This is a genomic window from Alsobacter soli (assembly GCF_003004785.1).
Classification (GTDB): domain Bacteria; phylum Pseudomonadota; class Alphaproteobacteria; order Rhizobiales; family Beijerinckiaceae; genus Alsobacter; species Alsobacter soli.
In genome coordinates this window covers 1-54216 of record NZ_PVZS01000023.1, presented here as the reverse complement: position 1 = coordinate 54216, position 54216 = coordinate 1, and the positions used below count along the sequence as shown (strand labels likewise).

Here is a 54216-nt window from a genome sequence, read left to right as displayed (position 1 = left end):
ACGCCCGCGCCCCAGGAGCAGGTCTCCCAGGCGCCGCCGCCGCCTCCCGCCCCGCAGCCGCAGCCTAGGCCAGAGTCTCCGCCGCCCCGGCAGGCCGAGGCGGCCGCGCCCGAGAGCCCGCCGCCCGCTCGACAGGCGGAACGCCCGGTGGAGCCGCGTCGCGAGCTTCGCCATCGCGAAGCGGCAAGCGAGGGCGTCGAACCACTTCCGCAGGAGACTCCTGCGCAGGCCCGACCAGAGCCGCGCGGCGCAGAACCCGATGGCCGGGCGGTCGTCGAACGCTTCTACGGCGCGCTGGGCCGCGGCGACGGCATCGACGCCGCCCATTACCTCATCCCGGAGAAGCGCGGGCGGGGTCCGTTCTCCGCAGCCGCCATGCAGCGCTTCTATGGGGGGCTGCGGCGACCCCTGCGCTTGGAAGCGGTCAGGCAAATCGGCCCGTCGACGGTCCGCGCCCGCTATGATTTCGTGGCGCGCGATGGGTCGCGCTGCAACGGGGACGCGATCATTGCGCTGAGGCCCGGTCCAGACGGTCCCCTGATCGAAAGCATCCGCGCATTGTCGGGGTGCTAGACCTCGATTCTGGTCGCGTTCGCCTGCAACCCTGGCAGGCCCCTCGGGGTTGGGAAGCCGCCCGGCGCGGATGCGCCGGCTTGGCTCGCAGCGAGGGCGATGGGCATGAGCGGTGACAGGGATTTGGAGGAGCGTATCCGGCAGCGAGCCTATGAGATCTGGCGCGCTGAGGGCGCGCCCCATGGGCGCGACCAGGATCACTGGGACCAAGCCCGACGGGAGCTGACCTCGGCTGGGGGCGACGCGGTTGAAGCCGTCGAGACGAAGCAGGAGTCGGACCTGGCGGCGAAGACCGGAACCGTACGCAAGCCGAAAGCCGGCGCTGCGACCGGGGCGAAGCCCCGAGGCGGAAAGCGCGCCGCAAAGCAACAGTCCACCGCCGCGGACGCGGCGGAGACGGCGGACGAGGCCAGCTGACCCGCCGCCTCGCGGAGGCTACTGCGAATGCGGCCGATCGCCATCAAGCGCGTCTATGAGCCGCCGTCGCCCGACGACGGCGTCCGCGTGCTGGTGGACCGCGTCTGGCCGCGGGGAATGTCGAAGGACGCAGCCGCGGTCGACCGGTGGATGAAGGAGGTCGCTCCCACCACAGCGCTTCGCAAATGGTTCGGACATGCTCCGGAGAGGTGGGAAGAGTTCGCCCGTCGCTACCGGGAGGAGCTGGCCGCCCATGCGGCTGATCTTGGCGAACTGCGCGACTTGGCCGCCAATGGACGCCTGACCCTGGTCTACGGGGCGCGAGACGAGGCGCACAACCAGGCGGTCGTTCTTCGCGACGTCCTCGCCGGCAAGTGACGGCTCGTTCCAGGGCTCATCAGCCGAGCGCCTGCCGGGCCTGCTGTTTGAGGCGATCGCCCGCCTCGCCCAGTTTCGGAGCGTCGATGCGGCGAAAACGAGCGGCCGCCAGTTGGAACACGCCAAACGCGAACAGGCCGAGAGCTGTCAGCAGAAGCAGGGCGGAGCCGTAGGTTTGCGCCTGGAGCTCGGCCAGCGCTCCGGCCAGCCCGCGCGCCTCGCGCGCGTTCGCGTGCACAGCTGCGGCGACCAGGAATCCGCCGATTAGCACGAAGACGACTGCTCGGGCGGCGTAGCCAATGCGCCCCAGCGGAAGCACCCAGGTCCGCGCCTTCTGATCCAGGCTGAGGTGTTCGGTGAACTTGGCGGTCCAGGCTTTCCAGCCCGCGCCGATCCCCGCGACGACGACGCCTGCTCCAATCAACCCGACGAGCGCTCGCCCGAAGGGAAGCGAGAGCACGTAGCCCGTCCAGTCATGCGCCGATTGCTCGCCGCTCCGTGCGGAATAGGTGAAGATCAGCGACGCCGCCGACGCGGCGACGCCGCCGTTGACCACGGCTCCCACGCCATAGCCTAGGCGCCGCGCGAGCGCCTTGCCGCTGCTTCCGAGATGATCCGCGTCGAGGATCGCCTGGGCGACCCGCCAGGCGGCGAAGGCCAGCATGCCGAGGGCGAGCGCGGCCAGCAACACAGCCCCAAAAGGCTGGGCCAGCAATGTCTGCAGCGCCCCGTGACTGTCGGGCGCGCGAGATCCGTTCCCGAGGCCGGCCAGCGTCGCCAGCCCGCCGACCAGGATGAAGACTACGCCGCGGGCGACATAGCCGGCGCGCGCCATCTGCTCTGTGAAGCTGTCCTGCATCGCTTCCTTCCGTCGATGCAGCGACAACGTAGGCTTGCTCGGCCTCGTTCCGTACCGGGTTAGGCCGCCAGGCTGGCTCGCTTCGGCCGGCTGCGATCGTCAAGACCGAGGCGGGGCAGCAGCGCGGCCCTGTTGCGAGCGATGTCGGCGATCGTCATGTCGTCGAGCACCGCCATGAACGCCTTGAGGGCCTCCGAAAACCCGCGGGACAGCGCACATGCGCCGCAAAGCGGGCATGTGCTCGTGGCCGGATCGAAACAGTCGACCAGGCACAAGCCGTCTTCGGTCCGCCGGACAACCTCACCAACGGTGATGGTCTCGGGCGGGCGGGCCAGCCGGAAACCGCCCCCGCGCCCTCGCACATTGGCGAGGTACCCCCATCGGCCGAGCTGGTGAACGCACTTCACCACATGGGTCCGCGAAATTCGGTGCGCCTGCGCGACCTCTTCGACTTGGCTCAATGCGCCCTCGCGCAGGGCTGCGAACATGAGCGTGCGCAGGGCGTAATTGGTGAAGGCCGTGAGCTTCATGGGGCCTAGGCCTTCCGAAAGTGGATAGGTGATCTGACGAATAGCATGCGAATGTTCGATTGAATATCTAGGTTTGAGTACGGACCCCGACTCGGGTCCGGAAGGCCGGAGCCCCCGTCCGGCGGACTCGCCCAACAAGGGAGACCGCCATGCTCAAGATCGCAGTTCTCGTTTGGATCATGCTCGGCACGGCCCTGGCCGGCAGCCTCGTGCTGGTCGTCCTCACCGTACCGAGCCTCTACGACCAGGGGATGAAGCTCATCCCGTACGCTGCAGCGGCAGGCTTCATCCTGGCCGCCCCGCTCGCCGCGCTCGTTGCGCGCAAGATCCAGGGCGCCGTGGCGGCCCGCGCCTGAAACCGGCGAGCGCTCTGAGTCGATTTTCCCAGGAGCACGGCCATGGCCGACAGCGAAACCATCATCGAGGGCCCGCTCTACGCCGCCCGCAAAAAGGTTTATCCCCAGGCGGTGCACGGGACTTTCCGCCGCATCAAGTGGGCGATCCTGATCTTTGCGCTGGGCGTGTACTATGTGCTGCCCTTCGTGCGCTGGAACCGCGGACCGAACCTGCCGGACCAGGCCGTGCTCGTGGACTTCCCCCACCGCCGCTTCTACTTCTTCTTCATCGAGCTGTGGCCGCAGGAGGTGTACTACTTCACCGGCCTGCTCGTCCTCGCGGCGCTGACCCTCTTCCTCATGAATGCGGTGGCCGGCCGTATCTGGTGCGGCTACCTGTGCCCACAAACCGTCTGGACGGACCTCTTCTATGCTGTCGAGCGGTGGATCGAAGGCGACCGCCGGGAGCGCATGAAGAAGGACAAGGCCCATTGGGATCTCGACGTCGTTTCCCAGAAGGTCCTGAAGCACACGATCTGGCTCANCGTCGTTTCCCAGAAGGTCCTGAAGCACACGATCTGGCTCATGATCGCCTGGTGGACCGGCGGCGCCTGGGTGCTCTACTTCGATGACGCCCCGACGCTGGTGCGCGACCTCGCGACCTTCCAGGCGCCCTGGGCGGCCTATGTCTGGATCGCCATCCTCACCTTCACGACCTATGCCCTCGCCGGCCACATGCGCGAGCAGGTGTGCATCTACATGTGCCCCTGGCCGCGCATCCAGGCGGCGCTGACCGACGAGTGGGCCCTGAACGTCACCTACCGGCGTGACCGCGGCGAGCCGCGCATGTCGGTGAAGAAGGCCGAGCACGCCCGCGAGGCGGGGCTGCCTGCCGGAGACTGCGTCGACTGCAACCAGTGCGTGGCGGTGTGCCCGACCGGGGTCGATATCCGCAACGGCGTTCAACTCGGCTGCATCCAGTGCGGGCTCTGCATCGACGCCTGCGACACCGTGATGAAGCAGATCGGCAGGCCGGATCGGCTGATCGGCTACGACACGGACATCAACATCGCGCGCCGCAAGGAGGGAAAGGCTCCGGTCTACAAGGTCGTGCGCGCCCGCACGGTGCTCTACGCCGGCCTCATCGCCCTGGTGGGCGGCGCCATGGTCTATGCGCTCGCCACCCGCGGGACCATGGGGGCGAGCGTGCTCCATGAGCGCAACCCGCTCTTCACCCGGCTTTCCGATGGCAGCGTGCGCAACGACTACACCATGCGCTTCCTGAACAAGCGCCCAGTGGATCGGTCGTTCGTTCTGGCGGTGGAGGGAGCTCCGTCCGGAGCGGCGGTGCATGTCGTGGGCGTCCAGCCGGCTGCGGATGGGCGAACCCTGATCGTGGTCGGTCCGGACCAGACTCGCGAGGTGCGCGTGTCCGTGTCGCTGCCCAGGGGCGCCATTCCGGACAAGTCAATCGATCTCACCTTCCGCGCCACGGATCCCGATACGGGCGAGGCCGCGACGGCGCGCGAACACTTCATCCCCAACTGACCGAGGACACCATGATGATCAAGAACATGGGCGGACTGGACCGTCTCATCCGCTTTTACCTGGGGCTGGCCATGGTGGCCTTCGCGCTGCCGTTCTGGGCGCCCCAGACCGGATGGAACTGGATCGGCTACCTCGGCCTGCTGCCGATGCTGAGCGCGGTGGTTGGATCCTGCGGCGTCTACCGCATCGTGGGGCTGTCGACCTGCCCGCGTTGACGTCTTTCGCGCAGCGACATGCAGCCGCGGGCCGCTGCGCCTATTGGAGGTGATGGACGATGCACATGGATTGGCAGGACCTGATCGCTGGGCTGCAGGAACCGCTCAAGCAGATGCGCGCCGGCTCGTCCGACGTCATGCGCCACTTTTCCGGGATGGCCCAGTCCGCCCTGAAGACCGGCGCGCTGGACACCAAGACCAAGGAGCTTGTCGCGCTGGCAATTGGGGTCGCGATCCGTTGCGACGACTGCATCGCCTTCCATGCCAAGGCGGCTTTTCAGAACGGAGCGACGCGGGAGGAGGTGCTCGAGACCCTCGGCATGGCCGTCTACATGGGCGCGGGCCCGTCCGTGATGTACGCCAGCCACGCCATCGAGGCATACGACCAGTTTGCGGGCGGGTCCCAGGAGCATAAGGGCTGAACGGTCCGGCGCAGCAGGGGGAGGGCGGGCGCCTGAGGGCGCCAGCCCTGATTTTCAGGGCTTGACCACCACGGGGGCGCCGACCGGCACGCGCGAGTAGAGGTCCGTCACGTCCTCGTTGGTGAGCCGGATGCAGCCGCTCGACACCGCTTGGCCTATGGTGCTGGGGTCGTTGGTTCCGTGCAGGCGGAAGTGCGTGTCGTGCCCGCCCCGATATAGGTAGAGCGCGCGCGCCCCGAGGGGATTGTCGATCCCGCCCGGCATGCCGCCCGCATAGGCGCGATAGCGTGGGATGTGCCGCATCATGTTCGCCGTCGGCGTCCAGGATGGCCACTGCTCCTTCCGCCCGACCACGGCCGAACCGCGGAAGTTCAGGCCCTCCTCGCGGCCGACGCCGATGGCGTAACGAAGCGCGCGGCCACCCGACTGGACGAGGTAGAGCCGGCGCTGGCTGGTCCTCACCACAACCGTGCCCGCGTGCTCGGGCCCGTTGTAGGCGACCTCCCGCCGGGCGAGGTCCGACCCGAAGGGCAGCCCCTCCAGGGAGAGTCCGCTGCCGCCAGCCGCCATACGGCCTCCGCCTTGGGTGACGCAACCAGCGAGGAGAACCCCGAGAACCGCTGCAGCCGCCACGCGGGACAGCGGACGCAGGGAGGATACGCCAGCAAAGCTCGACGCGGATTTCATCAAGTTGATCTGAAGCACGAAGTCCCCAATCCGCTAGTTCAGGCGCGCGCGCCGGAGGCAGTTCGGCGTGAAGCCTAACAGAATGGCGCTACCGCTGGCTGTGATCTGAAATCTACGGTTGTTGAGTTGGTTAAATTCGCGCCGGCGAATCCGGTCAAATCCGCCAGGGAAACGAAAAGGCCGCCTCCGAAGAGGACGGCCTTTCCGTTACAGCCAGGTCGCCCAAGCGCTCAAGCCAGGCTTTGTTTTCTCGTTCGAGCCCGACCACGGCGCCGCTACGGTTGCGCCCCCTCAGACGCAGCGCGCGTGCGCCTCATTGGCCAGCATGGCGGCGTCGGGGCGCCTTGGCAATCCGTGCCTTCTCCGCCTGTGGAGAGCGGGGACGCGCAGCGAGGCGCGGCTCCGTGACCCGTCTGGAGCTTGCCACTAACAAAACACCCGGCGCAGGCGGGCTGCGCCGGGTGGAAATCCTTCCAGGATCTGGTCGGATCAGGCCGCGGCCGACTTGGCGGTCGGGACGCTCGCGATCGTCTTCAGGACCTGCGAGGCGATCTGGTAGGGGTCGCCCATGGAGTTCGGACGGCGATCCTCGAGGTAGCCCCGGTAGCCGTTGTTGACGAAGCTGTGGGGCACGCGGATGGACGCGCCGCGATCCGCCACGCCCCAGCTGAAGGTGTGGATGGAAGCCGTCTCATGCTTGCCGGTGAGGCGCATATGGTTGTCGGGGCCGTAGACCGCGATGTGGTCCTCGCGGGCGTCCGCGAAGGCGCCCATCAGCGCCTCGAAGTACTCCTTGCCGCCCACTTCTCGCATGTAGGACGTCGAGAAGTTGCAGTGCATGCCAGAGCCGTTCCAGTCGGTGTCGCCCAGCGGCTTGCAGTGCCACTCGACGTCCACGCCGTACTTCTCGGTCAGGCGCTCCAGGAAGTAGCGGGCGATCCACATCTCGTCGGCGGCGCGCTTGGAGCCCTTGCCGAAGATCTGGAATTCCCACTGGCCCTTCGCCACCTCGGCGTTGATGCCCTCGTGGTTGAGGCCGGCCGCCAGGCAGATGTCCAGGTGCTCCTCGACGATCTGGCGGGCGACGTCGCCGACGTTCTTGTAGCCGACGCCGGTGTAGTAGGGGCCCTGTGGGGCCGGGTAGCCGAAGTCCGGGAAGCCGAGCGGGCGGCCGTTCTTGTAGAGGAAATACTCCTGCTCGAAGCCGAACCAGGCGCCCTCGTCATCCAGGATGGTGGCGCGCTTGTTGGAGGCGTGCGGGGTCTTGCCGTCGGGCATCATGACCTCGCAGAGCACCACCGCGCCGTTCGTGCGGGTGACGTCCGGGACGATGCGGACCGGCTTCAGCACGCAGTCGGAGCTGTGGCCCTCGGCCTGCATGGTGGACGAGCCGTCGAAGCCCCAGAGCGGCAATTGCTCGAGGGTCGGGAAGCTGTCGAACTCCTTGATCTGCGTCTTGCCGCGGAGGTTCGGGACGGGGGTGTAGCCGTCCAGCCAGATGTATTCCAGCTTGTACTTCGTCATTCTCAATCCCACTCAAACGAGTTCCGCAGGCCGGGAGGCGCTCCCAGACGACGGGGTGACCGAAAGGTAGCCCGTGGCTGAAACCCTCTCAGGCATCAACCATGCCAGCCGGCCGCGACTGCTCCATTCGCGCCGAACCAGCCCAGGGAGAGGCCGCGTTTGCGCGTGTACCTCCAGAGTCGCGGCTCTAGGACAGACGGGCGTGCGTTAGGCGAACGGAGCTAGTCCAAATGGATGCATAAAAAATAGGCATGGCGCCGCGTTTTTGTCCGCAATGCGCTGGAACGATGGGCAGCGGGCTATGTTACCCTGCATGCATTGACGAGGGGGATTCTCATGAGCGCACCCCGTTCCCGCGAGACGGCCGTCATTCTGCCCTTCAGGAACCGGGCTGGTTCCGGCGTCAGGGCCATGCCCGCTGCTGGGCAGCAGCCGGCCCCGAAGGAGCCGCCGCCAATCGAGTTCGGTTCGGGCTGGTACCACGACGCCGCGATCCGCGAGGCCGATCCGGAGCGCAGGCGCTAGCCACGCCTTACCCGAAGATCGACCAGCCCATGCGCCTGGACAGCTTCTCCAGAGCGATGCGGCCGAGGTGCGAGTTGCCGGCTGCGTCCAACCCCGGCGACCACACTGCGATGGAGGCCTTTCCAGGCGCGATCGCCAGGATGCCCCCGCCGACGCCGCTCTTGCCCGGCAGGCCGACCCGATAGGCGAACTCGCCGGAGCCGTCATAATGGCCGCAGGTCAGCATGATGGCGTTGATGCGCCGCGCGCGTTGCGGGCTCACCACCGAGAGCCCGGTCGTGGGGCTGCGACCCTCATGCGCCAGGAAACGCCCCGCCATCGCGAGTTGTCGGCACGACATGGCGATGGCGCAATGGTGGAAGTAGACGCCGAGCGTATAGTCCACCGGGTTCTGGAGCACGCCGAACGACTTCATGTAGTTCGCGAGGGCTGCGTTGCGGAAGCCGGTGCGCTGCTCCGAGGCCGCCACGGCCTTGTCGATGGTGATGCTCTCGTCGTCGGAGACGAACCGCACGAAGCGCAGGATCTCCCCCAGCGCCTCACGCGGCTGGTGGCCGGACAGAATGACATCCGTCACCGCGATCGCGCCCGCGTTGATGAACGGGTTGCGTGGAACGCCGCGCTCGTGCTCGAGCTGGACGATCGAGTTGAAGGCGCTGCCCGACGGCTCGCGTCCGACCCGGGACCACAGGCGGTCTCCGCTCATGCCGAGCGCCAGGGTGAGCGTGAACACTTTCGAGATGCTCTGGATCGAGAAGGGCTCCTCGGCGTCACCGGCCGCCGCGACCGCGCCGGTCGTGTCGACGACGCAGAGGCCAAACCGGGCAGGATCGATCTTGGCGAGTTCGGGAATGTAGGTCGCCACATCGCCGCGGTCCGGCCGATCACGCATTTCGGCGGCGATCTCGGCGACTGCTTCCTGCAGATTGGGCGCGCTTGGCATGCTGTCGGAACCTGGCCTCGTCATGCTCTCCATCTGCAGCGGGCGCCCTGGGATGATCAAGGCTGAGTTTCAGGCGCCCCGGGCGAGGCGGCTGCGACGAGACCACATTTGCGCAAACGGAATTTAATCTTTTTCTGGTCCAGTGGGCTCAACCGGCAAACGCCGGACAGCCAGGCTTCGCATGCGTCCCGAATGTCCCCACCATGATCCGATCGCGCGAGCGATCCACGAGATCAGGCCTGCCATCCTGGGCGTGGGCGCCTTCTCCCTCTGCGCAAACCTGCTCGTCTTCGTGTCGCCGGGTTTCATGATGCAGGTCTACGACCGGGTCCTCACCTCCCGGAACGAGACGACCCTGCTGATGCTGTCGCTGATCGCGACAGCCCTGCTGCTCGCCTATGCCGCGCTGGAGAAGATCCGCTCCCTCGTGCTGGTCCGCGCTGGCGTCAGGCTGGATTCCATTCTGGCCGGCCCCGCCTTCGAGGCCGCGCTGGCAGGCGCGCTGCGCAATCGCGGCGGGCAGCACGCGCATGTGGTCCGTGACGTGGACACAGTGCGCGAGTTCGTGAGCGGCCCCGCGCTGGTGACGCTCCTGGACGCGCCTTGGGCGCCAGTTTTCCTTGTTGTCTGCTTCATGCTCCACCCGCTCGTGGGGCTGGTCTCCGCGCTGGGCGCGGCCGTCCTCTTCGGGCTGGCGTGGTGGAACGAGAGGCTCACCAAGACTCTGCTCGTGGGGGCGGCGGCGCATGGCGCGGCGTCCCATGACAGCCTGGCGTCCAGCCTTCGCAACGCGGAGGCCATCCGCGGCCTTGGCATGGCCCCCGCCATCCGGGACCTCTGGCGCCGACGTCACGAGGAGAGCCTGTCGCGTTCGGTGAGGGCCAACGACGTCGGCGGCCTGATCCTGGCCCTGTCCAAGTTCCTTCGGGCCGTCCTGCAGGTGGGCGTGCTGGCCGTCGGGGCCTGGCTGGTCATTCGCCAGGAGGTGTCCGGCGGCGTGATGTTCGCGTCCTCGCTCATCATGGGCCGCGCGCTCGCGCCCGTGGAGCAGGCGGTCGCGCATTGGCGCTCCTTTGTGTCCGCCCGCGCGGCCTACGAGCGCCTGTCGCGCGCCTTCGACGAGAACCCGCCACGGCCGGCGACGCTTCGCCTGCCCGAGCCGACCGGAAGGGTGTCCGTCGAGAATCTCGTCGTGCGCGCCCCGGGAACGCGCGCCCCCGTGGTGGCCGGAGCATCCTTCGAGCTCTCGCCCGGCAACGTCCTGGCCATCGTGGGCCCGACCGGGTCGGGCAAGTCCTCGCTCGCCCGGGCCATCGTTGGCGCATGGCCGGCGGCCGGCGGCTCTATCCGTTTCGATGGCAACCAACTCGAGCACTTCGACCCCGACCAGATCGGCCGCGCCCTGGGCTACCTGCCCCAGGACGTCGAGCTGTTCGCCGGCACGGTCGCGCAGAACATCGCGCGCTTCGGCGCCCTGGAAGACGCCCGGGTGGTCGCCGCGGCCGAGATGGCCTCGGCTCACGGCGTGATCCAGCGGCTGCCGGCGGGTTACCAGACCCCCGTCGGGGAAGACGGCGTGGCGTTGTCGGGCGGCCAGCGGCAGCGGGTCGGCCTCGCCCGCGCCGTCTACGGCGACCCCGCCGTGCTGGTGCTCGATGAACCGAACTCGAACCTGGACGGGGAGGGGGACCAGGCCTTGGTTGACGCCATCCAGCGGCTGAGGGCGGCCAAGCGGACCGTCATCGTCGTCACGCACAAGCCCAGCCTGCTCGCCGTCGTGGATCGCATCCTGGTGATGCATGACGGGAAGGTGCTCAGGGAAGGCCCGCGCGACCTGCTTATGCCCCTGATCCTCGGGCCCAATGTCGCGGCTGCGCCCATGGCGGCGCCGCGCCGGGCCGCGCAACATGGATGACGTCATGAATGCGGCGCCCAGGCCTGCCGGAGACTGGTCGCGCCCCATGGCGGCCGGCTTCGCGGTGATTGCGCTTACTTTCGGCGTATTCGGCGGCTGGGCAGCCACGGCCAAGCTCGACAGCGCCGTGATCGCCTTAGGCAGCATCGTGGTCGAGAACGACCGCAAGGTGGTGCAGCACCTGGAAGGCGGCATCGTCTCGGAGATCCTCGTGGACGACGACCGCCGGGTCTCCGAAGGCGAGGTGCTGCTGCGCATCGCCCCGGTTCAGGCGCGAGCCGCTGTCGCGACCGCGCGCAATCAGTTGCTCGCTGCGCAAGCCGAGGAGCGCCGATTGATGGCCGAGCTCGATGGAGCGGATGCAGTCGACTTCGGCCCCGAGTTGACGGCCTCCGACGCCGGCGAGGAAGTCAGGCGGGCCGTGGCCGACCAGGCGCGCATCTTCGTGGATCGACGCGAATCCCGCCGCAACGAGGTCGCCGTGCTGCAGGAGAGGATCGCCCAATCGGAACAGCAGATGCGGGGGCTCGATGCCCAGCTCGCTGCGTCCAGGGCGCAATCGGCCTCCTTCGAGGACGAGATCCAGAAAGTCCGCCCGCTGATGGACAAGGGCCTCGTGGCCGCGCCCCGAATCCGTCAGATCGAGCGCGCGAAGGTGGAGCAGGATGGCAGGACAGGCCAGCTCGTCGCGGAACGGGACCGGCAGGAGCGGGTGATCCAGGAGGCCCAGTTACAGATCGCCGGCATCCTGCGCAAGGCGCGGGAGGAGAATTCGGCCCGGCTCTCATCCGTCCGCTCCACCATCTCGGATCTGAAGGATCGGCTGACGGTGGCGCAAGACGCCCTTCAGCGCTCGGACGTGCGCGCGCCCAAGAGCGGCCGCATCGTGAACAGGAGGGTGTTCACGGTCGGGGGCGTCGTGCGCCCCGGCGAGACGCTGATGGAGATTGTGCCGGACGACGACACGCTCGTCGTGTCCGCGCGCGTGCAGCCCATCGACGTGACCCATGTTCACCCGGACCTCCCGGCGGAGGTGCGGATCCCGGCCCTGAAATCGCGGTCGACGCCGATCGCACTCGGTGAGGTTCGCGCGGTTTCGGCCGACGCCGTGCGCGATGAACTCACCCGGCAGCCCTATTACGAGGTCCGCGTCTCCGTCCGCGTGGACTCCTTTCCATCAGAACTGCGACGGAAACTGATCCCCGGTTTGCCCGCCGAGGTGGTCGTCTCCACCGGAGAGCGGACGGTGTTGGCCTATCTCGTCCAGCCTTTCACGGATGCCCTGCGCAGGGGCATGCGGGAGTTCTAGGTCGCGGTCGGAGCCCTCCCACGCTGTCAAACGATAAAATCCAAGCAAAATCCATCAACGACCTGCAACGGCCTGCTGGCATTGTGCTCTCCAATGAACAGGGGGCTGTCCATGGCTGCGTTCGCGTCCAACAAGCTGGATCATCGTTACTTCAGGGGTCAGGCCGAACCGGGCGATGACGCTGCTGGCCAGGATTGGCTGAGCCCCGCCACGATCGCCGCGGGCGAGGATGCGATTGGGCTTGATCTTGCGCTGATCCTTGGCCGGCGCCCGTGCTCGCAGCAAGAGGTCGCGCCCGCTTCCGGGCCCGCCACGGGGGCGGCATTCGAGTTGCCCGCAGCAGGCGCTCCCGCCATGGGCGGCCTGTTCACGCCCGCTGCGCTCGCCCCCGGCAGCGCTACGGCCAGCAAGGAATGGCATCTGACCACCATTGGGGTGCAGCGCGTCTGGGACGATTACACGGGCGCCGGCGTCCGGGTCGGCGTCTACGACGAGGGCGTCGATAAGACCGCCACGATCAACTACGACGCCTCCCGCGAACTCACGATCAATGGTGTCAAGGAGGACGCCGTCGGCCATGCCGTCCATGGCACGGCGGTCGCCGGCCTCATCGCCGGCAAGGTCGACAGCCAGGCGGTCGGCGTCGCCTTCGGGGCCAAGGTGACTTCCGAAAACGTGTTCACGGGTTCGGGATCGGGCTCGGGCATGATCCCGATCATCCAGGGCGCCGCGGCCAATTTCGACGTGATCAACAATTCCTGGGGCTGGGTGGACCGCTTCGCCGACCCGCTGGGCGCCGGCTCCTTCGGAACGGCCCTGGTCAACGCGCTTGCGTATGACGTCCAATACGGGCGCAACGGCAAGGGCGTGGTGATCGTCGAGTCCGCCGGCAACGACGGCCTGGATCATACGGACGGCAACGCCCAGGAATTCGCGGCCACCCGCTATACCATCACAGTAGGCGCTATCGCCGACACCGGGGACGTCTCCTTCTACTCGACTCGCGGAGCCGACGTCCTCGTCTCCGCGCCTTCGAACGGCGGGTACAAGGGGCTCTGGACGGAAGACGTCACCGGCGCAGGGGGGTATTCGAGCGGCAATTACACGGCGAGCTTTGGCGGCACCTCGGGGGCCGCTCCCATCGTGTCCGGCGTAGCCGCGCTCATGCTGCAGGCCAACCCCAACCTCGGCTGGCGCGACGTGCAGGAGATCATGGCCCTGTCCGCCGACGCGACCGGCCAAGCGAAGCTGACGGGCGGCGTTCCCGTCAACCCCTATTGGCAATTCGGGTGGACTATCAACAGGGCCACCGACTGGAACGGCGGCGGGATGCATTTCTCGAACGATGTCGGCTTCGGCCAGATCGACGCGTACACGGCGGCCCGCCTCGCGGAGGTCTGGAGCCTGTTCAACCCGGCCGCAGCCACCTCTGCGAATGAGCAGAAGCTCTCTTACGCCGGCGCTGTCGGCAAGACGGTGCTCGATAACCAGACCACCAGTTTCACGGTCGCGGTAGACAAGGATGTCCGGGCGGAGCACGTCGACCTCACGCTCACGCTGAGCTCCGGCAACGTCAACGACCTCCGGATCAAGCTGGTTTCGCCGGACGGCTATCAGTCCATCGTGCTCAACCCGCAGAACAACGTGGATGGCGCGGAGGCCGTCAGCAACTGGACCTGGACCTTCGGGTCCGAAGCGTTCCGGGACATGCACGCCAAAGGAAACTGGACGGTTTCCATCACAGACACGGCAGGCAACAACCTGACGAGCTCGGTGGCCAGCTACAAGCTCGACATCTACGGCGGCGCCGTCACGGCGAATGACGTCTATCACTACACGGACGAGTTCGCGAAGGTGGCCGCCCTCGACGCGAGCCGCACCGTCCTGCACGACGTGAACGGCGGCAGCGACTGGATCGACATGGGCGCCATCGCCGGCAACGCGGTGATCGACCTGCATGCCGGCGCCACTCAGACCGTGAACGGCGCCAAGTTCTTCACCATTGCAGCAGATACGCAGATCGAGAACGTGGTCACGGGCGACGGCGCGGACGTCATCTACGGGACGGACGTCGCCAACCAGATCTACGCCATGCGGGGCAATGACACGATCTTCGGGTCAGGCGGCGGCGACACCATCGACGGCGGCACGGGACTGGATACCGTGCACTATGGCCTGTCCACCGCGGGCGTCGACGTGGATCTCACCCGCGCCTCCCAGCTCTATGGCTTCGCCCAGGGCGACGTGCTCAAGAACGTCGAGAACCTGACCGGTTCGGCTTACGCCGATGTTCTGCGGGGCGACGCCGGGGTGAACGTCATCTCGGGCGGGGACGGCAATGACATCCTGGAAGGCCGGGGCGGCGCCGACGTGCTCGACGGCGGGGCGGGTGTCGACACCGCCACCTACGCGTCCTCGACCGCCGCGGTCGACGTCGACCTCAACCGTGCTTCCCAACTCGGCGGGGACGCGGCCGGAGACGTCCTGAAGACTATCGAGAACGTCACCGGATCGGCGTACAACGACACCCTGCGGGGCAACGCGGCCGCCAATCTCCTGGACGGCGGCGCTGGCGCGGACTGGATCTCCGGCGGCGGTGGATCCGACACCCTGCTCGGCGGCGCGGGCGACGACCACGTATTCGTGAACGCACCCGGACGCGTCGTGGCGGATGGAGGCCTCGGGTCAGATACGCTCGATTTTTCGCAGCTGACGAATGCGATCGCCTTCAGCCTCCAGACCGGAGCGGGGCAGTCAGCCGACGGGACGGTGGTGGTCTCCGCCTTGAACTTCGAGGTCGTGAAGGGCACGGCCTACAACGACACGCTCACGGGAGGCCTGCTGGCCGACCAGATCGATGGCGGGGCGGGCAACGACACGCTCATCGGCGGCGCAGGCAACGACACCCTGACGGGCGGCTCCGGCTACGACATCTTCAAGTTCACGGCTGCGGGCTTCGGCAAGGACCTCATCACTGATTTCACCGCCGGCCAGGACAAGATCAACCTGGCGGGCTTGGGCCTCAAGTCGTTGGCGGGGGTCAGCATGGCCCTGAGCGGCACGACCGAGATCATCAGCATCGGGTCTGACACGATCACCCTCCTGAACCAGAAGACGCTGCTGGCGTCGTCGGATTTCATGTTCGCCTGACGCGCAACGGCGGCCTGGCCAGGGCCGCCGATCTCTCCCATTCCGACGCAAAGAAGACGCGCGCAAGCGCTGCAAGGGCGCAAGAACGCCGCCCTCGCGGTGCGCGCGCTGTATTTCCTGCGCGGGGCGGGATGGTCCGCCCGCAGACCGACGCTCTCGACTTTGTGCGCCGTTCTTCCGTTCAGCCGGGAACTTGGGCCCGTTAACCCTGTTCTTTACGGCATCTGAACATGGGAGTTCGGCCATGAAGAAAGTGTGTTTGCTTGCGGCCGCGTCGCTGTTGGCCTTGAGCCCGCTCGCGACGACGGAAGCCTCGGCTCAGGTGCGCTTCGGCCACGGCGGCTGGAGCGGCCACCACGGAAGCTGGGGCGGGTACCGTGGCGGCTGGGGCCATCGCGGTTGGGGATGGGGCGGCGGTTGGGGCGCTGGCCTGGCGGCCGGCATCGTCGGCGCGACCATCGGTTCCGCCCTGGCGGCGCCAGCCTACGGTTATGGCTATGATTACGCGCCGGTGAGCTATGGCTACCCCACCTATGGCTACCCGGCCTACGGCGCATATCCCGCCTATGGCTACGGGACGACCGTCGTCGACTATGGCCCGGCGCCGGCTTACAGCTACGAGCCGGTCTATGCGCCTTCGACCGTCGTGGTTCGCCGGACCTACTACCGTCCTCGCGTCGCGTATTGGGGCGGGCCGCGGGTCGTCCGTCACGCCTATTACGGGCGGCGGGTAGCCTATTGGGGCGGCCCGCGCGTCGTGCGCCACGCCTACTACGGTCACCGCGCCTACCATCAGCGCTTCGCCTACAGCACGCGCTCGGTGCGCGTCGGGTATCCGGCGGGCTTCCGCACCGGCAGCGTCCGCGCGGGTAGCGTCCACACGGTCGGCTTCCGTGGCGGCGTTCACGGCGGCGGCCATCACTTCCGCAGGTATTGACGGACACAGGCCCCACCGTTGAGGCCGCTCCCCCTGGAGCGGCCTTTTTTCGTCCCGCAAAGCTGGGCGTTGGCGCTCAGTCCTTGCGAGGCTTGCGCGGCTTCGGGTGGTCCGGCGCCGCGGCGCCGGTCGTCCCGGTCCAGGCCGGCGGATCGCTGGCGGGAAACGACTCCTCGTCCGCTTCTTGGACGGGATCCATGGGAGCGGGCTTCGCTTCTCCGGGCTTGGACTCCCGCTCTTCCTCCTGCCTGCCAGGTGCCTTGGCCATGCTGCGCCTCCGGTCCCGATGGTCGCGTCGGCGGCCCAGGGTCGAGCCGCGGGCCGACGTCGACCATACCAGAAAAAGGCGCTTCACGCCTGTGCGGCGTCAGGCCCGCGCAGAACGCCCTAGGCGAGCCCGGCGTCCCGCATCCGGTAATAGGTGACCACCGCGGCCACATAGGCCCGGTTGAGGCCATGGAACGGGATCGTCCGTACGGGCGTGACCGGGAACGGGAGCGTCTTTCGGTCGCCCGTCGCGGCATAGGCGGCGAGCGCCTTGCCCATGGTGGACTCCAAGCCAACGCCACGGCCCATGCAGCCGATGTTGACGATGAGGCCCGGCTCCGGCTCGTGCAGATGCGGCAGGAAGTCTCGGGTCACAGCGACGCGCCCGCACCACCGATAATGGATCGGCGCTTCCTTGGCGGCGGGGAACATGCGCGCGATCACGCGCTCCAGGTGCGCCCAGTCGCTCTTGTCGTTCGGCTCCCGGAACGGCCCGCGCCCGCCCATGAGGAGGCGGCCCTCATGATCGAGCCGGAAGTAGAGCAGCAGCTGCCGGGTGTCCGAGCTCACCTGGCCGTAGGGCAGGATGCTCTTGCGCACGTTGTCGCTGAGCGGCTCGGTCGCCACCTGGTACGAGTTCGGCGCGATCACCGTCCTGGCGAGCTTGGGGTAGTAGTCCTTCGTGTAGCCGTTCGTGCACAGCACGACCTTGCCGGCCGTCACCGTCCGGCCCTGGGCCGTCTTCACCTTCCACTTGGAGCCTTCCCGCGAGAGACCCGCCACGGGCGTCTGTCCGTGCACCACCGCTCCGGCCCGCTGGGCCGCCCGGCAAAGTTCGCGCGCATAGCTGAGCGGCTGCACGGCGCCGCCGCGACGGTCGATCCAACCGGCGAGGTAGACGTCCGTTCCGAGATGCTCGTCGGTTTTCGCCTTGTCGAAGAATTCCGTGTTCGCCCCCAGCGCCGCCCATTGGGCGGAGCGCTTCTTCGCGGTCTCGATCATGGAGGGGATGTGGGCGCCCTGGATCCAGCCGTTGCGGACATGCGGCACGTTCATCTGATGCTTGGCGATGAGCTCGAAGACGGTGTCCGCCGTTGATGCCGCAAAGGCCGTCAGCGCCTTTCCGGCTTCCGGGCCGAACTTCTCCACCATCTCGTCCGGGTCATATTTGAGGCCCGGAATCACCTGGCCGCCATTGCGGCCCGATCCGCCCCAGCCGGGCTCGCGCGCCTCCAACACGATGCAGCCCACGCCGCGCTCTGCCAGGTGCAGCGCCGTGGACAGGCCGGCGTAGCCTCCGCCCACGATGGCGACGTCGACCTCGACATCCTTGTCCAGGGGAGGGCAGTCCGGCGCGGGCGCGGCGGTCGCGTGCCACAGGGACGGGTCCAGCGGAAAAGCTGCAGCGCTCATGACGACCTCAGATCGGGTTCAGCACGCGGCGCAGAAAGTCCTGCGTCCGGGGATGGCGAGGGTTGGTGAGCAGCTCGCGGGCGGGGCCCTGCTCGACGATCACGCCCCCGTCGATGAACAGCACGCGGTCGGCCACCTCGCGCGCGAAGGCCATCTCGTGCGTGACGACCACCATGGTCATGCCCTCCTCGGCGAGGCGGCGCATGACCGCCAGCACTTCCCCCACGAGTTCCGGGTCCAGCGCCGAGGTGGGCTCGTCGAACAGGATGGCGTGGGGACGCATGGCGAGCGCGCGCGCGATGGCGACGCGCTGCTGCTGCCCGCCCGAGAGCTGGGGCGGGTGGGCGTCGGCCTTGTCCGCCAGCCCCACGCGGGCCAGCAACTCGCGCCCGTGGGCGACAGCCTGCGCCCGCGGCTCCCTCTTCACAAAGATGGGCCCCTCGATCACGTTCTCCAGGGCCGTCCGGTGCGGGAACAGGTTGAAGCGCTGGAACACCATCGAGACTCGCGTGCGGATGTCGATGATGGACCGCTGCGCGCGGTCGACCTTGATGCCCTCCACCAGGATCTCGCCCTGGTCATAGGTCTCCAGGCCGTTGATGCACCGCAGGATGGTGGACTTGCCCGATCCCGACGGTCCGATGATGCACACCACCTCGCCCTTGGCGACCGTGGCGGAGATGCCGCGGATGACCCGGTTGGAACCGAAGCTCTTGTGGACGTCGCGCAGCTCGATCATCGCCGCGTTCCCATGTTCTTTTCCAGACGCCCGACGAGCAGGATCAGCGGGATGCTCATCACCAGGTAGAGCAGCGCCACGAGAGTGAAGACGGTCGAGTTCTTGAAGGTGGCGGAGGCGATCAGCTTACCTTGCAGGGCCAGCTCCGCCACCGTGATGGTGGAAGCCTGGGAGCTGTCCTTCAGCATCATGATCATGATGTTGCCGTAGGGCGGCAGGACGATCTTCACCGCCTGGGGCAGGATGACGCGGCGCATGGTCATGAACCAGCCCATGCCGAGCGACTGCGCCGCCTCGACCTGGCCGTGGTCGATGGCCTCGATGCCGGCCCGGAAGTTTTCGGACTGATAGGCCGAGTAGGCGATGCCGAGGCCGATGATGGCCGCGCTGAGCGCCGACAGCGCGATGCCGAAGTCCGGCAGCACGAAGTAGATGTAGAACAGCTGGACGATGATCGGGATGCCGCGGATCACATTGATCACGGTCCGGCTGATCCGGTCGAGGACCTTGACGCCTGATACGCGCATCAGGGCCCAGACCAGGCCCAGGATGGTGGAGAGGACGAGGGATCCGGCGGTGACGAGGAGCGTGTACTTCACGCCCTCAAGCAGGATGGGCAGGAACTCGATCGAGTCCTGGATGAAGCGTTGCATGATGGTCTCGGAAGCAGGCGGACGGCGCGTCCCGGGCGCGCCGGCGCCCGGGACGGTGGCAAGGCGTGCGCCTTACTCCTGGCCCCACTTGGCGAGGATCTTCTTCACCGTGCCGTCACCCTGCAGCTTCGCCAGGGCCGTGTTGATCTTCTTCAGCAACTCGCCGTCCGTCTTGCGGACGCCGATGCCCACCGACCCGACGATCTGGGACTTGTAGCCCTTGGCGAGGCGCACGTCCGGGAAGTTCCCCAGCTGGAGGTTGTAGGCCACGATCGGCAGGTCGGCGAAGCCCGCCTTGATGCGACCCGCATTCACGTCCCGCATGATGTCGGGGATGGTGTCATAGATCTTCACGTCGGCGAAGAGCCCGCTCTTCTTCAGCGGCTCGACATAAGCGGTGCCTACCTGGGCGCCGACGACCTCGCCCTTGAGGTCCTCAAGCTTGGTGTAGTCCTTGGTGTCGGACTTGGCCACGAACAGTCCCTCGCCATAGGTGTACACCGGGGCCGAGAAGTCGACCGCCTCCTGGCGCGCCGGCGTGATGTACATGGCGGCCGCGATGATATCGATCTTGTTGGCGTTCAGGCCCGCGATCAGGGTCGAGAACTGCATGGGCTCGACCTGGACCTGGAAGCCGGCCTCCTTGCCGATGGCCGTGATGAGGTCGACCATAATTCCCTGGATGGTGTTGGTCTTGGTGTCCAGGAAGGTGAAGGGCGTGCCTGTGGGCGTCGAGCCCACCTTGTAGGTCTGCTGCGCCGAGGCGGGCAGGGCGGCGAAGAGAGCCGCGGCGGCGGCGATTCCGGTGACGAAGCGCTTCAGCATCATGGTCAGCTCCCCCAGTGGATGGAACGGCTTCCGGCCGCTTTCGCATCGCGAATTTCACTTATATGAAAAATGTTGCATGGTGTTTCCGGCGACGCAAGCCGCTTTCCCACTGGATCCGCATGCCGAACGAGATTGCCGAACAGGATTTCCAAGGCGCCGCGCAGGCGCAGGCCACCGACGCAGAGATCGGAGCGCGCATTCGCTCGCTTCGGCGCGCAAAGGGCCTGCGCCTGACCGAGGTCGCGGCCCAGACCGGGCTCTCGATCGGCTATCTCAGCCAGGTCGAGCGCGGCATTTCCTCGCCCTCGCTGCGGGTTCTCACCACCATCGCAGCGCCGCTCGGCATCACGTACGCCGAACTGTTCCGCACGGGCGCAGTGGACACGGCGAGCGACTCGATCGTGGTCCGCCGCGCCGAGCGAGGCAGCCTCGGCCTGAGGGGGACCGGAATGGAGAAGCAGTTGCTGTCTCCTCCCGGGGGAAGCCGGTTGAACCTATACGAGGTCGTTCTCCAGCCCGGCGGGGCTTCGGGCGAGGACCTTTACGTCCACGGGGGCGAAGAGGCGGGCCTCATTCTCGAAGGCGAGATGGAGCTCACCGTCGAGGACCGAACCTGGCGCCTGCAGACGGGCGACAGCTTCCGCTTCGCAAGCGGCCGGCCCCATCGCTTCCGCAATCCAGGCGCCGTAACTGCGCGCGTTCTGTGGGTCAACGTGTCGGAGCCTGTCTGATCCCGCGCCAGGGGACCAAGCCGCGGTCCAACCCGCGCCCTTTCACGCGATAACTTTTCTTCGCCAGGAAACGCTCGCGCAAATTGTGTCTTGCCTTTTTTAAACTATCGCTGAAGCTTGCGCCGCGACCGAGGAAAACTTGAGGCGGCTCAGTCGCACCCGGCGCCGGTCGCGGTAGCTCAATCCTGGAGCACGGCCGCGATGAGAGCGAGCAGGCGAGGAGCGGGCGATGAGGCATGGCGCATCCGGTCGGGTTCTCGCGTGCGTTCTCCTTGCAGCCGTCACGTCGGGCCACGCGCAGGCCCAGCAGGCCGTGCCAGTCACCACGGCCCCGGCCGAGCGCAAGCCGGTCAGCCAGACGGCCCAGTTCGTCGGCCGAATCGAGGCGCCGGAACGGGTCGAGATCCGGGCCCGGGTGAAGGGCATGCTGGAGGCGGTGCTCTTCAAGGAGGGCGACCGGGTCGCGGCAGGCGCCCCGCTTTATCGGATCGACAAGTCTGAATTCGCCGCCGCCGTGGAGCAGGCCCAGGGCGATCTGGAGCGGGCGAAAGCGTCGTTCACGCTCGCCGGGCTCGACCGGCAGCGCGCAGAGACGCTGCTGGCCAAGAACGCCGGCAGCGTTCAAAGCCGCGACCAGGCCGTGGCTCAGGAAGCGCAGGCCCGGGGAGCGGTCATCACGAGCCAGGCGACGCTCGACAAGGCCAACATCAACCTGGGCTACACGGATATCGTGTCGCCGATCGCCGGCCGCATCGGCCGCACGGCCGTCACCAAGGGCAACATCGTTGGCCCGGACAGCGGCGTCCTCGCGACAATCGTCAGCGAGGACCCCATGCACGTCACCTTCCCGGTGAGCCAGCGCGACTACTTGGCGGCTGTCCAGGGCGGCCAGGCCAAGGGCGCCGAGCATGAGGTGGAGATCCGGTTTTCCGACGGCTTCGTCTATCCGGAGAGAGGGCTCATCAATTTCCTGGACGTGAGCGTCGACCGGGGCACCGACACCATCACGGTGCGCGCCGACCTGCCCAACCCCAAGGGGCTCCTGACCGACGGCCAGCTGGTGCGCGTCGACGTGCGCACGGGGGCGCCCCAGGAGCGCGTGCTCGTTCCGCAGAGCGCGCTGATCGCCGACCAGGGCGGCGTCTACGTGTTCGTGGTGGACAACGGCAAGGCTGTCACGCGGCGGCTGAAGTTGGGCGGCTCCGAGGGGCAGAACGCGATCGTGGCCTCGGGCCTGGATGGCGGCGAACTTGTGGTCGTCGAGGGCATGCAGACGCTTCGCCCTGGCGCCCCGGTCGTCGCGCGGCCTCAGACCATCCCGCAAGCGGGAGGCTGACCCATGCTTTCCGCGATTTTTGTCGATCGCCCGCGCATGGCGATCGTCATCTCGATCGTCACGGTCATCGCCGGCGTGCTCTCCTTGCTGGCGATCCCGATCGCCCAGTATCCCGACATCGTCCCGCCGCAGGTCTCGGTGACCACCCTTTACCCGGGCGCGTCCGGCGAGGTCGTGGACGCCACCGTGGCACAGCCGATCGAGGCCCAGGTCGTGGGCGTCGACGGTCTGATGTACATGAAAAGCGTCAGCGGCAACGACGGCAGCTATTCGCTGGTCGGCTCCTTCGAGCTCGGAACGGACCCGGACACCAACACGGTCAAGCTGAACAACCGCGTCCAGGCCGCGCTCTCGAAGCTGCCGCAGGACGTGCAGAAGCAGGGGGTGACGGTCAAGAAGAAGTCCTCCGCGCTGCTCGGCGTCTTGGCCGTGTACTCGCCGAAGGGGACCTACGACCCGCTCTACATCTCGAACTACGTCACCATCAACATCCTCGATGAGTTGAAAAGCACGCCCGGCGTGGGCGACGCGAGCTTGTGGGGACCCCAGGACTACGCCGTCCGCGCCTGGATCCGGACGGACCGCCTCACCGGCCTGGGCCTGACCTCCGGCGACCTGGTCAAGGCGATCCAGTCCCAGAACGTCCAGGCGGCGGTCGGACGGATCGGGGCGCGGCCGATCTCCAATGAACAGCAACTCCAGCTCAATCTGCAGACCAAGGGGCGTCTGACCTCCATCGAGGATTTCGGCAAGATCGTCCTGCGCACCAACCCGGACGGCTCCGTGCTGCGCCTGTCCGATGTGGCGCGCCTGGAGCTCGGCGCGGCGAACCTCGACCGGGAGACCCGGTTTAATGGCGGCCCCGCGGCCGTCCTCGCGCTCTACCAGACCCCGGGCGCCAACGCGATCCAGGCGCTCGAGGCCGTGCGCAAGCGCATGGGCGAACTCTCGGCGTCCTTCCCGGAAGACCTTTCCTGGACGGTGACCTACGACCCGACCGTCTTCGTGAAGGACACCATCCACGAAGTGCAGAAGACCCTGATCGAGGCCTTCATCCTGGTCGTGATCGTCGTCTATCTCTTCCTCGGCAACTTCCGCGCGACCATGATCCCCATGCTGGCCGTGCCGGTCAGCCTGATCGGGGCCTTCATCGCCCTGAACGCCATCGGCTACTCGGCCAATTCCGTGTCCCTCCTGGCCGTCGTGCTGGCGATCGGCATCGTGGTCGACGACGCCATCGTGGTGGTCGAGAACGTCGAACGCGTGATGGAGGAGAATCCTGGCCTGTCGCCGGCGGACGCGACCAAGAAGGCCATGGCGGAGATCACCGCGCCGATCATCGCCATCACGCTCGTGCTGCTGTCCGTCTTCGTGCCCGTGGCTTTCATCCCGGGCATCTCCGGCGAACTCTTTCGCCAGTTCGCCGTGACGGTCGCGGTCGCCATGGCGCTCTCGGCGGTTAACGCCCTGACCCTGTCGCCCGCCTTGTGCGGCGTTCTCCTGAAGCCGCAGCACGGGCCTCACAGGGGACCCATGGGCGCCGTCATGCGCGGCATCGACTGGGTGCGCGACCGCTACGGCGCGATCGTGGCGCGGCTGGTGCGGGTGTCCGTCATCGGCCTGGTTTGCGTGGCCGCGGCAGGCGCCGGCATCTTCGGCCTGAGCAGGGTGACGCCGACCGGGTTCCTCCCGGAGGACGATCAGGGCGCTCTCTTCGTCGTCGTGCAACTGCCCGGCGGCGCTTCTGTGGTCCGGACGTCGGACGTGGTGCGACGGGCCGAGGGCATCCTGCGCGATGATCCCGCCGTGAAGGACTTCACCTCCATCATCGGCCTCAACTTCATCGACAGCTACTCGCAGCCGGACGCCGCCTTCCTTGTCGTCACACTCAAGCCATTCGAAGAGCGAAAGGGCGCAGCCCTCTCCGCCGCGGGCACGATGGCGCGGCTGGCCGAGAAGTTCAGGCAGATCCCGGAGGGCCGCGTCGCCCCGATGGCGCCGCCGCCCATCATTGGGCTGGGTACCGGCGGGGGCTTCACTTACGTGTTGCAGGATCTCCGAGCCAGCAACCCGCAAGCCCTGGCTCAGGTGCTGCGTGGCCTCGTGGTCGCCGCCAACCAGGACCCGAAGCTGTCCCGGGTGTTCAGCACCTACTCGGCCAGCAACCCGTCCGTGTACCTCGACATCGACCGCGACAAGGCGCAGGTGCTCGGGGTCGCGCTCAGCGACGTGTTCCAGGCGCTGCAGGCTTCGCTCGGGGGCCTCTACATCAACGACACCAACTTGTTCGGCCGCACCTGGCAGGTGCAGATCCAGGCCGAGGCCCAAGATCGCGACAGGGTGGACGACATCTACCGGATCAATGTCCGCAACGCGGCAGGGCAGATGATACCCCTGCGATCGCTGGTCGAGGCCCGCGTCGCGGTCGGCCCGCCAGCCCTGATCCGCTACAACAACAAGAGGGCGGTCACGATCCAGGGCTCTCCGGCCCCTGGCGCATCATCGGGCCAGGCGCTCGCCGCCATGGAGGACGTCGCCAAGGCGACGTTGCCGGACGGCTACTCCGGCGCGTGGACCGACACCGCCTTCCAGGAGAAGCGGGCGGAGGGCAAGACGGGCATGATCCTGTTCTTCGCCATCCTTTTCGCCTACCTGTTCCTGGTGGCGCTCTATGAGAGCTGGACCATCCCGGTCCCGGTGCTCCTGTCCGTGTCGATCGGCCTGCTGGGATCCTACCTCGCCATCGTCGGCCTGGGCCTCTCCCTCGACCTGTTCGGCCAGATCGGCATGATCGTGCTCATCGGCCTCGCGGCGAAGAACGGCATTCTCATCGTCGAATTCGCGAAGGAGCAGCGGGAGCGCGGCGTCCCGCTCACGCAGGCGGCGACGGAAGGCGCCCGTCTCCGCTTCCGGCCGGTGATGATGACGTCCCTGGCCTTCATCCTTGGCCTTTACCCGCTGGTGGTCGCGACCGGCGCGTCCCAGATCGCGCGCCGCGACGTGGGCACGCCCGTGTTCGGCGGCATGATCCTGGCCTCGTTCCTCGGCATCTTCGTGATTCCGCCGCTCTACGTCCTGTTCCAGGCGCTTCGGGAGCGGCTTCGTCCATCGACGCGTCCGCACGTCACGCCCGCGGAGCCGACGGCGCAGCATGAGCCTGCGCGGCGAGCCAGCGCTGCGGAGTAGGGGGCCGACGACAGCCCGAATTCTCGGGCGGCTTCCTCCCTTGGTGGCGATGGACCATCCGGAAGGAGGAGCCCGCCTGGCGCTTCTGGTCGAATTGCATGTGTCAGTCGGACGAACCAAAACGGTCACTGAAGCCGGCGCGACTTGGTCGACGCCGCGGCTTGCGGACGCTCGCCGCTCGGCGACGGTCCAGGCCCTTACGGTAAGGGGGAACGACCATGGATCTCCGAAAGTGCGGAGCCGAGGCCATCGGCACGTTTTGGCTGACCTTCGCTGGCTGCGGCAGCGCCGTGATCTCAGCGGCCTTCCCCGATGTCGGCATAGGCCTGCTGGGGGTGTCGCTGGCCTTCGGGCTCACGGTTCTGACCATGGCCTACGCCATTGGGCACATCTCGGGCTGCCATCTCAATCCGGCTGTCACGGTCGGACTGTGGGCCGGCGGTCGCTTCCCCGCCAAGGACGTTGTCCCCTATGCCGTCGCCCAGGTCGTCGGGGCCGTGGTCGCCGCCACCGTCCTTTACGGGATAGCATCCGGCGCGCCTGGCTTCGACCTGGCGAAGGGCTTTGCGGCCAACGGCTACGGAGAGCACTCGCCCGGCCACTATTCCCTGGCTTCCGGCCTCGTGGCGGAGGTCGTCCTGACGATGATGTTCCTGTTCATCATCATGGGGTCGACCCACGGCAAGGCGCCAGTGGGCTTCGCGCCGATCGCGATCGGCCTTGGCCTCACCCTCATCCACCTGGTTGGGATTCCCATCACGAACACCTCCGTGAATCCGGCGCGCAGCACCGGGCCTGCGCTGATCGTCGGGGGATGGGCGCTGGCGCAGCTCTGGCTGTTCTGGCTCGCCCCGCTCGTCGGCGGCGCCCTGGGCGGGGTCCTGTACCGCCGGCTGAGCGAGACGCCTGCGGCCCAGGTGACCGGCGATCTGGGCAAGCCTCTGGACGCAGTCCGAAATTGAGCCGCGGGACCGCCGGAGCCTGCTTGCGGCCCGGCGCGCCTGCCGCTACCACAAGCTTATGTATACGCCCCCTGCCTTCCGCGATGACGACCTCGCCAGCATTCATGCCGCCATGCGGGAGGCGAGGCTGGCCAACCTGGTCACTGCAACCGAGCAGGGCCTGGTCGCGACCCCTCTGCCGATGATCGTCGACGAGACTGAGGGCCCATATGGCGTGCTCTATGGGCACGTCGCCAAGGCCAACCCACAGTGGCAGACGCCTCCCGTCGGGGACGCCATGGCCATCTTCATGGGCCCGGACGCCTATGTGACGCCGTCGTGGTACCAGACGAAGCAGGAGACCGGGAAGGTTGTCCCGACCTGGAACTACGTCGCGGTGCACGCCTACGGACCCGTCGAGTTCTTTCAGGATGCAGACCGGCTGCTCGATGTGGTGACCCGCCTGACGCGGCTCTACGAGGAGCCAAGGGCGGAGCCGTGGGCCGTCAGCGACGCGCCCCCCGAGTTCATTGCGGCGCAGCTGCGCGGCATCGTGGGTGTCCGCATCCCCATCGTTCGCGTCGAGGGCAAGCGCAAGATGAGCCAGAACCGGCCCGAGGCGGACCGCCGTGGCGTGGCGGCGGGCCTGGCGCACAGCGAACGCGCGTCCGAGCGGGACGCAGCCCAGCTCATCCCGCTTTAGGCAGCTGGCCGGCCTCCGATGTCGCGGCCGCGCCACGCTGTGTCACCTGAAGCCGACTCTCCACGCCGTTTCGCGTGCTTCTGCGGCCTTCGGAACGAGTGTCGCCGGGGAGTCTCGCGGGTGCGCCACGCAAAAATCGCAGAGCAATTCCAGTGCTGCGAGGTTATGGTTCGGCCAAGAGCAGCCGCTGGCCAGCCTTCGGGCGCCCCGCTGCAGGCGCGCTCACAGACATAGGGAGTGAGACATGTCGGAGGCCGCCGAGAAAGGCATGAAGACGCGCCGCCGCGTGCTGGGCGACGCCCATGTCGATCGCGCGGAGGCCGCCAAGACAGCGTTCGACGCCCCTTTCCAGGAGTTGATCACCGAAGCGGCCTGGGGCCGCGTCTGGTCGCGCGACACGATCTCTCTGCGCGAGCGATCCATGCTGACGATTGCGCTGCTCGCCGCGCTCGGCAACGACCAGGAGCTCGCGATGCACATCCGGGCCACGGCCCGGACGGGCGCCTCGAAGGAGGACGTGTTGGACGCTCTCCTGCATGTGGCCATCTACGCCGGCGTCCCCCGCGCCAATCATGCGATCGCCATCGCACGGCAGACCTTCGCCGAGATGGAACGGACCTGACTCGGATGGAAAGCCGAGGGGAGGGGAAAGACATGCCCAAGCCAGCCGAGTTCTACCAGCGCAACCGGCTGATCCAGCCGCCGGCGCTGACGCCGAACTACAAGACGAGCGTCGCCCGTTCGCCCCGCCAGGCGCTGCTTTCCCTGCAGAATTCGATGTCGGAGATCACCGGGCCGGTGTTCGGACACGGCGATATCGACCCGATCGACAACGACCTCATCCGCAACTTCGCCAAGACCGGCGATCCCATCGGCGAGCGCATCATCGTCCACGGGCGCGTGCTGGACGAGAACGGCCGCGGCGTCCCCAACACGCTGGTCGAGATCTGGCAGGCCAACGCCGGCGGCCGCTACCGGCACAAGAAGGACACCTATCTGGCCCCTATCGACCCGAACTTCGGCGGCTGCGGCCGGACCTTGACCGACGAGCAGGGCTACTACTTCTTCCGCACCGTGAAGCCGGGCGCCTATCCCTGGCGCAACTGGGTCAACAACTGGCGCCCCGCGCACATCCACGTCTCCGTGTTCGGCACGGGCTTCGTGCAGCGCCTCATCACGCAGATGTACTTCGAGGGCGACCCGCTGATCCGGCACTGCCCGATCGTCAACTCGATTCCCGACCCACAGGCCATCGATCAACTGATCGCCCCCTTGGACATGAACGCCGCCATCCCCCTCGACTGCGTCGCCTACAAGTTCGACATCGTTCTGCGCGGGCGCCGCTCGACGCTTTTCGAGAACCGCCTGGAGGGGAACTGAGCCATGCCGCAGCCCTTGAACTACCTGCGCGAGACGGCGTCCCAGACGGCCGGCCCCTATGTCCATATCGGCCTGGCGCCGGGCGCCGCCGGCTTCGAGATCTTCCGCCGCGAACTGGGCCGTGACATCGCGGGCCCGGAAGCTCCGGGCGAGCGGATCCGCGTCGAGGGTCTGGTCATCGACGGAACCGGCGCGCCCGTGAAGGACGTCCTCATCGAAGCCTGGCAGGCGGACGCCGCCGGGATCTACCCGCACCCGGAAGATCCCCGACATTCCGAGGCGGCCAAGGGCTTCCGCGGCTGGGGCCGCATCATCACCGACTTCGACACGGGCCTGTGGTCGTTCGAGACGATCAAGCCCGGACGGGTGATGGGGCGCAACGGCCGCCTCCAGGCGCCCCATATCTCGCTCTGGCTGGTGGCGCGGGGCATCAACATCGGCCTGAACACCCGCCTTTACTTCGACGACGAAGGCGAGGCCAACGCGATCGATCCGGTGCTCAACCTCATCGAGCAGGTCGACCGCCGGTCCACCCTGGTTGCGCGCCGGTCGAACCGGGACGGCGCGCCCGTCTACCGTTTCGACATCCGCCTCCAGGGCGAAGGCGAGACCGTTTTCTTCGACATCTGAGCGCCTGCATGACAACCGCCGCCGACAATCCCTGCATCATCTGCGTGGCCATTACCGGGTCGTTGCCGACCAAGGAGAACAACCCGGCGGTGCCCATCACTGTCGCCGAGCAGATCGAGAGCACGCATGAAGCCTTCGAAGCCGGCGCTTCGATCGCCCATTGCCACGTTCGCGATAATGCGGGGAAGCCGACCTCCGATCCCGAGCGCTTCGCCAGGCTTCTGGAGGGCCTGCGCAAGCATTGCCCCGGCATGATCGTCCAGCTTTCCACGGGCGGGCGCTCCGGCTCCGGCAGGGAGCGGGGCGGCATGCTGAGCCTGCGGCCTGACATGGCGTCGCTGTCGGTCGGCTCCAACAATTTCCCGAACCGGGTCTACGAGAACCCGCCGGATCTCGTTGACTGGCTCGCCTCGGAAATGCTGGCCTATGGCGTCAAGCCCGAGATCGAGGCCTTCGATCTCAGTCACATCGTGCAGGCCACGCGCATGCAGGCGGACGGCCGCCTCAAGGGCCCGCTCTATGTTCAGTTCGTCATGGGCGTGAAGAACGCCATGCCGGCGGACGAGCGCATCTTCGATTTCTACATCGAGACCCTGAAGCGCCTGGCTCCGGACGCCTCGTGGTGCGGCGCCGGAATCGGGGCGGCTCAGGTCACGGTGAACGAGTGGTGCATCGCCAAGGGCGGGCATACCCGCACCGGGCTCGAAGACAATGTCCGGCTCGACCGCGACAAGCTTGCGCCCTCCAACGCCGCCCTGGTGCGCCGCGCCGTGGAGATCTGCCATAAGCACGGCCGGCCGGTCGCGACCTGGCGGCAGGCCCGCGAAATCCTCGACCTGGACGCCCCCCGGGGATAGTGGCTGTGGTCCAGGCGCCAGGAGCGCCGTAAAATCGTACGCAAAGGCCGCCAGCATCGTGCGGTCAGATCTGTTTGCCGTTCGCGGGGAGAGTCGCATGGACGCGAAGACCGAAGACAACTCAGGCAAGTGCCCCTTCCAGGGGGACAAGCGGGGCCGCCGTAACCGCGATTGGTGGCCGGACGCTCTCGACGTCGAGGTGCTGCACCGCCATTCCGCGCTGTCGGACCCGATGGGCAAGGACTTCGACTACGCCAAGGAGTTCAAGACCCTCGACCTCGACGCGGTCATCAAGGACCTGCACGCCCTGATGACGGACTCGCAGGATTGGTGGCCGGCCGACTTCGGCCACTACGGCGGCCTGATGGTGCGCATGGCCTGGCACAGCGCAGGCACCTACCGCATCACCGACGGGCGCGGTGGCGCCGGGGCCGGCCAGCAGCGCTTCGCGCCGCTCAACTCGTGGCCGGACAACGCGAATCTCGACAAGGCGCGGCGACTCCTGTGGCCGATCAAGCAGAAATACGGCCGCAAGATCTCCTGGGCTGACCTGATGGTGCTGGCCGGCAACGTCGCGCTCGAATCCATGGGCTTCAAGACCTTCGGCTTCGCCGGCGGCCGCGTGGACGTCTGGGAGCCCGAGGAGCTCTATTGGGGGCCCGAGGGAACCTGGCTTGGCGACGAGCGCTACAGCGGCGAGCGCCAGCTCTCAGAGCCCCTTGGCGCCGTCCAGATGGGCCTCATCTATGTGAACCCCGAGGGCCCGAACGGCAAGCCGGACCCGGTCGCGGCGGCGAAGGACATCCGCGAGACGTTCTTCCGCATGGCCATGAACGACGAGGAGACGGTGGCCCTCATCGCCGGCGGCCACACCTTCGGCAAGACCCACGGCGCGGGCGACCCGTCGCTGGTCGGGCCCGAGCCCGAGATGGGCGCCATCGAGGACCAGGGCCTCGGCTGGAAGAGCAAGTTCGGCAGCGGCCACAGCGCCGACGCGATCACCGGCGGACCCGAGGTGATCTGGTCGCAGACGCCGACCCGCTGGAGCAACTACTTCTTCGACAACCTGTTCAACTTCGAGTGGGAGCTGACGAAGAGCCCCGCCGGGGCGTGGCAGTGGCAGGCGAAGGGCGCCGAGCCTTCGATTCCGGATCCCTTCGATCCGTCGAAGAAGCGCCTCCCGACGATGCTCACGACAGACCTGTCGCTGCGCTTCGACCCGATCTACGAGAAGATCTCGCGCCGGTTCCACGAGAACCCGGACCAGTTCGCGGACGCCTTCGCCCGGGCCTGGTTCAAGCTGACGCATCGCGACATGGGGCCCGTGGCCCGCTACCTCGGCCCGCTCGTGCCGAAGGAGACCCTGATCTGGCAGGACCCGATCCCGGCTGTCGACCACGCGTTGATCGACGACCAGGACGCCGCGGCCCTCAAGGAGAAGATCCTGACCTCGGGCCTCACCGTTCCGCAGCTCGTCTCGACGGCCTGGGCGTCCGCGTCGACCTTCCGCCGCTCCGACAAGCGTGGTGGAGCGAATGGCGCCCGCATCCGCCTGGCGCCCCAGAAGGACTGGGAGGTCAACGAGCCGGCGCAGCTCCAGGCGGTGCTGCAGAAGCTGGAGGGGATCCGGTCCGACTTCAACGACTCCCAGGCGGGGGGCAAAAAGGTCTCGATGTCGGACCTGATCGTCCTGGCTGGCGCCGCGGGCGTCGAGAAGGCCGCGAAGGAGGCCGGCCTGGACATCCGCGTGCCGTTCACGCCGGGTCGCGCCGACGCTTCGCAGGAGCAAACGGACGTCCAGTCCTTCGCGCCGCTGGAGCCGCGGGCGGACGGTTTCCGCAACTACATCAGCGGCAAGCGGCAGTTCATGAAACCCGAGGAGGCGCTGATCGACCGGGCCCAGCTGCTCGGCCTCACGGGCCCGGAGATGACCGCGCTGATCGGCGGCCTGCGCGTCCTCGGCGCCAATACCGGGAACTCCAGGCATGGCGTCTTCACGGACAAGCCGGGCCGGCTAACCAACGACTTCTTCGTCAACCTGCTCGACATGCACACCCAGTGGGCGCCTGCGCCCGGTCAGGACGGCGTCTACGAGGCGCGGGACCGCAAGACCAATGAACTGAAGTGGACGGGAACCCGCGTCGACCTCATCTTCGGCTCGCATTCCCAGCTTCGGGCTTTCGCTGAGGTCTACGCCTGCGCGGATTCGAAGGAGAAGTTCGCGAAGGACTTCGTCGCGGCCTGGAACAAGGTGATGAACGCGGACCGCTACGATCTCGCGCGCCACTGAGCGAAGCGAACACCAAGGGACGGCGCTCGGGTCACCGAGCGCCGTTTTCTGAAGGTCCCGTTGGGGCCGTCGCCTTAGCCTTTTGGGGACGGCCGCACGCTCGACGGTCCCTGGCCGCGGCGGTAGACCATCAGCGTCCTCTTGAACGTGACGACCACGGTTCCGTCCTGGTTGTAGCCCCGCGTGCGCACGGTCACGATCCCGACCTCCGGGCGCGAGCGCGACTCGCGCTTTTCCAGCACCTCGGACTCGGAATAGATCGTGTCTCCCTCGAACACCGGGGCCGGAAGCCGCACCTCGTCCCAGCCCAGGTTGGCGAAGACGTTCTGCGAGATGTCGGTGACGGACTGCCCCGTCACCAGCGACAGCGTGAAGCAGGAGTTCACCAGCGGGCGCGCGAATTCCGTGTGCGTCGCGTAGTGCGCGTTGAAATGAGGGTGCGCCGTGTTCTGCGTCAGCAGCGTGAACCAGGAATTGTCGGTCGGCAGCACCGTCCGGCCCAGCGGGTGCTTGTAGACATCGCCGACCTCGAAGTCCTCGTAGAACCGTCCCTGCCAGCCGGGCTTCACTTGCGTCTCGGTCATATGCCAGCCCCTCTGCTCAGCGGAACGCCCCGCCGCCGTCCACGTCGAGCGTCGCCCCGCTCACGTAGCCGCAGGCCGGCGACGACAGGAACGCGGCCGCGTTGGCGATCTCCTCCGGCTCGATCAGGCGGCCAAAGGGCAAGTTGGAGAGCAGGTCCTGCCAGCGGTTCTCGTCGCCGTAGCGCTCGCGCGCCCGCGCCTTGGACAGGGTCACGCTGCGGTCCGTGCGGGTCATGGCGGGATTGATCGCGAATACGCGCACGCCCCAGGCCGGGGAGGCGCCGCCGACCGCGCCGGTGAACGCCATCAGGGCGGCGTTGCCGGTGGCTCCGCAGACATAATCGTAGCGCGGCGAGCGCCCGGCCGAGCCGATGATGTTGACGATGACGCCCGAGCCGCGCGCCTTCATGCCGCGCAGGTAGAGCTGGCTGAGGTGGATGTAGCCCATCACCTTCAGGGCCCAGGCCTGCTCCCAGGTCGCCATGTCGAGATCCAGCAGCCCCCCGCCAGGGATCGCGCCGGCGTTGTTGACCAGGATGTCGGCCTCGCCATGCGCCGCGGCCAGCCTCTCGCGCTCGCCGGCCTGGCTGAGGTCGCCCGCGAAGATCGCCACGTCCACGCCTGAGCCCGCGAACGCAGCGGCGGCGTCCTTCAGCCGCGCCTCGTTGCGCGCCGCGAGCACGAGGGAGCATCCCTCGGACGCGAAGGTCCTGGCGCAGGCCAGCCCAATGCCCATCGACGCGCCGGTGATGAGGACGCGCTTGCCCTTGAGACCCAGGTCCATGAGATCACCCGTGCGGTTCTGCGGCGGCGTACCAGTCGCGGATCGCCGGCCCTGTTGTGAAGATCACGTCAGGCGAGCGCTGGAGCAGGTCCAGCATCGCCACGAGCTCGTGGAAGCGGTGCGGCACGCCGATGAGATGCGGGTGCAGGCCGATGGCGAGCACGCGGGGGTTCTCGGCGACCTCCTGCTCGAACAGCCGCAGCGTGGCCTCGAGACGCCGCGCCATCTCGCCGGTGGCGTGCTTCTCGACCGCGTAGATGATGGAGTCGTTGATCTCGACGTTGTAGGGCACTGCGAGGAGCGGGCCCTCGCGGGTGGTCATCCAGGACGGCAGGTCATCGACCACCCAGTCGAACACGTGGTCGACGCCGTTGCGCACCAGCAGCTCGGGCGTCTGGACGGTTTCACGCAGGCCCGGCGACAGCCAGCCGGTCGGCCGCTTCCCGGTGAAACGGGCGATCTTCTCGACCGCGGCGCCGATCACCGCCGCCTCGCCGCCCTCAACGTGGTTGCTGGCCTTCTGGTGCATGCCGTGGCCGATGAACTCCCAGCCGGCGCGCAGCATGGCCTCGGACGCTTGCGGATAGGCGTCGACGACGCCGGCGTTGAAGCTGGTCGACGCGGGGAGCCCCCGCTCCTGAAAAAGCTTGATAATGCGCGGCAGGCCGGCCCGCATGCCGTAGTCCGCCCAGGAGAAGTTCGGGACGTCCGGCGCCGTCTCCCGGCCGTGCGGCGGCGTGATGATGGTGCGCGGCATCGGCTGGTCGAACTGCCAGTGCTCCACGTTCACAACGAGATGGACGAGGATGCGCTTGCCCTCCAGGGGCGGCAGCCGGGGACGTTCGGAGGAGAGCCGGTAAGGAATGCGGGGATTGGCCAAGCTTCGCTCCTCGGTCGTTAGTGCGGCGCCTGGTGGCCGCGCATGTCGGCCATGATGGCGGCCTTGTAGGCGATGAACTCGGGGCTCGTGACATCGTCGACCGAGCGCGGCCGCCGCAGCGCGATCGGGATGTCGCGCGCGATCCGACCCGGACGCGCCGACATCACGCAGACCCGGTCGGCCAGCAGGATGGCTTCGTCGATGTCGTGGGTGACGAACAGGACGGTCGTCTTCAGCCGCTGCCATACGTCGAGAAGCAGTTGCTGCATCGTGAGCCGGGTCTGGGCGTCCAGTGCGCCGAAGGGTTCGTCCATCAGGAGCGCACGCGGGTTCATCACCAGCGCGCGCGCGATGCCGACGCGCTGGCGCATGCCGCCGGAGAGCTGCGCGGGAAGCGCGTCGCGGAAGCTCTCCAGGCCCACAAGGCGGAGCATCTCGGCCGCGCGCGGCTCGTAGTCCGCCCTGGAAAGCCCCTGCACCTTGGGCCCGAACGTGACGTTGTCCCACACGGTGAGCCAGGGCAGCAGCGAGGCCTCCTGGAACACGACGGCCCGGTCAGGCCCCGGCCGCGCTACGCCAGCGCCGTCGAACAGGATGGCTCCGTCCGTCAGCCCCTCGAACCCGGCCAGCAGGTTGAGCAGGGTGGACTTGCCGCATCCGGACGGACCGAGGAGCGCCACGAACTCGCCTTCGCCAATCTGGAGGTCCACGTCGGCGAGGGCCTGGACCCCGGCCTTGCCGCCATAGGTCTTCCCCACGGCCTGGAAGGAAATCGCGCCCATCGTGAACCTCAGGCCGAGAAGGATTGAAGGCGTCGCCAGCGCAGCGCCCAGTGGTCGAGTAGGACGATCAGTCGGTCGGAGATGAAGCCCATGGCGCCGATCGACACCATGTCGGCGATGACGATCTCCATCCGGCCCACGTAGTAGGCGTCCCACAGCACGTAGCCGAGCCCGGACTTCACCGCGACCATCTCGGAGACGATCACCGCCGTCCAGCCGATGCCGAGGCCGATGCGCAGGCCGGTGAAGATGGAGGGCAGGGCGGCCGGCAGCACGACGCGGGTCAGGATCGCCCACCGGGAGGCGCCCATCATCTGGGCGGCCCGGATCCAGTTGCGCTCGACATCCCGCGCGCCGTGCATGCTGTTGATCACGATGGGATAGAAGGCTCCGAGCAGGATCAGGAACACGGCCCCGAAATCGCGGATGCCGAAGATCGCCAGCGAAATCGGCAGCCAGGCCGTGATGGGGACCGGCCGGAGGATCTGGATGGTCGGGTCGACGGTCGAGGCCACCAGCCGCGACCAGCCGATCATGACTCCGAGCGGGACGCCGATCACGATCGCCAGGCCGAAGCCCTTGGCCACACGGATCGTCGAGAACGCGACGTTGTCCCACCAGGTCCCGCTATAGGGGTTCAGCCCCAGGCCGGGCTTGCCGAAGGCCCACATGAGCCACCCATCCCAGACGCGGGCCGGGCTCGGCAGCGCGCCCCCGAACAGCGCGCCATCCTTGGACGACAGCTGCCAGATGGCGACCAGAGCGATGGGCAACGCCAGTCCGGCGGCCACTTTCCAAAGCTTCTGGGCGACGGGAGCCAGAACCTGCCCAATGCTCTCGCTGGCGGACGAGACCCTGGCGGGTTCGGCTTCAAGGGGGCCGGCGGCGGCAGGCATGGCGGTCTCCGGATTAGAGCGGTCGCCTGGGGCGCAGGCGAGATCATCTTTGTGGCGGATGCGGCCGCGGGGGGACAGCCGCATCGCGCGCGAATCAGCCGCCCGTGGCGGACCTCACGAAGGAGGCGTCCCAGTACTTGTCGATCTCGCCGGAGACGTCCTTCTGGATGACCCCGAGGTCATGGAAGGCCTTGGCCTGCCGCTTGATCTGCTCGGGCGTGATCACCGGGCCGAGCTTGATGACCTCCGCCACCTTGGCGGCCACCGGCGGCTCCAGGCCGGTCAGCTTCGCCATGGCCTCCGAGAAGTCCTTCGGGGACTTGGACAGCTCGTTCATCTTGGCCACGTAGGCGTGGACGAAGCGCTCCAGGGCGGGGCGCTTCTCCGCCGCGGCGTTCTTGGTCGCGACCAGCATGCCGAGTTCCGCGCCGACCGCCTTCGACTTGCTGTAGTCGAGGTTCTTGGCGAAGTAGCCGTAGCCCTGGATCACCGGGATGGATTCGAACGGCTCCCAGGTCACGATCGCGTCCACGTCCCCGCGCTGGAGCGCCTGGTCGAAGTTGGTGCCGGCGCCCTGGATGTTCACGGCGTTGAAGCTCGTGTACGGGATGCCGAGTTCGGTGAGCGTCGCCGCGAACTGGAACCACACGGCCGAGCCCGGCGCGATGCCGACTTTCTTGCCCTTCAGGTCTTCCCAGCTGTCGAGCTTCACGCCCGTGCGGCCGATGACGTATTTGGGCGAGGAGCCGACCCCCATGATCCCGACCACGTTGGTCGAGCCGTTCGCGAGGGCGATGGCGAGGTCGGCCGGGCCGACGGCCGAGGCGTCCAGCGAGCCGGAGAGCAGGGCCGTGCGGGCGTCCGCATAGCGAGCGAACTCCACCAGCTTCAGCTCGACGCCCTGCTTCTTGAGTTCGTCATCCAGCAGGATGATGGGCGCCAGGTGCCCGACCTTTTGGTAGCCGACGGTCAGCGTGACCGGCGGATTCAGCGGAGCGGTCTCGGCCCGCGCGGCGAACGGCGCCGTCGCGGCGACGGCGAGGGCCAGGAGGCCCCCCAGCATGGTACGACGCTGCATCACACACCTCCCAAGTGCAGCTTCACGATCGGCCCTCGCGCGAACCCCTCATTCGCCACGAAAAACCGGCTCCCTCTTCTCGCGGAAGGCCGCCTGGCCCTCCCGATAGTCGGCGCTTCTGAAGCAGGCTTCCACCAGATCGGCGACGGCCTGCGAGTTCTGTTCCGCCTCCGGGCGGGCGAGTTCAGCCAGGGCGCGCTTGGCGGCGCGCAGGGTGAGCGGGGCGTTGCCGGCGATCATGCCGATGCGGCCGGCAAGCTCCTCTTCGAAGCGCTCGGCCGGCCAGACCTGGTTGAGGATGCGCAGCGCAGCAGCCTCTTCCGCCTCGATGATGCGGGCCGACAGCATCACATCCGCCGCCACCGTGAAGCCGAGCTTCTGGACGAGGGTGCGCACCCCCTTGAAGCTGTAGCCGAGGCCCAGCCGCGCAGCCGGAACCCGGAAGCGCGAGCCCGTCGCGGCGAACCGCAGGTCGCAGGCCATGGCGAGCCCCATTCCGCCCCCGAAGCAGGCGCCTCGGATCGCCGCGACCGTGGGCAGGCTGGCGCCCACCAGCGCCGCGTCCCCCGCCGCCACGGCCTCGTCATAGGCCGCCACGCTGGCCTCGCTGTCCCGGGCCTGGCCGAACTGGGAGATGTCAGCACCCGCGCAGAAGGCCCGGTCTCCAGCCCCGGCGAGCACGATCACCCTCACGTCCCGATCCGCCTCGGCCCGCGCCACGAGTTCCGGCAACATACGCCACATGCCGAGAGTCATGGCGTTGCGACGGGCTGGATTATCGATCACCAGCTCGGCGACGCCGTTGCGGGCATGGTAGCGGATGGTGGGCTCGGTCATCTCACACCACCCCCGCGCGGCGCAGCTGCTCGATCTCGCCGGCCTGGTATCCGGCACGGGCCAGGATCTCGTCCGTGTGCTCCCCAGGGTCGGGCACGGCGCTGACCACGGAAGCCGGCGTCCGCGAGAGAGCGACGGGCTGGCCGACCACGCGGATCTCGCCCCGGGCAGGATGATGGACGGGGGCCGCCATTCCCAGGTGCTGCACCTGCGGATCGGCGAAGACCTCGTCCATGCGATAGATGGGGCCCGCGGGCACATGCTCCCGCTCCAGCCGCTCGAGCCATTCGGCGGACGTGCGCTGGCTGAACACGTTCGCCAGGATCTCGCGCAGCCGGGGGCGGTTGCGGAAGCGCTCGGCCTGGGTCGCGAAGTCCGGATCCTGCATGAGATCGGGGCGTTCAATGGCGCGGCAGAAGCTCGCCCAATGGCCTTCGCCGCCCACCCCGATATTGATGAAGCCGTCCGCCGTCTCGACCACGCCCATCGGGGTGGAATAGGGGTGGTCGTTGCCGGCCTGCCCGGGGACCTTGCCGTCGACGAGGTAGAGCGCGGCCTGGAAGTCGCAGAGCGCGATCTGCGCCTGCAGCAGCGACGTGTGGACCCATTGGCCCTCGCCCGAGCGCTCGCGCTCCTGGAGAGCCACCAGGATGCCGGTCGCGGCGTAGATCCCGGCCGTGCTGTCGGCCACAGCCACGCCGGCGCGCACAGGACCCTGCCCGGGAAGGCCGGTCACCCACATCAGCCCGCCCATGCCTTGGGCGATCTGGTCGAAGCCCGCGCGGTCGCGGTAGGGGCCCGTCTGCCCGAATCCCGAGATGGAGGCCAGGATGACGCGCTTGTTCACGCGCCGCAGGGTCTCGTAGTCGATGCCGAGCCGGTCCTTCACGTCCGGCCGGAAATTCTCGACCACCACGTCCGCGTTTTTCACCAGCCGGAGAAACACCTCGCGTCCCTCGGGCCGCTTGAGGTTCAGCGTCACGGACCGCTTGTTCCGGTGCAGGTTCTGCATGTCGTAGCCGTGCCGCGGGCCGGACATGTTCTCGTTCGGGTCGACCCCGGGCGGCGCCTCGATCTTGATGACGTCCGCGCCGAAATCGGCCAGCACGCGGCAGCAGGTCGGGCCGGCCCTGACGCGTGTCAGATCGAGGACGACCAGGCCGTCGAGCGCCCGGGAGCGTGGAGGCGTCGTCATGCGCGCATCTCCAAAGCGGGGGAGGGGGGAAAGTCTGGGGCCAGCTGATCTTGCAGGTCCGCCGCGAGCGCCAGCAGCGCGCGATCCGATCCCGGCGGCCCTACAAGCTGAACGGCGATCGCAGCGCAGCCCTCGTCCTGGCCGGCCGGAATCGCTATCGCCGGCCATCCGAGCAGGTTGACGAAGCGCGTCAGGGCCGAGAGCTCATAGAGCGTCCGGGCGTTGAAGGCGCGGCAGGCGGGATCGCAGGCGGCGACGCTCGGCGTCTCAATCCGCATCACCGGAAGCAGGAGCGCGTCGGCTCCGCCAAGAAGCTGGGCCGGGTCTGCGGCTCGCAGCGCGGCCATCGTGGCGCGCGCCGCTTCCACCTCGGCGGCCGGAATCGCAACTCCCTTGGCCAAACGCCGCGCAAGCGTCGGGTCGAGCGCGCCGCCTTCGAGGAGCGCCCGGTGCTGCTCCGCGGCCTCGGCCTGCAGCAGGGTCAGGCAGGGCGCGTCGCAGCGCTCCATCAGGGGCAGCAGTTCGAGTTCCTCGGCTGGAACCGGAAGAGCCCTTCGGACGGCGTTGAAGGCCTGGGCCACAGCGGGCCGGCATCCGGCCAGCACGTCTTCGGCGATCGCCACCCGACGGATCGGACCCGGTGCGGCTGGCGCGAACAGTTCCGCGACACGCGCCAGAACGGCGGGCGAGGCGGCCAGGACACCGATGCTGTCGAGCGACGGCGCGAGCGGCATGGCGCCGGCGGCGGGAATGAGCCCGTGCGTCGGCTTCCAGGCGCTCACGCCGCAGGCCTGGGCCGGGATGCGCAGCGACCCGGCCGTGTCCGAGCCGACGGCGAAGTCGACCAGCCCCGCCGCGACGGCCACCGCCGAGCCGGAGGACGACCCGCCGCAGATGCGGTCCGGGTTTCGCGGATTGAGGGGGCGGCCGTAGGCCTCGTTCGCGCCGGACGGCTCATAGGCGAGCGGCGTCATCTGGGTGAAGCCGACGCGAGACGCGCCAGCCCGGTCCAGGGTCTCCAGCACGGCGGCCGTTCCGGCGGGCTTCGCCCCTGGAGCCGTCGCCAGGCCGCATCCAGGCGCCCGGCCCGGCGTGTCGAACATGTCCTTGGCCGCGTAGCTCAGCCCGGAGAGGGGGCCCTCGGCCGCCGGCGGGAGCTCCTGGGCCACCTCCACGAAGCACCGCAGGCGCCAGCCGCCGTACCGGACGTGCGCGAGGCGCTCCGGGGCGCCGCTCTCGAGTTCCGGTCCAGGGGAGGGGGCCATGGCGGGGATCAGTAGGACCGCGGCATGCCGAGCACGTGCTCGCCCACATAGGCGAGAATGAGATTCGTCGAGATCGGCGCCACCTGGTAGAGGCGCGTCTCGCGGAACTTGCGTTCGACGTCGTATTCCGCCGCGAAGCCGAAGCCGCCATGGGTCTGCAGGCAGGCGTTCGCGGCCTCCCAGGACGCGTCGGCGCAGAGCAGCTTGGCCATGTTGGCTTCCGCCCCGTAGGGCTGCCCGGCGTCGTGCAGCGCGGCGGCCTTGTAGCGCATGAGGTCGGCCGCCTGGGCGTTCACATAGGCGCGGGCGATCGGGAACTGGATGCCCTGGTTCTGGCCGATCGGGCGGTCGAACACGGTCCGCTCGCTGGCGTAGCGGCGCGCCTTGTCCACGAACCAGTAGGCGTCGCCGACGCATTCCGCCGCGATGAGCACGCGCTCCGCGTTGAGCCCTTCGAGGATCGTCTTGAAGCCCCGGCCTTCGGCGCCGACGAGGTTTTCGGCCGGAACCTCGAGGTTGTCGAAGAAGACCTCGTTCGTCTCGTGGTTGACCATGTTGCGGATCGGGCGCAGCGACATGCCGGCGCCCAAGGCCTCCTTGGTCTCCACAAGGAAGACCGAAAGCCCTTCCGATTTGCGCGCCACCTGATCGAGCGGCGTGGTGCGCGCCAGCACGAGCACCAGGTCCGAATGCTGGACGCGGGAGGTCCAGACCTTCTGGCCGTTGATCACCCAGCGGTCGCCCTTGCGCACGGCCGTGGTCTTCAGCTTGGTGGTGTCCGACCCGGTCGTGGGCTCCGTGACCGCCATGGACTGCAGCCTGAGCTCGCCGGAGGCGATCCGGGGCAGATAGCGCTGCTTCTGCTCGGGCGAGCCGGCCCGGAGCAGGGTGGACATGTTGTACATCTGTCCATGGACGGCGCCCGAGTTGCCGCCTGACCGGTTGATCTCCTCCATGATGATGGAGGCCTCGGTCAGCCCGAGCCCGGAGCCGCCATAGTCGTGCGGGATCAGGGCGGCGAGCCACCCGGCGCGCGTGAGGGCGTCCGCGAAGGCCTCCGGATATGCGCGCTCCTCGTCGACCTGGCGCCAGTAGGCGCCGTCGAAGCGGCTGCACAGGTCGCGGATCGCGTCGCGGAGGTCGGCGTGGTCGTGGGCGGAAGGCAGCGAGACGGGCATGCGTGGGGTCCCTGAGTCCCACCCAGTACACGCCAGAATCCGTCTTGCTGGAATGAGAATTGCGGGAACTCAGATTTCCATTTTTTCGAAATCGTCCACGCGACTTTCCGTACCTGACTTGGCGCCGCCGCCCAGCAGCTCGGCCATGAGCCGGGCGGCGGGCGGCTCGAGCGGATCTTCCGCCGAGACGCAGATCTCCAGCGCGCGGCTCGCCCAGGGTTCGTCCAGGCGCACGAGCCGCAGGCCCAGCGCGTCCGCGAGGGGCCGCAGCGCGTCTTCAGGCAGGATGCCGACGCCCAGGCCGTGGCGGATCATCTGGCACATCACCTCGAAGCTGCGGACCTGGACCCGCAGCTTCAGGTAGCGTCCGGCGTCCCGCGCGCGATCCGTCACGAGGCGATGGATCGCCGTGCCGGCGTCGAGCGAGACGAGGTCTTCGTCGAACAGGGTTTCGAAGCGCACGCCCTCGCGGCTTGCGAGCGGATGGTCCGCCGGTACGGCCACAGCGAGGCGATCCTCGGCGTAAGGGTAGGTGATCAGGCCCTGGGTGGCGGCGCCGCGAACGATGACCCCGATGTCCGCCTGCCGGCGCTGCACGGCCTCGACCGTCTCCACGGTCGGGCGCTCCTCCAGGTCGAGCTTGATCTCGGGATGCGCCTTGGTGAAGCGGGCGAGGTCCGAGGCAAGCCGCTGCACCAAGGCGGAACTTGAGCCGAACACCTTCACGCGGCCCCGAATTCCGGTCCGGTGCTCCGCCATGTTGGCGGCGAACTGCTCCGCGAGGCGCAGCACCGTACGGCCGTAGCGAAGCATGGTGACCCCGGCCGCCGTGGGCTCGACCCCATGCGGTCGGCGCAGGACCAGGTCGGCTCCCGCTTCCTCCTCGAGAAGCTTCACCCGGCGGCTCGCGGCCGAGACGGCGATGTTCATCTGCTCCGCCGCGCGGCTGAGGCTCTTGGTCTCGCACATGGTGACGAAGAGACGCAGGCTGAGGAGGTCGTGCCGGAACATGGGCCCATGATGCTGGCGCAGGCGGCTCTCCGCCAGCAAATAACGCCTCCTCGCCCGGCGCCGGCGCCGTACCACCGGCCTGCGCTTCTGCTGCCTCTCGGATGACCTGCGGAACCCGGGCGCCCGGGGCGGGGTTCAGAAAGCCCTAAGTCTTTCACAACCGGTCCGAAGGCCGCTCTGGGACCCGCCCCGCCGGCTCCCCTGCCGCTTCCCCGCCCGGCCATGGCCCTTGGAGGCGAAATGACCCAGGTCGACGTCCCCGAACGCCCGCGCGCGCTCCTGCATCCCGGACTGGTCGCGTCGGGCGCGACCTTGCTGATCGCCGGCTTCGTCAGCGACATCCTGTACTGGCGGACCCTGCTCTTCCAGTGGAACAACGTCTCGCAATGGCTGGTGGCCGCCGGCCTCGTCCTCGCGCTGCTGGCGGCCATCGCCTTCGTGGTCGACCTTGCCACGAAGCGGGTTGGGCGGATCGCCTGGCTGCGCTTCGCCGGGCTCGCCGTCGCGGCCGTGCTGGGGCTGGTCAACGCCTTCGTGCACAGCCGGGACGCCTACACGGCCGTGGTCCCGCAGGGGATCATCTTGTCCGCGATCATCACGGTCATCCTTCTCGTGGTGGGCCTGACGGGCGGCTGGTCGCTCGCTTCCCGCCGTATCGCGCCGCTGCCGCCAACCCGGGACGCCCGCCTATGATCCGCCGCCTGATTCACGGGACCCTTGTCCTCGCCTCGGTTCTGGCCCTGGCCGCCTGCAACGAGGACGCTGGCGATCCCAGTTCCCAATACGGCGGCGATCCCAAGCTGCCCGAGCCGCACCAATACCTGCTTCCGCCCATGAAGGTCATGCCGGCCGTGGGGTGGAAGTCCGGCGAGACGCCCACTGTGGCGGCCGGCCTGCAGATCAAGGCCTTCGCCGCCGACTTCCTCCATCCGCGGATCGTCTATCCCCTTCCGAACGGCGACGTCCTCGTCGTGGAGTCGAATGGAAAGGGCGGGCCCGTCTACCGGCCCAAGGACTTCATCGAAGGCAAGATCAAGGGGCTGGCCGGCTCCGGCGCGCCCGCCGGCCAGCGGATCAGCCTGCTCCGCGACCAGGACGGCGATGGCGTTCCGGAAGTCCGCACCATCTTCATCGACCACCTGAATTCGCCCTATGGCGTCGTCCTGGTGGGGAGCGACCTCTACGTCGCCAACACGGACGCCATCCTGCGCTTTCCCTACACGCCCGGGGCCACGCAGATCACACAACCCGGCGACAAGCTGACCGACCTGCCGGCGCAGTCGCCCAACCACCATTGGACGAAGGCGATGACCGCCAGTCCCGACGGCTCCAAGCTCTATGTGGGCGTCGGATCCAACAGCAACATCACCGAGAACGGCATCGGGGCCGAGCAGGACCGGGCCGCCATCTGGGAGGTGGACCGCGCCACCGGCATGAAGCGGATGTACGCCGGCGGGGTGCGCAATCCGACCGGCCTCGCTTTCGAGCCGACCACGGGCAAGCTGTGGGCGATCGCCAACGAGCGCGACGAAATCGGGCCCGACCTGGCGCCGGACTACCTGACATCCGTCCAGGAAAACGGCTTCTACGGCTGGCCGTACAGCTACTGGGGCCAGCACGTGGACATCCGGGTCCAGCCGCAGCGGCCGGAACCGGTGGCCAAGGCCATCAAGCCCGACTACGGGCTCGGCTCCCATGTGGCGCCGCTCGGCATGGCCTTCACCCAGGCCAACAGCTTGCCGACCCAATTCCACAACGGCGTCTTCATCGGCGAGCATGGCAGTTGGGACCGCAATCCCGTGTCCGGCTACAAGGTGGTGTTCGTTCCGTTCCAGGACGGTCGCCCCAGCGGGCCGCCGCAGGACGTGGTGACCGGCTTCTTCGCGAACGACAAGACGAGAGGCCGCCCCGTGGGCGTCGCAATCGACAAGACAGGCGCGCTGCTGGTCGCCGACGACGTCGGGAACACGGTCTGGCGTGTCACGGCCGCACAGGCCAAGTCGGCTGCGGTCGCGCCCCAGCGCTGACGTCCAGAGCCGCTCGGGCCTTGCGGCTGGCCTCGGGCGATCGGGCCGCGCGCGACAGAAACCGGCCTGCGGGACCAGGCTTTGACCCGCTTTTCAACGCAGCCCGCGCTTGAAACTTGTCAGATCGCGCCCGGGAACATGGCAGGCATGTGCCCGGGCGCCTTGCAAAATGGGCTCGAGCGGCGCATTTTCCAGTTTGGAAATTTTCTAATCTGGTGCGCCGATGCCGCGAGACCTGGCCGAGACAGCCTGCCCCAAACACCAACATGACGCCGGGGTCCACGAGCACGGCTCCTTCGAGCCCATGGCCGTGGCGCGCATCGTGGCGGCCGCGGCAGGCGCGGGAGTCGTCTGGTTCTGGCCCGGACGGACCGCGGACGCGCTCGCCGTGGCCGCGCTGCTCTTCGCCGGCTGGCCGATCCTGCGCGAAGCCGTGTCGAACCTGCTGGCCCGCCGCATGACCATGGAGCTCTCCATGGCCATCGCAGTGGTCGCGGCTGCGGCCATCGGGGAGTTCTTCACGGCCCTGGTGGTCGCGCTTTTCGTGCTCGCGGCCGAGGAACTGGAGCATCTGACGGTCGCGCGTGGCCGGGTCGCCATCCACGACCTCGTCGCGTTCATCCCGCCCCAGGCGACCGTGCGCCGCGAGGGCGAACTCATCCAGGTCGCGGTCGCGGAGATCCGGCCGGGTGAGTGCGTCGTGGTCGCCCCGGGCGGCAAGATCCCGGTGGACGGCGTCGTGGTTGCCGGCCACTCCTATGCGGACCAGTCGCGCATCACGGGCGAGTCCATGCCGGCGGAGAAGTCGGCCGGCAGTTCCGTTTTCGCAGGCTCCATCAATCAGATGGGCATGCTCGAGATCCAGGTGGAGCGGGTCGGCCGCGACACCAGCTACGGGCGCATCATCGAAGCCGTGGAGGCCGCCGAGCAGTCGCGCGCGCCAGTTCAGCGGCTGGCCGACCAACTTGCAGGATACCTGGTCTATTTCGCATTGGCCGCGGCCGCGTTGACCTGGCTGATCACGCGCGACCTGCGGGACACCATCTCGGTCGTCATCGTGGCCGGCGCCTGCGGGATCGCGGCCGGCACTCCGCTGGCCATCCTGGGCGGCATCGGACGCGCCGCCAAGCTCGGCTCCATCATCAAGGGCGGCGTCCACCTGGAGACGCTGGGGCGCGTCGACACGGTCATCCTCGACAAGACGGGCACCCTGACCCTTGGGCGGCCCGTCGTGCAGGAGTTGCGTCCGGCGGCGGGCGTCTCGGCCGGCGAACTTCTCGCGGCCGCAGGCTCGGCGGAGATCCACTCGGAGCATCCGCTCGCGAGAGCCGTGGTGGAGGAGGCCCGGCGCACGAAGGCGGCGCTCGCTGAACCCGCGTCGTTTTCCTACACCGTCGGGCGCGGCGTGACCGCCCTGGTGGACGGCGCCACGGTCCTCGTGGGCAACCGCAAGCTGCTGGCCGACGCGGGCGTGGACGTTCCCGCCCGCGAGACTGGGTTGCCCGGCTCCGACATCGTGGTGGCCCGGGAAGGCCGCTTTCTGGGCGAGATCATCGTGGCCGATGTCGTCCGCCCGGAGGCGCGCGGGGCGATGGCCGCTCTTCAGGCCATGGGCGTACGCACCTTGCTCCTCACCGGCGACACCGCCGAAGTCGCGGGCCGCGTCGCGGCGGACCTGGGGATCGCCGAGGTCGGGGCGGACATGCTGCCGGAGGACAAGCTCGCGCGCGTGGAGGCCCTCGTCGCATCCGGACATCGGGTGGCCATGGTGGGTGACGGCGTCAACGACGCTCCGGCCCTGACAGCAGCGAGCCTGGGCGTCGCCATGGGCTCGGGCGCGGACGTGACCAAGGAGAGCGCCGATGTCGTGCTGATCGGCAACGACCTCGGCAAGCTGGTCGAGACCATTCGCATCGCCCGGCGCACGCGCGCCATCATCTGGCAGAACTTCGCCGGCACTCTGGCTGTGGACGCGGTCGGGATCGTCCTGGCCGCCGTCGGGCTGCTCAACCCCATGCTGGCCGCGTTCATTCACGTCGGCTCCGAGATCGCCTTCCTGTTGAACTCGGCCCGGCTGCTGCCCGCCGCCGAGCGGTTCCGGCCCGAGCGGAATGCATCCATCCAAAGGGCCACGCCCAAGGAGGCCTGAGATGCACCCGCTGCACCGCGAAGCCCACCTGATCCAGCGCATCGGCTGGCTGCGCGCCGCCGTGCTCGGGGCCAACGACGGGATCATCTCCACGGCGAGCCTTGTCGTCGGCGTGGCCGCCGCGGCGGCCGGGCCCGGCGAGGTGATCGTCGCCGGGGTCGCCAGCCTCGTCGCCGGCGCCATGTCGATGGCGGCCGGCGAGTACGTCTCGGTGAGCTCCCAGGCGGACACCGAAGAGGCTGACATGGCCCGCGAGCGACGCGAACTTGCGACCATGCCGGAGGCCGAGCTCGAAGAACTCACCCAGATCTACGTCGCCAGGGGCGTCGAGCCCGATCTGGCCCGCAAGGTGGCGGAGCAGATGACGGCGAAGGACGCGTTCGGGACGCACGTGCGTGACGAACTCGGGATCGTCGAGCACGTGACAGCCCGCCCCGTGCAGGCCGCGCTGACCTCGGCCGCGACTTTCGCCACGGGGGCTTTGCTGCCCCTCGCCATCGCCCTGCTGGCGCCAACCCAGTGGACGAGCATCGCCGTCTCCGGCGGCTCGCTGGTCGGACTCGCTCTGCTCGGAGCCGTCGGAGCCCAGGCCGGCGGGGCCGGCGTGCTGCGGCCCACGGTTCGGGTGACATTCTGGGGCGCGGTCGCCATGGCGGCGACGGCCCTGATCGGCGCGCTCGTCGGGCGCGCCGTCTAAGCCCAACCCATTCGATCCTGGAGGAGGCAGTCCATGACGACGGCGCGCTACTCGAAGACGATGATCGTCCTGCACTGGGTGATGGCGGTTCTGATCCTGGCGGCCTGGCTGACCTCGGAGGGCGGCCGGCACGTGCGGGAGAATCCGCCTGTGCTGCACTTCTGGCTCGGCTTTTCCGTCCTCGTCCTGGTGATACCGCGGATCATCTCGCGGCTCCTGGGCGGCGCTCCCGAGATGGAGGCGCCCCGGCGGCCGTTGCTCGACCTCGCGGCCCGGGCCGGGCACTGGGTCCTGTACGCCTTCATGATCCTGCTGCCCCTGACCGGCTGGTATGCCGCCGGCCGGCTCGGCGTTCCGGTGACCTTCTTCGGCCTGCCGCTCCCCGCGCTCGCCGCTCCGGTGCAGGGCGCGCCCGGCTGGATCGCCGAGGTGCACGAAACCGGCGGCACGGTGCTCCTCTGGCTGGCCGGGTTCCACGCCGTGCTCGCGCTCTGGCACCAGTTCGTGCTGCGCGACGGCACGCTGACGCGCATGAGCCTGGTCAGGTGACCGACGAGGCGCTTGCCCGCGACCTGAAGCTCCGAGCGAAGCGCTGATGCGCTTCGCATCGAGCCGTCGCGTTACGCGCGGCTTCGCGTGCGCGGAAACAGCGTCGACGGGAACCGGAGCAGGTCGAGGGACCGGTCATAGAGGCGGTTGCCGAAAGGAACGACATGGCGCCCGAGCGGGCGCTCCGCGGCGGCCGCCAGCAGGGAACAGGCGCCGGCCACCATCGCGGACCCGGCCATGTCGATCGGGAAGTGCACGCCGAGATAGACGCGCGCCCAGGCGACCGCCACGCCCGCGAGGCACACCACGATTCCCCAGAAGCGGGATGCGCCCGTCGCCAGCAGCCCGAGGCCGATCGTGAACATGAACGTGCCGTGGTCGCTCGGGAAGGAGTTCTCCGCCGCGTGCGGGGAGAGGGTATGGCCAAGCCCGATCATGAACGGACGCGGCTCGTACCAGAGATGTCCCAGCAGCTGGTTCACTCCCAGCGCGACCAGGGTCGCGCCGGCCGTGGCCAGCAGGGCGGCCCTTTTGCCATGGTCGCCCCAGGCCCAGCTGGCGACCAGCACCAGCGCCACCGCGACCACGACATCGTTGGCCACGAAGGACGCGAACGCCACCAGCGCGCCATCCGGGTGGGCGCTCGCATTGATCAGAAGAAAAAGGCGCTCGTTCAAGGCCAGCATCGCGTTCCTTTCAGGCTTTCCGCCGCGGACCACGCGCCTCGGCCAGAGCGAAATCTGCCCCGCATCGTGGCTGAAGTAAGATGCTGTCCTGCGCCTGCGTCCGAAGCGGACGCCCGTCTCCGGTTCGCCGGATCTTGAGCCGGATCAATCCCGGCGTACGGGCAAGGCCGATCATGGCCTGAAAGGCGCGCCATCATGTCGACGGCCGCCGCGGCGCGGCCCATTCGCAGCGGGAGAACGCCATGGAGTACACGTTTCATCGCACCGTCCCGGGCTCCTTCGACGAAGTCGTGAGCCGGGTCACGGAGGCGCTCAAGGCTGAGGGCTTCGGGGTTCTGTCGGACATCGACGTCCAGGCCACCCTGAAGGCGAAGCTCGGGGAGGACTTCCGGCCCTACCGCATTCTGGGCGCCTGCAACCCGCCGCTGGCCCACAAGGCGCTGTCGAACGAGCCGAGGGTAGGCGTGATGCTGCCGTGCAACGTGGTGGTCCAGCAGACGGGCGAGCAGCAGGTCGAGGTCGCGGCGATCAACCCCGCCGCGCCGATGCAGGCGATCGGCAACCCGGCGCTGGACAGCGTCGCCACGGAAGTGGGCACGCGCCTGTCCCGCGTGGTCGCGTCTCTGTAGCCGAGGCGTAGCGGGGGAAACGCGGCTTCACCGGCGCCCGGGGGCGGAGCAGCCCGTCTCCCGTTGCGTTGCCAAGGACCCCGGTCTTCAGGGCCTCGCAGGAGGTCTCCAAGAGATCCCGCGAGCTGCGGATGACCTACGGCTACGTGATCCGGCCGCGCGCGGCCACCGGGAGTTCGCCCACGATCTCGTCCCCGCGCACGGCGACCAGCCGGTCCACCATGTTCACCACCACGCACACGTGGTTGGGCACGACCCGCACCACGTCGCCCACCTTCGGGCGGTCGTTGCAGGCCCTGAGGTCCAGGAACCCGTGCTCCTCCGCGAACTGGGCGATGCGCGCCTCCGGGTGCTCCAGGATGAGGCCGTGCCCGTCGAGCCCCGCGCCCGTGTCGCTGGTGAGCGTCTTGGAGCCGGCGTCCAGGATGCCCCGCTCGGGCGCGGCGCGGCTGACCACGGTGGCGTAGACGGTGAGCGCGCAATCGTCGAGCCCGGCCATGCCGGCGCGCATCATCATGCGGTCGTTGAACACGCAGGTGCCCGCCCGGTGCTCGGTGACGCCCTTGACTTTGTCGAGGTTGGCGAGGTTCGGCGTCCCGCCCGACGAGATCACGCGCGCCTCCAGGCCCGCGTCGCGCAGTCCGGCGAGGGTCTCGTCCAGGAAGGCCTGGGTCTCGGCCATCCGGGCCTCCGGCGGGTAGAGCATCAGCCCGGCGAAGGCGAGGCCCGGGCGGGACGCGATGTCCCTGGCGAGCGCCACGGCTTCCGCGGGGGTCTCGACCCCGGCGCGCTTGCGGCCGGTGTCGCACTCCACCATCACCTCGAGGTCCCGCCCGCCGATGCGCGCCGCCTCGGGCAGTCCGGCGACCACGGTCGGGTTGTCCGCCGCGACCCGCATCCGGGTCGACTGCAGCAGGCGGCCGAGGCGGCCCATCTTCTCTTCGCCCAGGAGGTTGTAGGTGATGAAGATGTCGTCGAACCCGGCGGCCGCCATCACCTCCGCTTCGCCGATCTTCTGGCAGGTGATGCCCTGCGCGCCGGCGTCGCGCTGCATGCCGGCGATCACCGGGCTCTTGTGCGTCTTGATGTGCGGCCGGTTGGCGACGCCCGCGGAGTCGCAGAGCGACTGCACGCGGGCGATGTTGCGCTCGACCACGTCGAGGTCGACCACGACCGCGGGCGTTCCGAAACGGCGGGCGACCTCGGCCTTCAGGGCGGCGATGCTCATCGGCCGATCCTTATCGACGAACCAGCAGGATGGCCTCGACCTCGACCGCCATGCGGTTGGGCAGCGAGCCCATGCCCACGGCCGAGCGGGCGTGGCGGCCGGCGTCGCCGAGCACCTCGACAAGCAGGTCCGAGCAGCCGTTGATCACTTTCGGCTGGTCGGCGAAATCCGGCTCCGCGTTGACCATGCCCAGCAGCTTCACCACGGCCTCGATGCGCGACAGTTCGCCAACCGCCTGCTTGGCCACCGCCAGCAGGTTGAGGGCGGTGAGGCGCGCCTCCGCGTAGCCTTCCTCCACGGTCATGTCGCGGCCGAGCCGGCCCTGCTTGTAGGTCCCGTCCGCCCGCTTCGGGCCCTGGCCCGACAGGTAGAGCAGGTCGCCCGCCCAACGGAACGGCACGTAGTTGGCCACTGGCACAGGCGCGCTCGGTAGCGTCAGGCCCAGGGAAGCGAGCTTTTCTTCGGGGGTCATGAGGTGGGCTCCTGTGCTGTGCGATCTCAGAGACGATTTCGATAGCGAACGGACATTGCGCCGTCGTTGCGAGCGAAGCGAAGCAATCCAGCCCTGGCCGCCGGTGGATTGCTTCGTCGCTGCGCTCCTCGCAATGACGAGGAGAAGCCTCAGGCTTCGTGCCAGACCTTGCCGGCGATAACGACGCCCTTGGCTGCGAGGCGCTGCTCGCCGCGCAGGCGTTCGCCGGTCGAGTCGACGTAATCGTGCGCGCCGAAGTCCAGCGACAGGATGGAGGCGTCGCCCGCAGCGCCTTCCTTGAACGTGCCGAGGTCCGGCCGCTGCAGGGCCGCGGCGGCGTTCTGCGTGGCGCTCTTCACCACTGTGGGAAGGTCCAGGCCGAGGCACAGGAACTTCGACATGGTGGTCAGCAGGTCGAAGGCCGGCCCCTCGATGCAGAGCGCGTGGACGTCGCTGGAGATGGTATCCGGCAGGAAGCCGTTGGCCAGCATGGTCCGAGCCGTGCCGAAGGAGAACGACCCCATGCCGTGGCCGATGTCGAACAGCACGCCGCGCTTGCGGGCCTCCAGCACGGCCGGAAGCACCTTGCCCTCGGCCGTCGCCGGCGTGTTGGGGAAGGGGCGGAAGCAGTGGGTCAGGATGTCGCCTGGCCGCATCAGGGCCAGCACGTCCTCCAGGGTGGGAGGGGGGATGTCGATGTGCACCATCATGGGCATGTCGATCCGGTCCGCCACCTGGCGGGCGATCTGCAGCGGCACCAGCCCCGAATTCCCGGAGGCGTTCATGCCGACGCGCACCTTGATGCCGGCGAGCGTGTCGCGGTTGGCGTTGGCGACCTCGACGGCGTCGATCGGGGCCATGAGGCGCAGGTCGCCGCTCTCGCCCACCATCACGCGCTTGGAAAAGCCGTAGATGCCCGCGAAGGAGACGTTCAGGTAGGCGATGATCCGCACCGGCGAGGGCTTGATCATGTGCTCCAGGAAGCCTGGATAGTTGCCCGGCCCGGCGCTGCCCGTATCCACCAGCGTGGTCACGCCGCCGCGGCCGAGCAGCAGGGGATCCACGCCGAGCGACGTGCCGCCCCAATACACATGCGTGTGGAGGTCGATCAGACCGGGGGTGACGATTCGTCCGGCAGCGTCCACCTTACGGGCCGCGCGCCCGGCGAGCCCGTCGCCCACCGCGGCCACCTTGCCGCCGGAGAAGGCCACGTCGGTGACGCGGTCGAGGTTCTGCGAGGGGTCAACGACGCGGCCGCCGCTGACGACGAGTTCGAAATCCATGGTGAAGCCTCTGAGCGCCACGGGCGCAGTGTGGCATAAAATTACATTGCGCGGCGCCCAGAGGTCAATCTCTCGCGTCCGAGTTCCTGGTTATATTGCACCGCAACACAACCTGGGCAGTTGACACCATGCGAGGCGTGTTAAAAAATTACACCATAGGCGCGGCGACCTGCTGCCCGCCGCAGGGGAGGATGGGATGACGGATTCGGATTCTTTCGGCTGGGCGCCCACGCGCCGCGGCTTCGGGGCCGGCCTGGGCGCGCTCGGGATCGCCGGACTGGCGCCCGGGCTGGCGATGGCCCAGGGCGCACAGAGCGCCAACCTGGCCATGGTCGGCGAGCCGCAGTCGCTGGACCCCATGGCGTCCACGGCCGACCTCGTCAGCATCATCATGCAGCACGTCTATGAGCCGCTGTTCACCTTCGACAAGGACGGCGCCGTGCAGCCGATGCTCGCCGCCGACATGCCGAAGATCGGCGAGGGCGGCAAGCTCTACACCATCGAGCTGCGCAAGGGCGTGAAGCTTCATAACGGCCGCGACCTCGACGCCGAGGACGTCGTGGCCTCCCTGAAGCGCTGGGTGGACATGACGCCGCGTGGCAAGGCGCTGGCCAAGAGCATCGCGTCCATCTCCGCCAAGGGCCCGACCACGGTCGAGATCGCCCTCAACGATCTTCAGCCGGCGCTGCTCGCCCATTTCGCGCTGCCGTCCGGCTACGCCGGCATCATGGCCAAGGAGAGCATCGCCAATCCGCTGGTCGAGTTCGTCGGCACGGGTCCCTACAAGTTCCGCGAGCGCAAGCCGGACCAGTACGTCGTTCTCACCAAGTTCGACGGCTACGTCTCCCGCTCGGAGCCGGCCAGCGGCTACGCCGGCAAGAAGGAAGCCAAGATCGCGGAACTGCGCTTCATTCCCGCGCCTAACGCCAACACCCGCGTGGAAGGCGTGGTGGCCGGCCAATACCACTTCGCCGACCAGTTGCCGGTGGAGTCGAGCAAGAAGCTGTCGAGCTCCGGAAGCGCCAAGGCGGTGCTGACCATGCCATACGGCTTCCCGTACTTCCCGACCAACACCAAGCAAGGGCCCATGGCTGATCTCAAGATCCGCCAAGCCTTTCAGATGGCGCTGAACGAGGAGGAGATCCTCCTGGCGGGCTTCGGCGACCCCAAGTTCTTCGCCCTGGCGCCCTCGCATTTCCCCAAGGGCTCGCCCTTCTACTCGGAGGCGGGCGCCGACAAGTACAACAAGGGCGACGCTGCCGGGGCCAAGAAGCTCCTGGCCGAGGCCAAGTACGACGGGACGCCCATCCGCATCCTCAACTCCAAGCAGTACGACTTCCACCACCGCATGGCGCTGGTGATGGCCGAGCAGCTCAAGGCCGCCGGCTTCACGGTGACCCTCGATGTCGTGGATTGGGCCACGCTGGTGCAGCGCCGCGGCGACCCGGCGCTGTGGGACATCTACATCACGCACTCGGCCTTCTTCCCCGAGCCCATGCTGTCGCCGCCGCAACTCGGCGACGGCGCGCCCGGCTGGTGGAAGACCCCCGCCAAGGATGCCGCGCTCGCCGCGTTCAACGGCGAGCCGAACCCGGCCAAGCGCGGCCCGCTCTGGGCCAAGGTGCAGCAGGTCATCTACGACGAGGTTCCCTACATCCGCGCCGGCAACTTCGGCTCGCTGGCGGGCCTGTCGTCCAAGATGAAGGGCTACACCCCCATGCCGTTCCCGGCCTTCTGGAACGTGGAGTTGGGGTAGCGCTCCCTCGCCGTCATCCCCGGGCTTGT

General features: G+C 68.3%; 54 protein-coding genes (1 of these 54 only partly in view). 29 read left to right on the top strand and 25 right to left on the bottom strand.

Annotated elements, in window-relative coordinates:
* The 3 genes from SLNSH_RS18300 to SLNSH_RS18290 all read left to right on the top strand — a co-directional run.
* Positions 1-573: the 3' portion of a hypothetical protein gene (locus SLNSH_RS18300; RefSeq protein WP_106338507.1), read on the top strand. 441 nt of this gene lie to the left of the window's left edge; only the last 573 of its 1014 coding nucleotides appear in the window; its start codon lies off the left edge, out of view; its stop codon occupies positions 571-573.
* Positions 574-678: 105 nt separating this feature from the next.
* Positions 679-990: a DUF2934 domain-containing protein gene (locus tag SLNSH_RS18295; RefSeq protein WP_106338549.1), complete on the top strand. Its 312-nt coding sequence runs from the start codon at positions 679-681 to the stop codon at positions 988-990.
* Positions 991-1017: 27 nt separating this feature from the next.
* A complete protein-coding gene (locus SLNSH_RS18290) occupies positions 1018-1368 on the top strand; it encodes a DUF488 domain-containing protein (protein ID WP_106338505.1) in 351 nt (116 codons plus the stop codon).
* Positions 1369-1387: 19 nt separating this feature from the next.
* Here the strand turns inward: SLNSH_RS18290 and SLNSH_RS18285 are convergent, their stop codons facing one another.
* A complete protein-coding gene (locus tag SLNSH_RS18285; protein WP_245422400.1) occupies positions 1388-2203 on the bottom strand; it encodes a DUF1206 domain-containing protein in 816 nt (271 codons plus the stop codon).
* Positions 2204-2286: 83 nt separating this feature from the next.
* Complete coding sequence (locus tag SLNSH_RS18280) at positions 2287-2757, bottom strand: Rrf2 family transcriptional regulator (RefSeq protein WP_106338500.1); 471 nt, start codon at positions 2755-2757, stop codon at positions 2287-2289.
* 149 nt (positions 2758-2906) lie between these two features.
* Here SLNSH_RS18280 and SLNSH_RS18275 point away from each other — a divergent pair, with 149 nt between their 5' ends.
* The 4 genes from SLNSH_RS18275 (at position 2907) to SLNSH_RS18260 (ending at position 5277) form a co-directional block, all read left to right on the top strand.
* Positions 2907-3113 (top strand): hypothetical protein, encoded by a 207-nt coding sequence (locus tag SLNSH_RS18275; RefSeq protein ID WP_106338496.1) that lies wholly within the window; start codon positions 2907-2909, stop codon positions 3111-3113.
* A 42-nt stretch (positions 3114-3155) separates the two neighbouring features.
* Positions 3156-4640, top strand: coding sequence for a cytochrome c oxidase accessory protein CcoG (ccoG, locus tag SLNSH_RS18270; protein ID WP_106338492.1), 1485 nt, complete (start codon positions 3156-3158; stop codon positions 4638-4640).
* 11 nt (positions 4641-4651) lie between these two features.
* Positions 4652-4855 carry a YgaP family membrane protein gene (locus tag SLNSH_RS18265; RefSeq protein WP_196240278.1) on the top strand — a complete coding sequence of 68 codons (204 nt, stop codon included), beginning with the start codon at positions 4652-4654 and terminating at the stop codon, positions 4853-4855.
* 59 nt (positions 4856-4914) lie between these two features.
* Positions 4915-5277, top strand: coding sequence for a carboxymuconolactone decarboxylase family protein (locus SLNSH_RS18260; RefSeq protein ID WP_106338485.1), 363 nt, complete (start codon positions 4915-4917; stop codon positions 5275-5277).
* A gap of 54 nt (positions 5278-5331) precedes the next feature.
* Here the strand turns inward: SLNSH_RS18260 and SLNSH_RS18255 are convergent, their stop codons facing one another.
* Positions 5332-5847: a L,D-transpeptidase gene (locus SLNSH_RS18255; protein WP_106338481.1), complete on the bottom strand. Its 516-nt coding sequence runs from the start codon at positions 5845-5847 to the stop codon at positions 5332-5334.
* 606 nt (positions 5848-6453) lie between these two features.
* Positions 6454-7488 carry a glutamine synthetase beta-grasp domain-containing protein gene (locus SLNSH_RS18250; protein ID WP_106338477.1) on the bottom strand — a complete coding sequence of 345 codons (1035 nt, stop codon included), beginning with the start codon at positions 7486-7488 and terminating at the stop codon, positions 6454-6456.
* Positions 7489-7824: 336 nt separating this feature from the next.
* Here SLNSH_RS18250 and SLNSH_RS18245 point away from each other — a divergent pair, with 336 nt between their 5' ends.
* Positions 7825-8013, top strand: a complete 189-nt coding sequence (locus SLNSH_RS18245) for a DUF2735 domain-containing protein (RefSeq protein ID WP_106338473.1) — start codon at positions 7825-7827, stop codon at positions 8011-8013.
* A gap of 7 nt (positions 8014-8020) precedes the next feature.
* Here SLNSH_RS18245 and SLNSH_RS18240 read toward each other — a convergent pair whose 3' ends face one another.
* Positions 8021-8956: a glutaminase gene (locus SLNSH_RS18240; protein WP_106338547.1), complete on the bottom strand. Its 936-nt coding sequence runs from the start codon at positions 8954-8956 to the stop codon at positions 8021-8023.
* 181 nt (positions 8957-9137) lie between these two features.
* Here SLNSH_RS18240 and SLNSH_RS18235 point away from each other — a divergent pair, with 181 nt between their 5' ends.
* The 4 genes from SLNSH_RS18235 (at position 9138) to SLNSH_RS25405 (ending at position 16267) form a co-directional block, all read left to right on the top strand.
* Positions 9138-10871 carry a type I secretion system permease/ATPase gene (locus SLNSH_RS18235; protein WP_106338469.1) on the top strand — a complete coding sequence of 578 codons (1734 nt, stop codon included), beginning with the start codon at positions 9138-9140 and terminating at the stop codon, positions 10869-10871.
* A 4-nt stretch (positions 10872-10875) separates the two neighbouring features.
* On the top strand, positions 10876-12180 hold the full coding sequence (locus SLNSH_RS18230) for an HlyD family type I secretion periplasmic adaptor subunit (protein ID WP_245422399.1): 1305 nt from the start codon (positions 10876-10878) through the stop codon (positions 12178-12180).
* A 111-nt stretch (positions 12181-12291) separates the two neighbouring features.
* Entirely contained in the window at positions 12292-15330 is a 3039-nt protein-coding gene (locus SLNSH_RS18225; RefSeq protein WP_158266815.1) for a S8 family serine peptidase, read from the top strand.
* Positions 15331-15574: 244 nt separating this feature from the next.
* Positions 15575-16267 carry a hypothetical protein gene (locus SLNSH_RS25405; RefSeq protein ID WP_245422398.1) on the top strand — a complete coding sequence of 231 codons (693 nt, stop codon included), beginning with the start codon at positions 15575-15577 and terminating at the stop codon, positions 16265-16267.
* Between the two features lie 76 nt (positions 16268-16343).
* Here the strand turns inward: SLNSH_RS25405 and SLNSH_RS18215 are convergent, their stop codons facing one another.
* From SLNSH_RS18215 to SLNSH_RS18195, 5 genes are all read right to left on the bottom strand, one after another.
* Positions 16344-16535, bottom strand: a complete 192-nt coding sequence (locus SLNSH_RS18215) for a hypothetical protein (protein WP_106338463.1) — start codon at positions 16533-16535, stop codon at positions 16344-16346.
* Positions 16536-16654: 119 nt separating this feature from the next.
* Positions 16655-17947, bottom strand: a complete 1293-nt coding sequence (locus SLNSH_RS18210; RefSeq protein ID WP_106338461.1) for an NAD(P)/FAD-dependent oxidoreductase — start codon at positions 17945-17947, stop codon at positions 16655-16657.
* A 7-nt stretch (positions 17948-17954) separates the two neighbouring features.
* The gene (locus SLNSH_RS18205) at positions 17955-18686 is read right to left on the bottom strand and encodes an amino acid ABC transporter ATP-binding protein (RefSeq protein ID WP_106338459.1); all 732 of its coding nucleotides are present in this window, start codon (positions 18684-18686) and stop codon (positions 17955-17957) included.
* Entirely contained in the window at positions 18683-19339 is a 657-nt protein-coding gene (locus SLNSH_RS18200) for an amino acid ABC transporter permease (RefSeq protein WP_106338457.1), read from the bottom strand. Before SLNSH_RS18200 ends, SLNSH_RS18205 begins: the two co-directional genes overlap by 4 nt.
* A gap of 72 nt (positions 19340-19411) precedes the next feature.
* On the bottom strand, positions 19412-20167 hold the full coding sequence (locus tag SLNSH_RS18195) for an ABC transporter substrate-binding protein (RefSeq protein WP_106338455.1): 756 nt from the start codon (positions 20165-20167) through the stop codon (positions 19412-19414).
* A 119-nt stretch (positions 20168-20286) separates the two neighbouring features.
* On the opposite strand from SLNSH_RS18195, the gene SLNSH_RS18190 reads away from it, so the two are divergent.
* From SLNSH_RS18190 to katG, 10 genes are all read left to right on the top strand, one after another.
* On the top strand, positions 20287-20898 hold the full coding sequence (locus SLNSH_RS18190) for a cupin domain-containing protein (RefSeq protein ID WP_106338453.1): 612 nt from the start codon (positions 20287-20289) through the stop codon (positions 20896-20898).
* 229 nt (positions 20899-21127) lie between these two features.
* Positions 21128-22234, top strand: coding sequence for an efflux RND transporter periplasmic adaptor subunit (locus SLNSH_RS18185; protein ID WP_106338451.1), 1107 nt, complete (start codon positions 21128-21130; stop codon positions 22232-22234).
* A 3-nt stretch (positions 22235-22237) separates the two neighbouring features.
* The gene (locus tag SLNSH_RS18180) at positions 22238-25420 is read left to right on the top strand and encodes an efflux RND transporter permease subunit (protein ID WP_106338449.1); all 3183 of its coding nucleotides are present in this window, start codon (positions 22238-22240) and stop codon (positions 25418-25420) included.
* A 218-nt stretch (positions 25421-25638) separates the two neighbouring features.
* The gene (gene aqpZ, locus SLNSH_RS18175; RefSeq protein ID WP_106338447.1) at positions 25639-26382 is read left to right on the top strand and encodes an aquaporin Z; all 744 of its coding nucleotides are present in this window, start codon (positions 25639-25641) and stop codon (positions 26380-26382) included.
* Positions 26383-26440: 58 nt separating this feature from the next.
* The gene (locus tag SLNSH_RS18170; protein WP_106338445.1) at positions 26441-27064 is read left to right on the top strand and encodes an FMN-binding negative transcriptional regulator; all 624 of its coding nucleotides are present in this window, start codon (positions 26441-26443) and stop codon (positions 27062-27064) included.
* A gap of 244 nt (positions 27065-27308) precedes the next feature.
* Positions 27309-27686: a 4-carboxymuconolactone decarboxylase gene (gene pcaC / locus SLNSH_RS18165; RefSeq protein WP_106338443.1), complete on the top strand. Its 378-nt coding sequence runs from the start codon at positions 27309-27311 to the stop codon at positions 27684-27686.
* A 32-nt stretch (positions 27687-27718) separates the two neighbouring features.
* Positions 27719-28444, top strand: a complete 726-nt coding sequence (pcaH, locus tag SLNSH_RS18160) for a protocatechuate 3,4-dioxygenase subunit beta (RefSeq protein ID WP_106338441.1) — start codon at positions 27719-27721, stop codon at positions 28442-28444.
* Between the two features lie 3 nt (positions 28445-28447).
* Positions 28448-29074: a protocatechuate 3,4-dioxygenase subunit alpha gene (gene pcaG / locus SLNSH_RS18155; RefSeq protein ID WP_106338439.1), complete on the top strand. Its 627-nt coding sequence runs from the start codon at positions 28448-28450 to the stop codon at positions 29072-29074.
* A gap of 8 nt (positions 29075-29082) precedes the next feature.
* On the top strand, positions 29083-29931 hold the full coding sequence (locus SLNSH_RS18150; protein WP_106338437.1) for a 3-oxoadipate:acetyl-CoA acetyltransferase: 849 nt from the start codon (positions 29083-29085) through the stop codon (positions 29929-29931).
* Positions 29932-30028: 97 nt separating this feature from the next.
* The gene (katG, locus tag SLNSH_RS18145; RefSeq protein WP_106338435.1) at positions 30029-32221 is read left to right on the top strand and encodes a catalase/peroxidase HPI; all 2193 of its coding nucleotides are present in this window, start codon (positions 30029-30031) and stop codon (positions 32219-32221) included.
* 74 nt (positions 32222-32295) lie between these two features.
* On the opposite strand, the gene SLNSH_RS18140 is transcribed toward katG, so the two are convergent.
* The 11 genes from SLNSH_RS18140 to SLNSH_RS18090 form a co-directional block, all read right to left on the bottom strand.
* Entirely contained in the window at positions 32296-32805 is a 510-nt protein-coding gene (locus SLNSH_RS18140; protein ID WP_106338433.1) for a MaoC family dehydratase, read from the bottom strand.
* 16 nt (positions 32806-32821) lie between these two features.
* Positions 32822-33589, bottom strand: a complete 768-nt coding sequence (locus SLNSH_RS18135) for a short-chain dehydrogenase/reductase (protein WP_106338432.1) — start codon at positions 33587-33589, stop codon at positions 32822-32824.
* A 4-nt stretch (positions 33590-33593) separates the two neighbouring features.
* Positions 33594-34469, bottom strand: coding sequence for a polysaccharide deacetylase family protein (locus tag SLNSH_RS18130; RefSeq protein WP_106338431.1), 876 nt, complete (start codon positions 34467-34469; stop codon positions 33594-33596).
* Positions 34470-34486: 17 nt separating this feature from the next.
* Entirely contained in the window at positions 34487-35251 is a 765-nt protein-coding gene (locus SLNSH_RS18125; RefSeq protein WP_106338430.1) for an ABC transporter ATP-binding protein, read from the bottom strand.
* A gap of 8 nt (positions 35252-35259) precedes the next feature.
* Positions 35260-36147 carry an ABC transporter permease gene (locus tag SLNSH_RS18120; protein WP_106338429.1) on the bottom strand — a complete coding sequence of 296 codons (888 nt, stop codon included), beginning with the start codon at positions 36145-36147 and terminating at the stop codon, positions 35260-35262.
* Positions 36148-36241: 94 nt separating this feature from the next.
* Positions 36242-37225: an ABC transporter substrate-binding protein gene (locus tag SLNSH_RS18115; protein WP_106338428.1), complete on the bottom strand. Its 984-nt coding sequence runs from the start codon at positions 37223-37225 to the stop codon at positions 36242-36244.
* A gap of 48 nt (positions 37226-37273) precedes the next feature.
* Positions 37274-38062: an enoyl-CoA hydratase gene (locus SLNSH_RS18110; RefSeq protein ID WP_106338427.1), complete on the bottom strand. Its 789-nt coding sequence runs from the start codon at positions 38060-38062 to the stop codon at positions 37274-37276.
* Position 38063: 1 nt separating this feature from the next.
* Entirely contained in the window at positions 38064-39257 is a 1194-nt protein-coding gene (locus SLNSH_RS18105) for a CaiB/BaiF CoA transferase family protein (RefSeq protein ID WP_106338426.1), read from the bottom strand.
* Positions 39254-40522, bottom strand: a complete 1269-nt coding sequence (locus SLNSH_RS18100; RefSeq protein WP_106338425.1) for an amidase family protein — start codon at positions 40520-40522, stop codon at positions 39254-39256. Before SLNSH_RS18100 ends, SLNSH_RS18105 begins: the two co-directional genes overlap by 4 nt.
* A gap of 8 nt (positions 40523-40530) precedes the next feature.
* Complete coding sequence (locus SLNSH_RS18095; protein ID WP_106338424.1) at positions 40531-41700, bottom strand: acyl-CoA dehydrogenase family protein; 1170 nt, start codon at positions 41698-41700, stop codon at positions 40531-40533.
* A gap of 69 nt (positions 41701-41769) precedes the next feature.
* A complete protein-coding gene (locus tag SLNSH_RS18090; RefSeq protein WP_210202536.1) occupies positions 41770-42750 on the bottom strand; it encodes a LysR family transcriptional regulator in 981 nt (326 codons plus the stop codon).
* A 201-nt stretch (positions 42751-42951) separates the two neighbouring features.
* Between SLNSH_RS18090 and SLNSH_RS18085 the strand changes: the two genes are divergently transcribed.
* The 5 genes from SLNSH_RS18085 (at position 42952) to SLNSH_RS18065 (ending at position 48133) form a co-directional block, all read left to right on the top strand.
* A complete protein-coding gene (locus SLNSH_RS18085) occupies positions 42952-43404 on the top strand; it encodes a DUF2231 domain-containing protein (protein ID WP_106338423.1) in 453 nt (150 codons plus the stop codon).
* Positions 43401-44738, top strand: a complete 1338-nt coding sequence (locus SLNSH_RS18080) for a PQQ-dependent sugar dehydrogenase (RefSeq protein WP_106338422.1) — start codon at positions 43401-43403, stop codon at positions 44736-44738. Before SLNSH_RS18085 ends, SLNSH_RS18080 begins: the two co-directional genes overlap by 4 nt.
* 223 nt (positions 44739-44961) lie before the next feature.
* Entirely contained in the window at positions 44962-46887 is a 1926-nt protein-coding gene (locus SLNSH_RS18075) for a heavy metal translocating P-type ATPase (protein WP_106338421.1), read from the top strand.
* Position 46888: 1 nt separating this feature from the next.
* Positions 46889-47584 carry a VIT1/CCC1 transporter family protein gene (locus tag SLNSH_RS18070; protein ID WP_106338420.1) on the top strand — a complete coding sequence of 232 codons (696 nt, stop codon included), beginning with the start codon at positions 46889-46891 and terminating at the stop codon, positions 47582-47584.
* 33 nt (positions 47585-47617) lie between these two features.
* Positions 47618-48133: a cytochrome b gene (locus SLNSH_RS18065; protein WP_106338419.1), complete on the top strand. Its 516-nt coding sequence runs from the start codon at positions 47618-47620 to the stop codon at positions 48131-48133.
* A 71-nt stretch (positions 48134-48204) separates the two neighbouring features.
* On the opposite strand, the gene SLNSH_RS18060 is transcribed toward SLNSH_RS18065, so the two are convergent.
* Complete coding sequence (locus SLNSH_RS18060; RefSeq protein WP_106338418.1) at positions 48205-48819, bottom strand: undecaprenyl-diphosphatase; 615 nt, start codon at positions 48817-48819, stop codon at positions 48205-48207.
* A 242-nt stretch (positions 48820-49061) separates the two neighbouring features.
* On the opposite strand from SLNSH_RS18060, the gene SLNSH_RS18055 reads away from it, so the two are divergent.
* Positions 49062-49448 carry a DUF302 domain-containing protein gene (locus tag SLNSH_RS18055; protein ID WP_106338417.1) on the top strand — a complete coding sequence of 129 codons (387 nt, stop codon included), beginning with the start codon at positions 49062-49064 and terminating at the stop codon, positions 49446-49448.
* Positions 49449-49590: 142 nt separating this feature from the next.
* Here SLNSH_RS18055 and SLNSH_RS18050 read toward each other — a convergent pair whose 3' ends face one another.
* From SLNSH_RS18050 to SLNSH_RS18040, 3 genes are all read right to left on the bottom strand, one after another.
* Positions 49591-50676, bottom strand: a complete 1086-nt coding sequence (locus SLNSH_RS18050; protein ID WP_106338416.1) for a D-TA family PLP-dependent enzyme — start codon at positions 50674-50676, stop codon at positions 49591-49593.
* A 10-nt stretch (positions 50677-50686) separates the two neighbouring features.
* Entirely contained in the window at positions 50687-51148 is a 462-nt protein-coding gene (locus SLNSH_RS18045; protein WP_106338415.1) for a RidA family protein, read from the bottom strand.
* A 149-nt stretch (positions 51149-51297) separates the two neighbouring features.
* Positions 51298-52431 carry an amidohydrolase/deacetylase family metallohydrolase gene (locus SLNSH_RS18040; protein ID WP_106338414.1) on the bottom strand — a complete coding sequence of 378 codons (1134 nt, stop codon included), beginning with the start codon at positions 52429-52431 and terminating at the stop codon, positions 51298-51300.
* 196 nt (positions 52432-52627) lie between these two features.
* On the opposite strand from SLNSH_RS18040, the gene SLNSH_RS18035 reads away from it, so the two are divergent.
* Positions 52628-54187: an ABC transporter substrate-binding protein gene (locus SLNSH_RS18035; RefSeq protein ID WP_106338413.1), complete on the top strand. Its 1560-nt coding sequence runs from the start codon at positions 52628-52630 to the stop codon at positions 54185-54187.
* Positions 54188-54216 lie beyond the last annotated feature (29 nt).

Bases quoted from the DNA above. Each gene is read 5' to 3' on its own strand.
- SLNSH_RS18250 (WP_106338477.1), bottom strand. From the start codon at position 7,488: ATGACGAAGTACAAGCTGGAATACATCTGGCTGGACGGCTACACCCCC.
- SLNSH_RS18125 (WP_106338430.1), bottom strand. From the start codon at position 35,251: ATGGGCGCGATTTCCTTCCAGGCCGTGGGGAAGACCTATGGCGGCAAG.
- SLNSH_RS18060 (WP_106338418.1), bottom strand. From the start codon at position 48,819: ATGCTGGCCTTGAACGAGCGCCTTTTTCTTCTGATCAATGCGAGCGCC.
- SLNSH_RS25405 (WP_245422398.1), top strand. From the start codon at position 15,575: ATGAAGAAAGTGTGTTTGCTTGCGGCCGCGTCGCTGTTGGCCTTGAGC.
- SLNSH_RS18075 (WP_106338421.1), top strand. From the start codon at position 44,962: ATGCCGCGAGACCTGGCCGAGACAGCCTGCCCCAAACACCAACATGAC.
- SLNSH_RS18100 (WP_106338425.1), bottom strand. From the start codon at position 40,522: ATGGCCCCCTCCCCTGGACCGGAACTCGAGAGCGGCGCCCCGGAGCGC.
- SLNSH_RS18210 (WP_106338461.1), bottom strand. From the start codon at position 17,947: ATGAGCGCTGCAGCTTTTCCGCTGGACCCGTCCCTGTGGCACGCGACC.
- SLNSH_RS18055 (WP_106338417.1), top strand. From the start codon at position 49,062: ATGGAGTACACGTTTCATCGCACCGTCCCGGGCTCCTTCGACGAAGTC.
- SLNSH_RS18140 (WP_106338433.1), bottom strand. From the start codon at position 32,805: ATGACCGAGACGCAAGTGAAGCCCGGCTGGCAGGGACGGTTCTACGAG.
- SLNSH_RS18230 (WP_245422399.1), top strand. From the start codon at position 10,876: ATGAATGCGGCGCCCAGGCCTGCCGGAGACTGGTCGCGCCCCATGGCG.
- SLNSH_RS18275 (WP_106338496.1), top strand. From the start codon at position 2,907: ATGCTCAAGATCGCAGTTCTCGTTTGGATCATGCTCGGCACGGCCCTG.
- SLNSH_RS18115 (WP_106338428.1), bottom strand. From the start codon at position 37,225: ATGCAGCGTCGTACCATGCTGGGGGGCCTCCTGGCCCTCGCCGTCGCC.
- SLNSH_RS18200 (WP_106338457.1), bottom strand. From the start codon at position 19,339: ATGCAACGCTTCATCCAGGACTCGATCGAGTTCCTGCCCATCCTGCTT.
- SLNSH_RS18120 (WP_106338429.1), bottom strand. From the start codon at position 36,147: ATGCCTGCCGCCGCCGGCCCCCTTGAAGCCGAACCCGCCAGGGTCTCG.
- SLNSH_RS18105 (WP_106338426.1), bottom strand. From the start codon at position 39,257: ATGACGACGCCTCCACGCTCCCGGGCGCTCGACGGCCTGGTCGTCCTC.
- pcaC (WP_106338443.1), top strand. From the start codon at position 27,309: ATGTCGGAGGCCGCCGAGAAAGGCATGAAGACGCGCCGCCGCGTGCTG.
- SLNSH_RS18050 (WP_106338416.1), bottom strand. From the start codon at position 50,676: ATGAGCATCGCCGCCCTGAAGGCCGAGGTCGCCCGCCGTTTCGGAACG.
- SLNSH_RS18045 (WP_106338415.1), bottom strand. From the start codon at position 51,148: ATGACCCCCGAAGAAAAGCTCGCTTCCCTGGGCCTGACGCTACCGAGC.
- SLNSH_RS18065 (WP_106338419.1), top strand. From the start codon at position 47,618: ATGACGACGGCGCGCTACTCGAAGACGATGATCGTCCTGCACTGGGTG.
- SLNSH_RS18150 (WP_106338437.1), top strand. From the start codon at position 29,083: ATGACAACCGCCGCCGACAATCCCTGCATCATCTGCGTGGCCATTACC.
- SLNSH_RS18295 (WP_106338549.1), top strand. From the start codon at position 679: ATGAGCGGTGACAGGGATTTGGAGGAGCGTATCCGGCAGCGAGCCTAT.
- SLNSH_RS18245 (WP_106338473.1), top strand. From the start codon at position 7,825: ATGAGCGCACCCCGTTCCCGCGAGACGGCCGTCATTCTGCCCTTCAGG.
- SLNSH_RS18225 (WP_158266815.1), top strand. From the start codon at position 12,292: ATGGCTGCGTTCGCGTCCAACAAGCTGGATCATCGTTACTTCAGGGGT.
- SLNSH_RS18080 (WP_106338422.1), top strand. From the start codon at position 43,401: ATGATCCGCCGCCTGATTCACGGGACCCTTGTCCTCGCCTCGGTTCTG.
- SLNSH_RS18190 (WP_106338453.1), top strand. From the start codon at position 20,287: ATGCCGAACGAGATTGCCGAACAGGATTTCCAAGGCGCCGCGCAGGCG.
- SLNSH_RS18265 (WP_196240278.1), top strand. From the start codon at position 4,652: ATGATGATCAAGAACATGGGCGGACTGGACCGTCTCATCCGCTTTTAC.
- katG (WP_106338435.1), top strand. From the start codon at position 30,029: ATGGACGCGAAGACCGAAGACAACTCAGGCAAGTGCCCCTTCCAGGGG.
- SLNSH_RS18205 (WP_106338459.1), bottom strand. From the start codon at position 18,686: ATGATCGAGCTGCGCGACGTCCACAAGAGCTTCGGTTCCAACCGGGTC.
- SLNSH_RS18185 (WP_106338451.1), top strand. From the start codon at position 21,128: ATGAGGCATGGCGCATCCGGTCGGGTTCTCGCGTGCGTTCTCCTTGCA.
- SLNSH_RS18040 (WP_106338414.1), bottom strand. From the start codon at position 52,431: ATGGATTTCGAACTCGTCGTCAGCGGCGGCCGCGTCGTTGACCCCTCG.
- SLNSH_RS18180 (WP_106338449.1), top strand. From the start codon at position 22,238: ATGCTTTCCGCGATTTTTGTCGATCGCCCGCGCATGGCGATCGTCATC.
- SLNSH_RS18285 (WP_245422400.1), bottom strand. From the start codon at position 2,203: ATGGCGCGCGCCGGCTATGTCGCCCGCGGCGTAGTCTTCATCCTGGTC.
- SLNSH_RS18255 (WP_106338481.1), bottom strand. From the start codon at position 5,847: ATGGCGGCTGGCGGCAGCGGACTCTCCCTGGAGGGGCTGCCCTTCGGG.
- pcaH (WP_106338441.1), top strand. From the start codon at position 27,719: ATGCCCAAGCCAGCCGAGTTCTACCAGCGCAACCGGCTGATCCAGCCG.
- SLNSH_RS18240 (WP_106338547.1), bottom strand. From the start codon at position 8,956: ATGCCAAGCGCGCCCAATCTGCAGGAAGCAGTCGCCGAGATCGCCGCC.
- SLNSH_RS18110 (WP_106338427.1), bottom strand. From the start codon at position 38,062: ATGACCGAGCCCACCATCCGCTACCATGCCCGCAACGGCGTCGCCGAG.
- SLNSH_RS18290 (WP_106338505.1), top strand. From the start codon at position 1,018: ATGCGGCCGATCGCCATCAAGCGCGTCTATGAGCCGCCGTCGCCCGAC.
- SLNSH_RS18035 (WP_106338413.1), top strand. From the start codon at position 52,628: ATGACGGATTCGGATTCTTTCGGCTGGGCGCCCACGCGCCGCGGCTTC.
- SLNSH_RS18070 (WP_106338420.1), top strand. From the start codon at position 46,889: ATGCACCCGCTGCACCGCGAAGCCCACCTGATCCAGCGCATCGGCTGG.
- SLNSH_RS18170 (WP_106338445.1), top strand. From the start codon at position 26,441: ATGTATACGCCCCCTGCCTTCCGCGATGACGACCTCGCCAGCATTCAT.
- pcaG (WP_106338439.1), top strand. From the start codon at position 28,448: ATGCCGCAGCCCTTGAACTACCTGCGCGAGACGGCGTCCCAGACGGCC.
- SLNSH_RS18235 (WP_106338469.1), top strand. From the start codon at position 9,138: ATGCGTCCCGAATGTCCCCACCATGATCCGATCGCGCGAGCGATCCAC.
- SLNSH_RS18135 (WP_106338432.1), bottom strand. From the start codon at position 33,589: ATGGACCTGGGTCTCAAGGGCAAGCGCGTCCTCATCACCGGCGCGTCG.
- SLNSH_RS18195 (WP_106338455.1), bottom strand. From the start codon at position 20,167: ATGATGCTGAAGCGCTTCGTCACCGGAATCGCCGCCGCCGCGGCTCTC.
- SLNSH_RS18085 (WP_106338423.1), top strand. From the start codon at position 42,952: ATGACCCAGGTCGACGTCCCCGAACGCCCGCGCGCGCTCCTGCATCCC.
- SLNSH_RS18095 (WP_106338424.1), bottom strand. From the start codon at position 41,700: ATGCCCGTCTCGCTGCCTTCCGCCCACGACCACGCCGACCTCCGCGAC.
- SLNSH_RS18215 (WP_106338463.1), bottom strand. From the start codon at position 16,535: ATGGCCAAGGCACCTGGCAGGCAGGAGGAAGAGCGGGAGTCCAAGCCC.
- aqpZ (WP_106338447.1), top strand. From the start codon at position 25,639: ATGGATCTCCGAAAGTGCGGAGCCGAGGCCATCGGCACGTTTTGGCTG.
- SLNSH_RS18260 (WP_106338485.1), top strand. From the start codon at position 4,915: ATGCACATGGATTGGCAGGACCTGATCGCTGGGCTGCAGGAACCGCTC.
- SLNSH_RS18280 (WP_106338500.1), bottom strand. From the start codon at position 2,757: ATGAAGCTCACGGCCTTCACCAATTACGCCCTGCGCACGCTCATGTTC.